This is a genomic window from Geobacter anodireducens (assembly GCA_001628815.1).
GTDB lineage: Bacteria > Desulfobacterota > Desulfuromonadia > Geobacterales > Geobacteraceae > Geobacter > Geobacter anodireducens.
In genome coordinates, this window is the sequence record CP014963.1 from 1697915 (window position 1) to 1755585 (window position 57671).

Annotated in this window: 50 protein-coding genes, 7 tRNA genes and 6 pseudogenes (2 of these 63 running past the window's edge); 56 read left to right on the top strand and 7 right to left on the bottom strand. The window is 59.7% G+C overall.

Annotation, left to right across the window (positions count from 1 at the left end; all coding sequences use genetic code 11):
• Together A2G06_07670 and A2G06_07675 are read left to right on the top strand one after the other, a co-directional pair.
• On the top strand, positions 1 to 506 hold the 3' portion of the coding sequence (locus A2G06_07670) for a UDP-phosphate galactose phosphotransferase (protein ANA41628.1). Its footprint begins 904 nt before the window's first position; the window shows 506 of its 1410 coding nt (coding positions 905-1410); the start codon falls outside the window, past its left edge; the stop codon is at positions 504 to 506.
• Between the two features lie 150 nt (positions 507 to 656).
• Positions 657 to 2306: a hypothetical protein gene (locus A2G06_07675; GenBank protein ID ANA40206.1), complete on the top strand. Its 1650-nt coding sequence runs from the start codon at positions 657 to 659 to the stop codon at positions 2304 to 2306.
• Between the two features lie 54 nt (positions 2307 to 2360).
• Here A2G06_07675 and A2G06_07680 read toward each other — a convergent pair.
• Positions 2361 to 3799, bottom strand: a pseudogene (locus A2G06_07680) (MBL fold hydrolase).
• A gap of 238 nt (positions 3800 to 4037) precedes the next feature.
• Here A2G06_07680 and A2G06_07685 point away from each other — a divergent pair.
• The 6 genes and pseudogenes from A2G06_07685 (at position 4038) to A2G06_07710 (ending at position 11281) form a co-directional block, all read left to right on the top strand.
• The gene (locus A2G06_07685; GenBank protein ANA40207.1) at positions 4038 to 5381 is read left to right on the top strand and encodes a hypothetical protein; all 1344 of its coding nucleotides are present in this window, start codon (positions 4038 to 4040) and stop codon (positions 5379 to 5381) included.
• Positions 5351 to 6790 (top strand): hypothetical protein, encoded by a 1440-nt coding sequence (locus A2G06_07690; GenBank protein ANA40208.1) that lies wholly within the window; start codon positions 5351 to 5353, stop codon positions 6788 to 6790. Before A2G06_07685 ends, A2G06_07690 begins: the two co-directional genes overlap by 31 nt.
• Before the next feature lie 5 nt (positions 6791 to 6795).
• Complete coding sequence (locus A2G06_07695) at positions 6796 to 7185, top strand: hypothetical protein (protein ANA40209.1); 390 nt, start codon at positions 6796 to 6798, stop codon at positions 7183 to 7185.
• 5 nt (positions 7186 to 7190) lie between these two features.
• Positions 7191 to 8009 (top strand): phosphoesterase, encoded by an 819-nt coding sequence (locus A2G06_07700; protein ANA41629.1) that lies wholly within the window; start codon positions 7191 to 7193, stop codon positions 8007 to 8009.
• Between the two features lie 10 nt (positions 8010 to 8019).
• Entirely contained in the window at positions 8020 to 8706 is a 687-nt protein-coding gene (locus tag A2G06_07705) for an HAD family hydrolase (protein ID ANA40210.1), read from the top strand.
• A gap of 35 nt (positions 8707 to 8741) precedes the next feature.
• Positions 8742 to 11281: pseudogene (locus A2G06_07710) on the top strand (ATP-dependent helicase HrpB).
• A gap of 18 nt (positions 11282 to 11299) precedes the next feature.
• On the opposite strand, the gene A2G06_07715 reads toward A2G06_07710, so the two are convergent.
• Entirely contained in the window at positions 11300 to 12058 is a 759-nt protein-coding gene (locus tag A2G06_07715) for a peptidase M23 (protein ANA40211.1), read from the bottom strand.
• Positions 12059 to 12495: 437 nt separating this feature from the next.
• On the opposite strand from A2G06_07715, the gene A2G06_07720 reads away from it, so the two are divergent.
• The 7 genes and pseudogenes from A2G06_07720 (at position 12496) to A2G06_07750 (ending at position 18411) form a co-directional block, all read left to right on the top strand.
• Positions 12496 to 12834: a transcriptional regulator gene (locus A2G06_07720; GenBank protein ANA40212.1), complete on the top strand. Its 339-nt coding sequence runs from the start codon at positions 12496 to 12498 to the stop codon at positions 12832 to 12834.
• 38 nt (positions 12835 to 12872) lie between these two features.
• The gene (gene glnA / locus A2G06_07725; GenBank protein ANA40213.1) at positions 12873 to 14285 is read left to right on the top strand and encodes a glutamine synthetase; all 1413 of its coding nucleotides are present in this window, start codon (positions 12873 to 12875) and stop codon (positions 14283 to 14285) included.
• A gap of 144 nt (positions 14286 to 14429) precedes the next feature.
• Positions 14430 to 15110 carry a peptidase gene (locus A2G06_07730; protein ID ANA40214.1) on the top strand — a complete coding sequence of 227 codons (681 nt, stop codon included), beginning with the start codon at positions 14430 to 14432 and terminating at the stop codon, positions 15108 to 15110.
• 65 nt (positions 15111 to 15175) lie between these two features.
• Positions 15176 to 16159 carry a tryptophan--tRNA ligase gene (locus A2G06_07735; protein ANA40215.1) on the top strand — a complete coding sequence of 328 codons (984 nt, stop codon included), beginning with the start codon at positions 15176 to 15178 and terminating at the stop codon, positions 16157 to 16159.
• Positions 16156 to 16962, top strand: coding sequence for a chromosome segregation protein ScpA (locus A2G06_07740; GenBank protein ANA40216.1), 807 nt, complete (start codon positions 16156 to 16158; stop codon positions 16960 to 16962). Before A2G06_07735 ends, A2G06_07740 begins: the two co-directional genes overlap by 4 nt.
• A complete protein-coding gene (locus A2G06_07745; protein ID ANA40217.1) occupies positions 16949 to 17533 on the top strand; it encodes an SMC-Scp complex subunit ScpB in 585 nt (194 codons plus the stop codon). Before A2G06_07740 ends, A2G06_07745 begins: the two co-directional genes overlap by 14 nt.
• Before the next feature lie 76 nt (positions 17534 to 17609).
• Positions 17610 to 18411: pseudogene (locus tag A2G06_07750) on the top strand (extradiol dioxygenase).
• Between the two features lie 2 nt (positions 18412 to 18413).
• Here the strand turns inward: A2G06_07750 and A2G06_07755 are convergent.
• From A2G06_07755 to A2G06_07765, 3 genes are read right to left on the bottom strand one after another with little or no spacing between them, the layout of a single operon-like run.
• Entirely contained in the window at positions 18414 to 18623 is a 210-nt protein-coding gene (locus tag A2G06_07755; protein ANA40218.1) for a hypothetical protein, read from the bottom strand.
• A complete protein-coding gene (locus tag A2G06_07760; protein ANA40219.1) occupies positions 18623 to 18919 on the bottom strand; it encodes a chorismate mutase in 297 nt (98 codons plus the stop codon). Before A2G06_07760 ends, A2G06_07755 begins: the two co-directional genes overlap by 1 nt.
• A 7-nt stretch (positions 18920 to 18926) precedes the next feature.
• On the bottom strand, positions 18927 to 20522 hold the full coding sequence (locus tag A2G06_07765; protein ANA40220.1) for an L-aspartate oxidase: 1596 nt from the start codon (positions 20520 to 20522) through the stop codon (positions 18927 to 18929).
• Between the two features lie 215 nt (positions 20523 to 20737).
• Here A2G06_07765 and A2G06_07770 point away from each other — a divergent pair, with 215 nt between their 5' ends.
• Together A2G06_07770 and A2G06_07775 are read left to right on the top strand one after the other, a co-directional pair.
• Complete coding sequence (locus tag A2G06_07770) at positions 20738 to 21346, top strand: lytic transglycosylase (GenBank protein ANA40221.1); 609 nt, start codon at positions 20738 to 20740, stop codon at positions 21344 to 21346.
• Positions 21347 to 21354: 8 nt separating this feature from the next.
• Positions 21355 to 21948 carry a CDP-diacylglycerol--glycerol-3-phosphate 3-phosphatidyltransferase gene (locus A2G06_07775; GenBank protein ANA40222.1) on the top strand — a complete coding sequence of 198 codons (594 nt, stop codon included), beginning with the start codon at positions 21355 to 21357 and terminating at the stop codon, positions 21946 to 21948.
• Between the two features lie 6 nt (positions 21949 to 21954).
• Here the strand turns inward: A2G06_07775 and A2G06_07780 are convergent, their stop codons facing one another.
• Entirely contained in the window at positions 21955 to 22140 is a 186-nt protein-coding gene (locus A2G06_07780) for a hypothetical protein (protein ID ANA40223.1), read from the bottom strand.
• Between the two features lie 197 nt (positions 22141 to 22337).
• On the opposite strand from A2G06_07780, the gene A2G06_07785 reads away from it, so the two are divergent.
• The 6 genes and pseudogenes from A2G06_07785 (at position 22338) to A2G06_07810 (ending at position 31474) form a co-directional block, all read left to right on the top strand.
• Positions 22338 to 22412, top strand: a tRNA-Cys gene (locus tag A2G06_07785).
• A gap of 153 nt (positions 22413 to 22565) precedes the next feature.
• Positions 22566 to 25180 (top strand): annotated as a pseudogene (locus A2G06_07790) (DNA mismatch repair protein MutS).
• A gap of 4 nt (positions 25181 to 25184) precedes the next feature.
• Positions 25185 to 26573, top strand: a complete 1389-nt coding sequence (locus tag A2G06_07795; GenBank protein ANA40224.1) for an N-acetylmuramoyl-L-alanine amidase — start codon at positions 25185 to 25187, stop codon at positions 26571 to 26573.
• 40 nt (positions 26574 to 26613) lie between these two features.
• Positions 26614 to 29322, top strand: a complete 2709-nt coding sequence (locus tag A2G06_07800; protein ANA40225.1) for a bifunctional uridylyltransferase/uridylyl-removing protein — start codon at positions 26614 to 26616, stop codon at positions 29320 to 29322.
• Positions 29319 to 30206 (top strand): site-specific tyrosine recombinase XerD, encoded by an 888-nt coding sequence (locus A2G06_07805; protein ID ANA40226.1) that lies wholly within the window; start codon positions 29319 to 29321, stop codon positions 30204 to 30206. Before A2G06_07800 ends, A2G06_07805 begins: the two co-directional genes overlap by 4 nt.
• A gap of 68 nt (positions 30207 to 30274) precedes the next feature.
• Entirely contained in the window at positions 30275 to 31474 is a 1200-nt protein-coding gene (locus tag A2G06_07810) for a phosphoglycerate mutase (protein ANA40227.1), read from the top strand.
• A gap of 63 nt (positions 31475 to 31537) precedes the next feature.
• Here the strand turns inward: A2G06_07810 and A2G06_07815 are convergent, their stop codons facing one another.
• Positions 31538 to 32107, bottom strand: a complete 570-nt coding sequence (locus A2G06_07815; protein ANA40228.1) for a hypothetical protein — start codon at positions 32105 to 32107, stop codon at positions 31538 to 31540.
• Positions 32108 to 32272: 165 nt separating this feature from the next.
• On the opposite strand from A2G06_07815, the gene A2G06_07820 reads away from it, so the two are divergent.
• From A2G06_07820 to A2G06_07980, 33 genes and pseudogenes are all read left to right on the top strand, one after another.
• A complete protein-coding gene (locus tag A2G06_07820; protein ID ANA40229.1) occupies positions 32273 to 33634 on the top strand; it encodes a UDP-glucose 6-dehydrogenase in 1362 nt (453 codons plus the stop codon).
• A gap of 8 nt (positions 33635 to 33642) precedes the next feature.
• Entirely contained in the window at positions 33643 to 34578 is a 936-nt protein-coding gene (locus A2G06_07825) for an NAD-dependent dehydratase (GenBank protein ID ANA40230.1), read from the top strand.
• A 16-nt stretch (positions 34579 to 34594) separates the two neighbouring features.
• Positions 34595 to 34930 (top strand): septum formation initiator, encoded by a 336-nt coding sequence (locus tag A2G06_07830; GenBank protein ANA40231.1) that lies wholly within the window; start codon positions 34595 to 34597, stop codon positions 34928 to 34930.
• A gap of 42 nt (positions 34931 to 34972) precedes the next feature.
• Positions 34973 to 35131 (top strand): hypothetical protein, encoded by a 159-nt coding sequence (locus A2G06_07835; protein ANA40232.1) that lies wholly within the window; start codon positions 34973 to 34975, stop codon positions 35129 to 35131.
• A gap of 17 nt (positions 35132 to 35148) precedes the next feature.
• Positions 35149 to 36834: an arginine--tRNA ligase gene (gene argS, locus A2G06_07840; GenBank protein ANA41630.1), complete on the top strand. Its 1686-nt coding sequence runs from the start codon at positions 35149 to 35151 to the stop codon at positions 36832 to 36834.
• A gap of 14 nt (positions 36835 to 36848) precedes the next feature.
• A pseudogene (locus tag A2G06_07845) lies at positions 36849 to 37630 on the top strand (SPOR domain-containing protein).
• A 62-nt stretch (positions 37631 to 37692) separates the two neighbouring features.
• Positions 37693 to 37769: transfer RNA gene (locus tag A2G06_07850), tRNA-Met, on the top strand.
• A gap of 50 nt (positions 37770 to 37819) precedes the next feature.
• Positions 37820 to 37896, top strand: a tRNA-Met gene (locus A2G06_07855).
• A gap of 75 nt (positions 37897 to 37971) precedes the next feature.
• Positions 37972 to 39387: a tRNA(Ile)-lysidine synthetase gene (locus A2G06_07860; GenBank protein ANA40233.1), complete on the top strand. Its 1416-nt coding sequence runs from the start codon at positions 37972 to 37974 to the stop codon at positions 39385 to 39387.
• A 123-nt stretch (positions 39388 to 39510) separates the two neighbouring features.
• Positions 39511 to 41343, top strand: coding sequence for a cell division protein FtsH (locus A2G06_07865; protein ANA40234.1), 1833 nt, complete (start codon positions 39511 to 39513; stop codon positions 41341 to 41343).
• A gap of 32 nt (positions 41344 to 41375) precedes the next feature.
• On the top strand, positions 41376 to 42251 hold the full coding sequence (locus tag A2G06_07870; protein ID ANA41631.1) for a dihydropteroate synthase: 876 nt from the start codon (positions 41376 to 41378) through the stop codon (positions 42249 to 42251).
• A gap of 51 nt (positions 42252 to 42302) precedes the next feature.
• Complete coding sequence (locus tag A2G06_07875; protein ID ANA40235.1) at positions 42303 to 43088, top strand: hypothetical protein; 786 nt, start codon at positions 42303 to 42305, stop codon at positions 43086 to 43088.
• Positions 43085 to 43501 (top strand): hypothetical protein, encoded by a 417-nt coding sequence (locus tag A2G06_07880; GenBank protein ANA40236.1) that lies wholly within the window; start codon positions 43085 to 43087, stop codon positions 43499 to 43501. The genes A2G06_07875 and A2G06_07880 overlap by 4 nt, the downstream gene beginning before the upstream one ends.
• Positions 43502 to 43505: 4 nt before the next feature.
• Positions 43506 to 44861: a phosphoglucosamine mutase gene (gene glmM / locus A2G06_07885; protein ANA40237.1), complete on the top strand. Its 1356-nt coding sequence runs from the start codon at positions 43506 to 43508 to the stop codon at positions 44859 to 44861.
• Entirely contained in the window at positions 44862 to 45581 is a 720-nt protein-coding gene (locus A2G06_07890) for a pyridoxine 5'-phosphate synthase (GenBank protein ID ANA40238.1), read from the top strand.
• Positions 45578 to 45958 (top strand): 4'-phosphopantetheinyl transferase, encoded by a 381-nt coding sequence (acpS, locus tag A2G06_07895; protein ANA40239.1) that lies wholly within the window; start codon positions 45578 to 45580, stop codon positions 45956 to 45958. Before A2G06_07890 ends, acpS begins: the two co-directional genes overlap by 4 nt.
• A complete protein-coding gene (locus tag A2G06_07900; protein ANA40240.1) occupies positions 45955 to 47514 on the top strand; it encodes a bifunctional ADP-dependent (S)-NAD(P)H-hydrate dehydratase/NAD(P)H-hydrate epimerase in 1560 nt (519 codons plus the stop codon). Before acpS ends, A2G06_07900 begins: the two co-directional genes overlap by 4 nt.
• Complete coding sequence (locus A2G06_07905; GenBank protein ID ANA40241.1) at positions 47514 to 47963, top strand: hypothetical protein; 450 nt, start codon at positions 47514 to 47516, stop codon at positions 47961 to 47963. The genes A2G06_07900 and A2G06_07905 overlap by 1 nt, the downstream gene beginning before the upstream one ends.
• Positions 47964 to 47968: 5 nt before the next feature.
• Positions 47969 to 48454, top strand: a complete 486-nt coding sequence (locus A2G06_07910) for a tRNA threonylcarbamoyladenosine biosynthesis protein TsaE (GenBank protein ANA40242.1) — start codon at positions 47969 to 47971, stop codon at positions 48452 to 48454.
• 75 nt (positions 48455 to 48529) lie between these two features.
• Positions 48530 to 49747: an aspartate kinase gene (locus A2G06_07915; protein ID ANA40243.1), complete on the top strand. Its 1218-nt coding sequence runs from the start codon at positions 48530 to 48532 to the stop codon at positions 49745 to 49747.
• A 117-nt stretch (positions 49748 to 49864) separates the two neighbouring features.
• The gene (locus tag A2G06_07920) at positions 49865 to 51451 is read left to right on the top strand and encodes a citramalate synthase (protein ID ANA40244.1); all 1587 of its coding nucleotides are present in this window, start codon (positions 49865 to 49867) and stop codon (positions 51449 to 51451) included.
• The gene (locus A2G06_07925) at positions 51448 to 52035 is read left to right on the top strand and encodes a competence protein ComEA (GenBank protein ID ANA40245.1); all 588 of its coding nucleotides are present in this window, start codon (positions 51448 to 51450) and stop codon (positions 52033 to 52035) included. Before A2G06_07920 ends, A2G06_07925 begins: the two co-directional genes overlap by 4 nt.
• Positions 52036 to 52157: 122 nt before the next feature.
• The gene (locus A2G06_07930) at positions 52158 to 52313 is read left to right on the top strand and encodes a hypothetical protein (protein ANA40246.1); all 156 of its coding nucleotides are present in this window, start codon (positions 52158 to 52160) and stop codon (positions 52311 to 52313) included.
• A gap of 223 nt (positions 52314 to 52536) precedes the next feature.
• Positions 52537 to 53637 (top strand): phosphoesterase, encoded by a 1101-nt coding sequence (locus A2G06_07935; GenBank protein ID ANA40247.1) that lies wholly within the window; start codon positions 52537 to 52539, stop codon positions 53635 to 53637.
• Between the two features lie 32 nt (positions 53638 to 53669).
• Positions 53670 to 54386, top strand: coding sequence for a ribonuclease PH (gene rph, locus A2G06_07940; GenBank protein ID ANA40248.1), 717 nt, complete (start codon positions 53670 to 53672; stop codon positions 54384 to 54386).
• Positions 54383 to 54982, top strand: coding sequence for a non-canonical purine NTP pyrophosphatase (locus tag A2G06_07945; protein ID ANA40249.1), 600 nt, complete (start codon positions 54383 to 54385; stop codon positions 54980 to 54982). Before rph ends, A2G06_07945 begins: the two co-directional genes overlap by 4 nt.
• A gap of 47 nt (positions 54983 to 55029) precedes the next feature.
• Positions 55030 to 55107: transfer RNA gene (locus A2G06_07950), tRNA-Pro, on the top strand.
• A 5-nt stretch (positions 55108 to 55112) separates the two neighbouring features.
• A tRNA-Arg gene (locus tag A2G06_07955) sits at positions 55113 to 55189 on the top strand.
• A 25-nt stretch (positions 55190 to 55214) separates the two neighbouring features.
• A tRNA-His gene (locus A2G06_07960) sits at positions 55215 to 55291 on the top strand.
• Between the two features lie 62 nt (positions 55292 to 55353).
• Positions 55354 to 55436: transfer RNA gene (locus tag A2G06_07965), tRNA-Leu, on the top strand.
• A 115-nt stretch (positions 55437 to 55551) separates the two neighbouring features.
• Positions 55552 to 56847 (top strand): trigger factor, encoded by a 1296-nt coding sequence (locus A2G06_07970; GenBank protein ANA40250.1) that lies wholly within the window; start codon positions 55552 to 55554, stop codon positions 56845 to 56847.
• A gap of 21 nt (positions 56848 to 56868) precedes the next feature.
• Positions 56869 to 57468, top strand: a complete 600-nt coding sequence (locus A2G06_07975) for an ATP-dependent Clp protease proteolytic subunit (protein ID ANA40251.1) — start codon at positions 56869 to 56871, stop codon at positions 57466 to 57468.
• A pseudogene (locus A2G06_07980) lies at positions 57465 to 57671 on the top strand (ATP-dependent Clp protease ATP-binding subunit ClpX); it runs 1046 nt beyond the window's last position. Before A2G06_07975 ends, A2G06_07980 begins: the two are co-directional and overlap by 4 nt.

The window sequence follows — 57671 nt, forward strand, 5'->3', positions numbered from 1 at the left end:
GACTTGATTCTCCAGGGCCGATTTTTTTCGGCCAGGAGCGGGTAGGGGAGCATGGCCGCATTTTCAAGTGCTGGAAATTCCGTTCAATGTATGTCGATGCAGAAGATCGCAAGAAGGAGCTTGAGCATCTCAACGAAATGAGCGGTGCCATCTTCAAAATTGCTCACGATCCGAGGATCACCCGGATAGGCAAGTTCCTCCGCAAGACGAGCCTGGATGAGTTGCCCCAGTTCTGGAACGTGTTCTGCGGCGAGATGTCGCTGGTGGGCACGCGACCGCCGACTCCGGACGAGGTGGCCAAGTATGAAAACTGGCATCGACGACGCATCTCGATCCGTCCGGGAATTACGGGGCTCTGGCAAGTCAGCGGACGAAACCGCATCAACGAATTTGATGAGATCGTAAAGCTTGACCTGAAATATATAGATCAGTGGAGCATCTGGCTGGATCTGAAGATTATCTTCAAGACGGTCGGTGTGGTCTTTTTCGGTACAGGGGCACAGTAGGCTATAGACCACCACGTGATGCACGGGCAGGGTACGTGATTTTTAATTGATTTCTCTGCATTTCATGCTAGCATCGGCTCGTAATCGCCAATAAATTCAGCATATAGTGCCGTGTTGAACCGTTCAGATCCCTCTTGAGTAAGTGACCCAATGAATCGTATCCCGCTCGGACTGTTAATCGTTCTGTTCCTCCTTTCCGCTTTCCCCGGGCATGTCTGGGCGCTCGCCTCGAACAACATCCCTCTTGACAGCCCTGTCTATCAATACCTGGACAAACTTGCCGGTTTTGGGTTGATTACCTCTGATACCAAGGGGATAAGGCCATACTCGAAGGCCGAAGCGGCCCGGCTTCTCCTGGAGGCTGAGGCGAATCTCGTGAAAAACGAAGAACAGATTCCCCCGCTGGCGTTCGAGGTTATCAAGCGCATCCGGGAGTTGGTCCCCCGGGAGGCATCCCTGAGGAAAGAGCCGGAAAAGGCGCCTTTGGTAGACTATACGCCGGTGGCTTCCGCCCGGTTGCGGTATGTGTACCTGGATGGAAAGCCCCGCAGTTACAACCGGGATGTGCTCGATCCGGCAAATCAGTCCGCTTTCGGGTTCATCGGCGGAAACCTGAGACCTCAGCCGCCCAGCGTGGCCCACCAGTCCGGAACCGAGGGTACGCCTCTGTTGGAGAATAACGAAGGGGTTGTCTACGGGGACGGGCATAACCTTGAGTTCCGCTGGAGCATGGAAGGGTACCTCGGCCGCTATGCGACCGTGCTGGTGGAGCCGAACGCATTGCACACGGATGAAACCAACCGTTTGAGCCTGCAGAAGGGATATCTGAAGCTCGGGAGCGGCGGGATCGAGTTGGAGGTCGGTCGGGACGCCAACTGGTTTGGGCCGGGCTATCGCGGCGCCACGACCCTGACCACTAATGCCGCCAACTTCGACATGGTCAAGCTTTCAAGCCCTGAACCCGTTGATGTGGGCTGGATCAAGGAGTACCTGGGCGACTTCAAGTATGTCCTGATCGGCTCGCGCTTCGATGCAACGGGGAGTGGCGCCGATTACCGGAAGCCGTGGTTTTTCGGGATGAAGCTCACCCTCAAGCCGAAGCCCTGGTTCGAGATCGGCGCGAACCTGGTGCGCCAGGAGGGGGGGCCGGGATTCACCGGCGATGTGAGTCTGTTCGATCAGATTTTCGGTGGCGCCGATAACGATCATGTGAACTCGATCGCGGGGATCGACTTGCGATTCAGGATTCCCTGGCTGCGCAACACGGAGATTTACGGCGAGTATTCGGGCGAGGATTCGGCGTCGTTCTGGCCGTTTGTGGAAAGCTATGTGGCCGGTATCTTCATCCCCTGCCTGACGCCTTCCGGTCGGGACGACCTGCGGTTCGAGTATTATCGGGGGAGTGTCATGCACTATACCGACTGGCAGTTTCCGGCCGGCTACGTGTATAAGGGGATGACCCCCGGGCATTCGCAGGGGGGGGCGGCAGAGGAGTTTTTCATCCGGTACAGTCACTGGTTCTCGGCCCGCAACTCGCTGGCACTGGAATATTTTCACACCGAGCGGGGACAGGAAGGGCGTCTGAAAGTCAACAGCGCCGGCAGGTATGATCCGGCAAACGGGGTCATGCAGGCTGTTGAACGGAAAGATGCGCTCCGCGCCTTTTGGCGCCTGCCGTTTTACGGTGATGTGGATCTTAACGTGAATTACGGCTGGGAGCGGATTTCCAACGTGGATCTCGTGCCGGGCAGCGACCGGACCAATCAGCTCGCGACCCTGGCGTTTACCTACCGGTATTGATTCCCCCACGATTCCCGGCCATTCCCACTGTCCTGATGAATAATCGCTGCTAGGCTAATGTTCCACCTCATACCCCTTCTTTGCAAGGACCCCTGCCAGTGCAGTCCGCGCCGCCTCTTCCCCGTGCACAAGTTTGATGATTTTTGGCGAGACGGCAATTCCCTCGACGAATTCGACAAGATTCCGCTGGTCGGCATGGGCCGAATAGCCGCTGATGGTGTGGACGGCCGCCCGCAGGGGGTAGGTGCCGCCGTCCAGGTCGATGAAGACCGGGGCGTCGCCTTCCCGGCGCTGTTGTGCCGCCTCAAGGATATCCCTTCCCGGGGTGCCGGCGGCCTGGTAGCCCACAAAGAGGATGTCGGTGCGCGGGTCTGACATGAGGGCTTTCAGGTAGTTCACGATACGTCCCCCTGCGCACATGCCACCGCTGGCGATGACGATGCAGGGACGGGCGGTCTTGCGGAGGTACTCCACCGTGGCCCAATGGTCGGCATGGCTCTCGATGATGGTCATCTGCTCGAACGATAGGGGGTTACGGTTCTGCGCAATGGTTTCGAGCGCTCCTTTGTCCCAGAGCCTGCGCAGCCGGTCATAGACCGGGTGACGTTGAGGGCCAGGGGAGAGTCGACGATGATTTCCAGGTCGTCCCACGGCAGGCCGGCGGCCGCCTCTTCGGTCCGGTGCCGGCTGATGAGGTCCTCGATCTCGTAGAGCAGTTCCTGGGTCCTGCCGATGCTGAAGGCGGGCACCAGAAGGGCGCCGCGATTTTCAAGCGCCCGGACGATGACCCGGTACAGTCGTTCCCGGCGCTGTTCGCGTCCCTCGTGCTGCCGGTCGCCGTAGGTTGATTCGAGAACCAGGATGTCTGCCCGTTCGGGCGGTGTCGGGTCGGGCAGCAACGGGGCGAAGGGCGCGCCCAGGTCCCCGGAGAAGACAACGATCGTGTCGTCCCTTGGCCCGGTGATGGTTGCGGTTTGCTCCGGTTGAGGCGACGGATTGACCGACACCTCCACGTACGCCGAGCCAAGGATGTGTCCCGCTTGCTGGAGCCGCAGCGAAACGGAGCGGCCGTCCCAGCATCCCAGGTGGTGCCACCTGTCGTAGGGGAGGGGGATCAGTCGTTTTTTGACGCTATCGAGGAAGCGGGCGATGAGGTGCCGGTCACGGCTGATGCCGACTTTGACGGCATCACCGAGGACCAGGGGAAGGAGCAGGGCGGATGCCTCACTGCACCAGATGGGCCCTTGGAACCCCGCTCCCAGCAGGTGGGGGATGCGACCGCAGTGATCGATGTGGACATGGGTGAGCACCAGCCCCTTGATCCGCTCAAGGGGAAAGTCGATGAAAGGCGATGTTCTGCCACCTCTGCCGTTGCGGTCGTCATTCCCCTGGAGCAGGCCGCAATCAATGAGGATGGCGGCGCTGTCGGAAATGACGAGCTCGTGGCATGACCCGGTGACGCCGAATTTACCGCCATGATGGATGATCTGCATCGGTTCTCCCCGAAGTTAATCGAATCAGTGTGTAAATCTGTTAATAAATGCCAGGGGAGAAGTCAAGGGCATATGCGCATTTCCGGTTGACTGGAAGGCGAGGTAAAGGTACTAAGGATTATCGAGACATGTCCGCAGCACGCCGTTATTCAGCCGGGCATGGCCGCCGGTACGTCGAGCGGCACCAACGCTGGCCGGCCGCACCAGTATTAACAGCAGCCTGATAGAGGTACGACGCATGAGGATTTGGAAGGCATACGTTATCGCTTTGTTCACCCTGATTGCCGGTGTTGCCGGCACTGCCAACTCCATTGCGAGGGCGGTCGAGGCCCCCGAGGCCGTGGTGCGCCAGCTCTCCGAAAGCAAGGGTGCGGCGCCCGCCGTTGGTGAGGCTGCCGGACAGCTTTCCCAGCAACAGACGGAGGAAGGTGCGAAGCTGCTGCTCAAGGCCGAACCTGCCGACGGACAGATCGTTCTCACCTGGGCATCGACAACGGCACCCAAGAGCCCGGAGGAAACCCCGTCGAACTATGTGATTCACTACGGTACCGAGCCTAACGCATACGGCAATAAGGTCGACGCGGGTCTCGCCGCCACCTTCAGACTACAGAATCTGACCAATGAGCGGCCCTATTTCGTGAGGGTCATGGGCTATAACGCGGATCGCAAGCTGGTGCTTGCCTCCGAGGAGATGAGGGTTATCCCCACGGCCCCGGATGCGTCCGCTTCGTCCCTGGAGCGTGCTTTTGCCCGCCAGAGCCCGACGCTGCTGGACAAGCTCGAACCGACTCCCCTCAACAGATCTCTCCGCCAGTTCGGGTATGAATTCTTTAAAAACAGTCTCGCAAGTCTTGCCGTGACCGAAAATCTGCCCGTGGGCCCCGACTATGTCGTTGGTCCGGGCGATTCCATCAGAATCGATGTGTGGGGCAGCTTCACCGCCCGCTATGAGCCGACGGTGGACCGCAACGGCGAGATCCTGATCCCGCGCATCGGTCCGGTGAAGCTCTGGGGGCTGACCTACGGCCAGGCGCGGGAAGCCATAGACAAGGCCCTGGCCCGCTACTACAAGGGGTACGAGTTGAACGTGACCCTGGGGAGCCTCAGGACCATTCAGGTTTACGTGGTGGGTGAGGTGGAAACGCCCGGGGTGTACAGTGTCAGTTCCCTGGCCACGGTGGTCAACGCCCTGGCCGCGGCCGGGGGGCCTTCGAAAAACGGGAGCCTGCGGTCGATCAGGGTGTCGCGGCCGGGAGCCGAGCCCCGGTCTGTTGATCTCTATGATATGTTTCTCAACGGCGACCGTAGCAATGACGTGAGGCTGCAAAGCGGCGATACGGTATTTGTGCCGGTGATCGGGCCGGTTGCGGCTGTTGCGGGTGAAGTGCGGCGTCCCGGCATCTACGAGCTGAAGGGCGCGATGTCGCTTTCCCGGCTGGTGGTCATGGCAGGGGGGATCACGGCGGCAGGGGATACGGGCCGTATCCAACTGGAGCGGATCGAGGGGAACAGCGCCCGGGTCGTGCTTGATTATGAGCCAAGGGGGGCGACTTGGAGGCCGAGCTTTCCCGGGTGGAGTTGAAGGACCGCGACATGGTCACCGTGTTCCCGGTGTTCGATGCCGTGCGCAAGGTGGTCACCCTGGCGGGGAACGTGACGCGGCCCGGTCCCTATCAGTTGAAGGAGGGAATGCGGGTCAGGGATATTCTTCCGGATCCGTCGGCCCTTCTTCCCGAATCGTATCTGGAGTCGGCTGAAATTACGCGGCTTGCCCTTCCCGAGTACCGCCGGGAAGTGGTCACCTTCAATCTGCGGGCCGCAATGCAGGGCGATCCCAAGGAAAATCTCCCCCTTCAGGAGCAGGACACGGTGCGGGTGTTCTCCCGGGCCGACATGCTCGAGAAGCATACGGTGTCCATCAGCGGGGCAGTGCTCAACCCGGGCAGCTATGAGTATTTCCCGCGCATGACGGTGCGCGATCTGGTGACCGTGGCCGGCAGCCCCAAGCGCAATGCCTTTCTGGGCAGTGCGGAGCTGACCAGGATCGATGTCAATGGCGACGGTGCGCGGGCGACCCGTCTGGATATCAACCTCGAGAAGGCCATGGCGGGCGATCCCGACCATAACCTCCCCCTGCAGACCGACGATGTCCTCATCGTCCGGAGTATCGAGAACTGGCTTGAGGCCAGCGACCGGTTCGTAACCCTGCGGGGCGAGGTGAAATTTCCCGGCACCTATTCCATTGCCAAGGGGGAGCGGCTGAGTTCGGTCATCGCCCGGGCAGGCGGCTATACCGAGCGTGCCAGTCTCAAGGGGGCCAAGTTCACCCGCAGGTCGGTACGGGAGGAACAGCAGCGCCGGATGGACGAGGTCATTACCCGGACTGAGCAGGATGTCTACCGCAAGCAGGCTGAACTCTCGTCGGTGGCGGCGTCCCGCGAGGAACTGGAAGCCACCAAGGCCGCCCTCGACGGGCTGTTGAGGAGTCTGGCGAAGTTGAAGACCTCCAAGGCCGAGGGGCGGGTGGTGATCCGGCTCGCCCAGGCCGAGGCGCTTGCACACAGCCCCTATGATCTGGAGCTGGAGGGTGGGGATGAGCTCTACATACCCCCGACACCGAGCGTGGTGTCGGTCATGGGGTCCGTCTACAACCCCACCTCGTTCCTGCATATTGCGCAGAGGGACGTGGCCTATTACCTGGAGCGTTCCGGCGGCGCCACCCGCGATGCCGAACTGGATGACATGTATCTTATCAAGGCTGACGGCTCGGTCTTCAGCAGGCAGCAGTCTTCGTTCGGCATCCGCTGGGACGACTATGCCCGGCGCTGGACGTTCGGCGGATTCCTGTCGTCTCCCCTGGAGCCCGGAGATACGCTCGTGGTGCCCCAGAAGCTTGAGCGAATCGCCTGGATGCGGGAGATCAAGGACATAACGACAATCCTGGCACAGGTAGCCGTAACCGCCGGCGTGATCATCGCGGCAGGCCTCTAGCCGGAATGATCACGCCGGAATCCCGCAGGAAGCTCTACACGGTTCTTCTCGCCGTCTGGGGGGGAACTATCCTTGTCCTGACCCTGATGCCGGCACCCAAGGCGGAACCGCTTCCCTTCCCCGGCTGGGACAAGGTGGAGCATGCTGTTGCCTTTGGCGCACTTGCGTGGTGTGCCGGGCGATTCCTGGTCGTGTACGGAAAATGTGTGCGCCGCTGCTGGCTCTGGGCCTTTGGCGCCACCGTGGCGTACGGCGCCCTGATCGAGGTTGCCCAGGCAACGCTGACCACGACGCGCACCGCCGAGCTGGGTGATCTGGTGGCGGACGCGGTGGGAGCCGGTCTCGTCTGTCTTCTTGCCTCCCGCAAGGGTACTGCCGGGAACAGGGAGGCATAGGAGTGATGGTTCGACACCTTATGGGGGCGATGGTTGCGGCGTCCGTTCTGGTGACGCTCACGGCAGCTACGGCAGCAGCGGAGGATATGCCCTGGTCGGGTGAATTCCTGGGCCGGGAGGCACGGACGCTCCGCGACGAGGCCGCCGCTTTCGTAACGGCACCCTTCGGCATCGATAACGGTGCCCTGTGGGGAACCCTGGCCGTGGCGGGAGCAGTGGGAGTCCTGTCGCAGTTCGACGAGGATATCCGTGACGAGGTGACAGGAACGCGCGGCCGGACTCTCGACCGGGTCACCGATGCCGGCAGTCTCGTGGGTAACCCGGTCATTCATCTGGGAGTGGCGGGTGCCGTTTACGGTGGCGGACTGCTGGCCGGTTCCCCCCGCTGGCGGGATGCGGGGCTCATGATGGGCGAGGCGGCGCTCCTGGCAGATGCCGCAACGCTGGTGCTCAAGCAGGCCATCGGCCGCGCCCGGCCCCTGACGGGCAAGGGATCGGGGACCTTTCGTCCGTTGTCATTGGAATCAGACTACGATTCCATGCCCTCCATGCATACGGCCAGCTCCTTTGCACTGGCTTCGGTCATCACGTCCACATCCGGGAGCGTGCCGGTAGGTGTCGCATCCTATGCCACCGCCGCCTTTGTGGGGTTTTCCCGCATGCAAGAGGGAAAGCACTGGGCCAGCGACGTGCTCCTGGGGGCCGCCATCGGTGAACTGGCCGGCAGGATCGTCACCCGTTACCACGCCGGCGGCGGAAATCTGGTGCTTGTGCCGGCAGTGGCGGACGGCGCTGCCACCCTTGCCCTGGTAGGGAAATTTTAGGAGGTTTTTCATGCTGTCTGCCGTCATCTTCGATTTCGACGGGATCATCGTCGATACCGAACCGCTTCACTACCGGGCGTTCCAGGCCATTCTCGAGCCGATGGGGTTCGGCTATTCCTGGGAGGCCTACGTGGAGGTCTACATGGGCTATGACGACCGGGACGCCTTCCGGGAAGCGTTCCGGGTGCGGGGCGCGGACCTGGAAGACCGCGAACTCGAAGGTCTCATCGCCCGCAAGGCGGCTGCGTTCCAAGGGATCATCGCTTCCGGCGTCACGCCCTATCCGGGGGTTGTCGAACTGATCAGGAGCATCAGGGCCAGTCGCCCCCTGGCGCTTTGCAGCGGCGCCCTCCGCTCGGACATTCTGCCGATTCTGGAGGGGCTCGGTCTTTCGAATAGTTTTGACGTCATGGTCACCGCCGACGAGGTGTCGGCCAGCAAACCCGACCCGGCCAGCTACGCCCTGGCGGTGCGGCGGCTGACAACGACCTTTCCCGATCGGCAGATCCGGCCGAACACATGCATCGCGATAGAAGACACGCCGGCCGGCATCGCCTCGGCCACGGGGGCCGGGATCGGTGTCCTTGCCGTCACCAACAGCTATCCCGCCGTGCGGCTCGGTGGTGCCCGCAGGGTCGTTGACTCCCTGGCCGATGTGAGCCTTGACGACCTGGCGGCATTGACCGGCCAGGAGTAAGGTTAGCGAGTACAACGCTTCCACCCCTCTTCCCCATGAACCGCCTTCCCGTTGACGACGTCATCCCCGACCTGCTGACGGCCCTTGAGCTGCGGAACGCCGCAGTGCTCCAGGCGCCGCCGGGGGCCGGGAAGACCACCCGTGTTCCCCTTGCGCTCCTTGACGCTCCCTGGCTGAACGGCAAACGGATTATCATGCTGGAGCCGCGCCGGCTGGCCGCGACGAATGCTGCCCGCTGGATGGCCCGCAGTCTGGGGGAGGAGGCGGGCGCCACAGTGGGGTACGCCATCCGCTTCGACCGCCGGGTGTCTGCCCGAACCCGGGTGGAAGTGGTGACCGAAGGAATCCTTACGCGCCGCCTCCAGTCCGATCCGCTCCTTGAGGGGGTCGGTGTCGTGATCTTCGACGAGTTCCACGAGCGGAGCATCCATTCGGATCTGGCCCTCGCCCTCTGCCGCGATGTTCAGGCAGGGCTGCGGGAGGACCTGCGGATCATCGTCATGTCGGCAACCATGGCTGCGGCGCCGATCGCGGCCCTGCTCGGCAACGCACCGGTCATCACCAGCGAGGGGCGAAGCCACCCCGTTGCGCTGCGGCACATGCCGCCCAACGACCGGGAGAACCTCCCCTCGGCCGTGGCGCGTGCCGTCCGGATTGCAGTGCGCGAGTGCGAAGGGGATATCCTCGCGTTCCTCCCCGGCGCCGGAGAGATCAGGCGCTGCGGCCAACTGCTCGCTGACGACCCGCCGCTGCAGGCCCCGCTGGTGGTGCCCCTCTACGGCGATCTGCCGTTCGAGGAGCAGGAGCGGGCGATCCTGCCGGTCCCCGGCCGGCGCAAGGTGGTGCTGGCAACCACCATTGCCGAAACGAGTCTCACCATTGAAGGTGTCCGCGTGGTGGTGGACGGTGGCCAGACCCGGCGGCTGCGGTATGATCCGGCTTCGGGGCTGAACCGGCTGGTCACCGAACGGGTTTCCGCCGCGTCGGCGACCCAACGGGCCGGCCGGGCCGGCCGCCTGGGACCGGGAACCTGCTACCGCCTCTGGCCAGAGCATGACCAGCAGGTGCTCCTGGCGGCAGATCCTCCGGAAATCCTCATCGCCGATCTGGCACCGCTGGCCCTCGACCTGGCACACTGGGGAGTGAGTGATCCGGCGTCCCTTGCCTGGCTCGATCCTCCTCCCGCGGGGCACTGGAGGAGGCGAGAAACCTTCTGAAGGCACTCGATGCCCTTGACGGTCGGGGGGTGATAACCGAAACGGGACGGCGCATGGCTGAGCTGCCTCTCCATCCTCGCCTGGCTCACATGCTGCTGCGCGCGGCCGAGCGCGGTCCGGCGCCTTTTGCGTGCGACGTGGCCGCGCTGCTCACTGAGCGGGACATCGTGCGTAACGCCGGGGCCGGCCAGGCCGTCGAGCGGGCCGGCTGCGACATGCTCGTCCGGGTGGAGGCCCTTGGGCAGTGGCGGCAGGGAAGAGGGGGAAGGGATCATCAGGTTGATTCTTCTGCCTGCCGGGCAGTGGACCGTGTGGCATCGCATCTTCGGCGCCTGATTGCTCCGGACGGAAAGGGGCGCGCGGTTGCGGATCCGGTCCGGGAAACGGGGCTGCTGCTTTCGTGGGCATACCCCGATCGGATCGCCCAGGCCCGCCCGGGGGGTGAGCGGCGCTATCTGCTGGCCAACGGCAGAGGGGCCCGGTTATCGGAGCGGAGTTCCCTCCACGGGGAGCAGTTGATCGTGGCCTATCTGGTGGAGCGCGGTGAGCGGGGGGACGATCTGATCCGCCAGGCGAGCGCCCTTGATCCGGCGCGGTTCCACGACGAGTTCTCCGGCGACATCATCCGCCGGCGCAGGGTGACCTGGGACGAGCGGGAAGGAAGGGTGAGCGCCCGGGATGAAGCCTGCTACGGTGCCCTCGTTCTGGAGAGCCATCCCGTCTCCGCCACGAGCGATGAACTCCGCGACGCCTTGCTGGCGGGGCTGCGCACCGGTCCGGGCATTGCGGCCCTGGGGTGGACGCCGGCTGCCAGCCAGTTCCGGGCACGGGTCCGCTTTCTTGGCCGGGTCTGCCCCGGCGACGGCTGGCCCGATCTTTCCGATGAACGACTTCTGGAAACACTCGAGGACTGGCTCGGCCCCTTTCTGGGCAAGGCCCGGAGCCGGGCCGACCTGGCGTCTCTCGATCTTTTGCCGCCGCTGAAAGCCCTGCTCTCCTGGGACCAGCTCCGCCGTCTCGACGGGGGGGCACCCACACATCTGACGGTGCCGAGCGGTTCGCGGATTCCCCTGGCGTACGATGCGGAAGGGGCTCCGACCCTGGCAGTGAAGCTGCAGGAAATGTTTGGATGCGCCGACACCCCTGCCGTGGCCTGGGGGCGGGTGCCGGTGGTGGTCCACCTCCTGTCCCCTGCAGGGCGTCCCCTGCAGGTCACGTCCGATCTGCGCGGTTTCTGGAACGGGGCATATCAGGAGGTCAAGAAAGAGATGCGGGGACGCTACCCCAAGCATCCCTGGCCCGATGATCCCTGGAGCGCGGCCCCGACCCGCAGGACCAAACGGGCGGGAGAAGGGTAGCGGGAGTGGTGGCGGCAATCAGTGGTTGGTCAGCAGTATGGTTCCGTCGGCCTGGAGGATCTTGCGGATGGTGTCCGCGGCGCGGGGGGTAGGGGCGGTGCCGATCCGATCGCCCCGGGCGCCGGGCAGATAGGATGATGTGACGTTCATGTCGCCCCGCCAGGCTTCGAAGTGGAGGTGGGGCCCGGTGGATCTCCCCGTGGAGCCGGAGAGGGCGATGGTATCTCCGGCGGAGACGGTTGTCCCTTCAGCCACCGCATTCATGGAGTTGTGGGCGTAGAGGGTGATGATGCCGTCCGGGTGCTCAAGGATCACCATGGTGCCGTAGCCCGGCCGACTGCCCGCAAAGGCCACGCGCCCCGGTGCGATGGCCCTGACCGGGGTCCCCTCGGGCACGGCGATGTCAATGCCCCGGTGTTCGCGCATGGTGCCGTCGATGGGATCGTGGCGCAGCCCCACCAGGGAGGTTATCCTCCCCTGGACCGGAGGCGCCGCGGATGCGTCTGGCGGGAACGGGGTGGTCGGGCTGATTGCGGGAGATGCCCCGGTGATGCCGGTCGCCCGCAGGTGGTGCGGAACAGTGCGGCGGGTGACGGGCCGGGCTGCCTTTTTTTCGCGCAGATAGAGCGACGCCTTGCCGTTCATGGGGGCGTCGGTGAAACATTCCACGCCGTCCGCATCCACGAACCGGTAAATGTCGGCCCGTGACCGTTCGGGAGCAGTCACCCCCACCAGCGCAGCGAGCATGATGATACGCACCGTGTGTCCCTGGATCATGATGGCCTCCACTATACCTATCGGCCGGGAACAAGACAAGTTTAACCGGGCGTTGACCGTTTGCCGCTAAAGCCGGGTGCAGTGCTGTCCGGGTTTGGTTCCTTGCCTGGAGTGGCTGATGGCCGGAAGAAAGCGCGGAGCTACCCTGCAAACCATGCCGCTGAAACGGACTTTCGGGCATTTGTGCCCATTTGGTGTGCAGAGGGTATCTTGAAGTGCCTTTATTTTGTGCCACATTTTCCCCGTTTTCTTTCCGATGCCAAGCCATTCTCTTTAATATGCCGAATTTACCAATGGTTTGTATTTTTCTTTCTTCGTGGGCAGACTATTTGCTTTTATATCTTCACCAAAGACGCCGGGGGGATACGCCTTGCTTTTTGGGGGTGGTAAACCTATAATCCTCCAACTTTTCAACTATCCCAAGGGGGTGATGTGTCTTGAAAAAAGTCGAAGCGATTATCAAGCCGTTCAAGCTGGATGAAGTGAAGGAAGCGCTCAACGAAATAGGCATTCAGGGAATCACGGTTGGGGAAGTCAAGGGATTCGGCCGCCAGAAGGGACACACGGAACTCTATCGCGGTGCTGAATACGTCGTGGACTTTATCCCCAAGATCAAGATGGAGATCATTGTTGCCGACGACATCGTTTCCAAGGTGGTCGACACCATTGAGCAGGCCGCCAAGACGGGGCGCATCGGCGACGGAAAAATTTTCGTGACTCCGGTTGAAGAGGTTATCCGCATACGGACCGGCGAACGCGGCGAAGACGCGCTGTAGCATCCTATTCTATCTGTTTTCGAAAGGAGATTGTGTAAATGACGCCACAAGAGGTAGTAAGCTTCGCCAAAGAGAACGGCGCGCTGATGGTCGATTACAAATTCATGGACTTCGTGGGTATCTGGCAACACGTATCCGTGCCCATTTCGGAGTTCGGCGAAGATACCTTTGAGGAGGGTCAGGGCTTCGACGGTTCCTCCATCCGCGGCTGGCAACCCATCCACGCGTCCGACATGATCCTCCTGCCGGACCCTGCAACGGCCAAGATGGATCCGTTCATCGCCGTGCCGACCCTTTCCCTCATCTGCAACGTTTTCGATCCGATCACCAAGGAAGATTATACCCGCGACCCGCGCAACATCGCCCGTAAGGCCGAGGCGTACCTGAAGTCGACCGGCATTGGCGACACCGCTTTCTTCGGCCCCGAGGCCGAGTTCTTCATTTTCGACGACGTCCGGTACGACTCATCAGCCAACCAGTCGTTCTATGTGGTCGATTCGGTGGAGGGTGCCTGGAACACCGGTCGTGAAGAGTTCCCCAACCTGGGCTACAAGCCGCGCCACAAGGAAGGTTATTTCCCGGTTTCCCCCACCGATTCCCAGAACGACCTCCGCAACGAGATGGTCATGGAGCTCCAGAAGGTCGGCATCCGGGTCGAGTGCCAGCATCACGAGGTTGCCTCCGGCGGCCAGGCCGAAATCGACATGCGGTTCTCCTCCCTCGTCGACATCGCCGACCAGCTCCAGTGGTTCAAGTATGTCATCAAGAACGTTGCCTACCGCAACGGCAAGACCGTTACCTTCATGCCCAAGCCGCTCTATGGTGACAACGGCTCCGGCATGCACTGCCACATGTCCATCTGGAAGGACGGCCAGAACCTCTTTGCCGGCGACAAGTACGGTGGGCTTTCCCAGATGGCCCTCTGGTACATCGGTGGTATCATCAAGCACGCCAAGGCCCTGTGCGCCCTGACCAACCCGACCACCAACTCGTACAAGCGTCTGGTGCCGGGTTTCGAAGCTCCGGTTAACATGGCTTACTCCAGCCGTAACCGCTCCGCCTCCATCCGGATTCCCATGATGTCCACCAACCCGAAGGCCAAGCGGATCGAGTACCGGACTCCGGATCCCTCCTGCAACGGTTACCTGGCCTTTGCCGCCATGCTGATGGCCGGCCTTGACGGCATCGAGAACAAGATCGATCCGGGCCAGCCGCTGGACAAGGATATCTACGGGCTTTCTCCCGAGGAGCTCAAGGACATCCCGTCCGCTCCGGGAAGCCTCGAAGATGCCCTCAAGGCCCTGGAGGCCGATCACGAGTTTCTTCTCAAGGGTGACGTCTTTACTCCCGACGTAATCGAGAAGTGGATCGAGTACAAGATGGAAGCCGAGGTCAACCAGGTCCGGATGCGCCCGGTTCCCCTCGAGTTCGCTCTCTACTACGACGTCTAGTTGAGGGGGCAGCATCTGCGGCAAGCGAAAGGCGGGAGCAATCCCGCCTTTCTTTTTTGCACCGGCGGATCAGGCTGCTTCGTTGACTTTCTGTCCCATATCTGTTAGAAATGACCGATTTTACGAGGTGAAAAAGCCCCATTCATGGAAAATTTCTTTCTCAAGCTCTCCATCATGCTCGTGCCGGCACTCATGGCCATCACCTGCCATGAAGTCTCCCATGGCTTTGTCGCTGACCGCCTCGGCGACCGGACGGCCCGTTACATGGGCCGGCTCACGCTGAATCCCCTCAAGCACTTGGACCTCTTCGGCACCCTCATGGTTTTCATCGTCGGTATCGGCTGGGCCAAGCCGGTGCCGGTCAATTTCGGCAACCTGCGCAATCCGAAGCGTGACATGGTCTGGGTTGCGGGCGCCGGGCCCATTACCAACTTCGCGTTGGCCTTCCTCTCGGCCATGGCCATGCGCGGGCTGGCCGCGGCAGGCAGCATGCTGCCTGATAGTTCAGCCCTTCAGATGGCCCTGGATCCGATCGTGCTGATGCTCGCCTTTTCGGTCTACATCAACCTGCTCCTGGGCATTTTCAATCTGATTCCGGTGCCTCCCCTGGACGGCGGCCGCGTGGCCGTGGGGCTTCTGCCCCACCGCCAGGCCGAGCTCCTGGCGCGGTTCGAGCCCTACGGCATGATCGTCATCATTGTGCTGGTTTTTTTCACCAACATATTTGCAAAAGTCATCTCTCCAGTGGTGGATCTGGGCATCAGCATCCTTGCCGGTCCCCAGAGCGGTCTGGTGTACAGTGTCACGCATTTTCTGATGAGATAACGGGTGCGCGGACCCGGGGGCAAAGCGATGATCCCCCGTTGTCCCGTGCCGGCAAGGAGCCTGCAATGAGCAACAAGCGGATAGTAAGCGGCATGAGACCGACCGGCAAGCTTCACCTCGGCCATTTTCACGGGGTGCTGGCAAACTGGCGGGATCTTCAAGAGGAGTACGAATGTTTCTTCTTTGCCGCTGACTGGCATTCCCTTACCACCGAGTACGACAACACCGGCGCGATCCGCGACAACATCCGCGAAATGGTTATCGACTGGCTTGCCTTCGGGGTCGATCCTGCCAAGAGCGTGATCTTCCGCCAGAGCCTCGTGCCCCAGCATGCGGAACTCAACCTGATCCTCTCCATGATCACGCCCGTGTCGTGGCTCGAGCGCAATCCCACCTTCAAGGAGATGCAGGACAACCTCGATGCCAAGGATCTTTCCACCTTTGGCTTCCTCGGCTATCCGGTCCTCATGGCGGCGGACATCATCCTCTACCGGGCGGGAAAGGTGCCGGTGGGACACGACCAGCTCCCCCACCTGGAGATAACCCGCGAAATCGCCCGCCGTTTCAACTACCTCTACCGTGAAGTTTTCCCCGAGCCTGCGGCGCTCCTCACGGAAACCCCCAAGGTGCTCGGGCTCGACGGCCGGAAGATGAGCAAGTCGTACGGCAATTCCATCTATCTCTCCGAGACGGCCGAAGAGACCAGCAAAAAGATCATGTCCATGGTGACCGACACCCAGCGGGTCCGCCGCAGCGATCCGGGCGAGCCGGACCGGTGCGTGGCCTTCAACCTTCACCGTCTCTACGTCCCTGACGACGAACGGGCCGAAATCGTCGAAGCCTGCCGCGGTGCAACGATTGGTTGCGTGGACTGCAAGAAGATCCTTGCCCGTCATCTGGTGGAGACCCTGGCGCCGTTCCGGGCCAAGCGCGTGGAACTGGCGGCCCGTCCGGAACTGGTGGACGAGATTCTGGCCGAAGGAAGCGATCGGGCGGCCCGCGAGGCAACCATGACCATGACCGATGTCCGGGACGCCATCAGACTATGAGCGAAGGGGAAACCCTCACGCTCGGCCTTGAAGGAGCCGCTTCGCCCTACACGGTCAGGCTCGAGGTGTTCGAAGGCCCTCTGGATCTTCTCCTGCACCTCATCAAGAAGAACGAGGTGGATATCTACGATATCCCGGTATCCACCATCACGCGCCAGTACCTTGAGTACATACGCATGATGAAGGAGCTCAACCTGGAGGTGGCCGGCGATTTCATCGTCATGGCCTCCACCCTGATCCAGATCAAGTCGCGGATGCTCTTGCCGGCGCCCGAAGATGAGTCCGGCACAGAGGATGAAGAGGCCGACCCGCGGGCGGAGCTGGTGCGCAGGTTGCTGGAATACCAGCGGTACAAGGAGGCCGCGCTCACCCTGTCCGAACGGGAGTTGCTCGGCCGCGACGTGCATGTGCGGGCCGTAGCGGGGGATGAGCTTGAACCGGCCCATGAGGAGGAGCCGGCAGAGGTGGAGCTGTTCGAACTGATCGAGGCATTCCGGCGGGTTCTCGACCGGGTTTCCCAGGAGAGCTTTCATGAAGTGGGCTCCGAATCGATCACCATTGCCGAGAGGATCAACGATATCCTCACCGCTCTGGAGGGCAAGGAGTCGCTCCTGTTTGACGATCTTTTCCCCGAGGGATTCAACAGGGACTTTTTCATCGCGACCTTTCTCGCCGTGCTTGAGTTGTGCAAGCTGAAGATGGTGCGGGTCGTACAGGCGAGCCGCTACGGCTCCATCTGGATCGCGCCGGCGGTGCCGGATTCGGCGGATGCCGCCGGGGAGTTGACTGATGCACCGGCTTGAGTCCCTTGTGGAAAGCCTGCTTTTCGTTTCAGAGACACCGCTGTCTCTGGATCGTCTCTGCTCGCTGCTGGAAGAGTTTGACCGGGCCGCTATCCGCGAGGCTCTTGATCGCCTGCTGGAACGCTATGGCGGAGAGGGCCGGGGTATTGTCCTGGCTGAGGTGGGTGGCGGATTCCAATTCCGGACTCCCGCCGGCAATGGGGATGTGATCCGGCGGCTCACCAAGGCCCGGCCAGCCCGGTTCAGCCAGTCTGCTCTGGAGACACTGGCCATCATCGCCTACCGTCAGCCGGTCACCCGAGCCGAAATCGAATACCTGCGCGGGGTCGATTCGGGAGGAGTGCTGAAGACCCTGCTGGAGAAGAAGCTCATCAAGATTCTCGGCAAGCGCGATATTCCCGGAAAACCTCTCATCTACGGCACCACCCGCGAATTTCTCGAACTGTTTGCCCTGAGGGACCTGAAGAGCCTGCCGTCACTTAAGGAGATCCGCGAACTTTCCGAGTCCGCGGCATTCGAGCAGCAGGAGGAACTGCCGCTGGCAGCCCCTCCGGAAGAGGGCAGAGAGTAGTAAGTGTGGTATATGTTATATGTCGATGCGTTGCCACAGGGGGCGGCGCGGGGTCACGGGTGCCAAGGAGGATGCCATGGTACGTCAACCAGCAGTGGCCGGACAGTTCTATACCGATGACCCCCGCAAGCTCGAGGAGGAACTCGGCCGCCTGATCCGGCCCGTTCCCGCGCCGCGCCGCGCAACCGGCATCATCGCCCCCCACGCCGGCTACATCTACTCCGGTGCCATTGCCGGCGCCGTCTACGGCTCGATTGCCATCCCCCGCACCGTTGTCATTCTTGGCCCCAACACCATGCCTTGGCGCTGTCGCCTCGCTCTATCCCGACGGAGCATGGTTGTCGCCCCTGGGAGAGGTTCCGATCGAGCAGCGGCTTTCCTCGCTTGTTCTCGAACAGGTGCCCCAGGTGGAGCTCGATGCGATTGCCCACCGCTTCGAACATTCGCTGGAGGTGCAGGTGCCGTTCCTGCGCTATCTCAACAGTGACGTTGCCATTGTGCCGATGTGCCTGGGAGGCGGCGGGTATGGCTGGTGTCGCCAGGTGGGGGAGGGTCTGGCCCGGGCAATTGCCGCCTATGGCGAAGAGGTCCTGATCGTGGCGAGCTCAGACATGACCCATTACGAGTCGGCGGAGAGCGCCCGGCTCAAGGACGAGGCCGCGCTTTCGTGCGTGCTGGCGCTGGACGCCGAAGGGCTGTTGAAGGTGTGCCGGCAACGGGGCATAACCATGTGCGGTGTGATCCCGTCAACGGTCATGCTGGTGGCGGCCCGGGAGCTCGGCGCGTCCCGGGCGGAACTGGTCAGGTACGGAACCAGTGGCGATGTGACGGGGGACAACAGGCAGGTGGTTGCCTACGCGGCGGTTGCGGTCTATTAAGTCTACTCTTCCTTGGATATCCTGACTACCTGCAGAACGCCGGGCATCCGCTCCAGGGTGGGGGCGTCCAGGGTTTCCGTGTCGCCGATGACGCCGATGATGGTCCGGTTGGCGCCGGTGGACTGGTGGATGTCGAAGTTGCGGTTGATCAGATATTCCTTTATGTTCACGAGCGCCTCTTCATCGGCGCTTTTTTTCATGATGATGAGCATTATGGCTCCTTCCTGCCGTCGGATTCCCCGCGGTGCGTCATGATCCGCTCCAGGCGCCGCGATTCGTCGATGACCCGTTCGAAAAGCCGCACGATGGCGCCGTCGTCCAGGGGACCGGAGTTTTCCCGCTGCATCCGATCGAAGATCTTTTTTTCCCGTGTCGGGTCATAGACCGGCAACCCCTTGTCCTTCTTGATGGCGCCGATCTCCAGGGCAAGCCCTGCCCGCCGGTTGAAGATCCTGAGCAATTCGCTGTCCAGCCGGTCGATTTCTTGGCGAATCTGGTCAATGGTCATTGCCGCCTCAGAATTGCTTCTTGATGAAGGAATCGTGTCTGCAGTGGATGTCGTCGCGTTCCGGGTAGTTGATGGTGTAGTGAAGTCCCCGGGACTCTTTGCGCTGGAGCGCGCATTTGACGATGAGCTCGGCCACGGTGGCGATGTTGCGCAGCTCGATCAGGTCGGAAGTGACGGTGAAGTTCCAGTAGTAGTCCTCGATTTCCTCCTGGATGAGGCGGATGCGCCGCAGGGCGCGCTCCAGCCGCTTGTCGGAGCGGACGATCCCCACGTAATTCCACATGAAGCGCCGTATTTCATCCCAGTTCTGGGAGACGACCACCATTTCGTCACTGTCCGTGGCAGTGCCTGAATCCCATCCGGGGATGACCGGGAACTCGAAGTGGTTCTGCCGCAACTCCTCCACTGCGTGCTGAAAGGCGCGTCCGGCATAGACCGCGGCCTCAAGCAGGGAGTTGCTCGCCAGGCGGTTTGCCCCGTGCAGGCCGGTGAAGGCGGCTTCGCCGATGGCATAGAGGTAGCGGATATCGGTTTCGCCGTTGGCATCCACGGCAACCCCGCCGCAGAGATAGTGGGCTGCGGGAACCACCGGGAGCGGATCCTTTGTCATGTCGAGCCCGAATTCGAGGCAGGTCTGGTAGATATTGGGGAAGCGGTTTCTGACGTACTCGGGGTCCTTGTGGGTGATGTCGAGGAAGACGCAGTCATCACCGTGGGTCTTCATCTCGTTGTCGATGGCCCGCGCCACGATGTCACGGGGGGCAAGGTCCTTGAGCTTGTGATATTTTTCCATGAACGCGGTGCCGTCGCGGCGCCGCAGGATCGCCCCTTCACCACGCACCGCCTCGGATATGAGGAACGATTTTGCGTGGGGATGGTAAAGAGTGGTGGGGTGGAACTGCATGAACTCCATATTGGCGATGGTGGCGCCGGCCCGGTAGGCCATGGCGACGCCGTCGCCGGTTGCCACGTCGGGATTGCAGGTGTAGAGATAGACCTTGCCCGCCCCGCCGGTGGCAAGCAGGGTGATCTTGGCGGCGAACGTTCTCACGACATTGTCTTCGATGCCGAGAACATGGGCGCCGAGGCAGCGGTTGGGGGCCACCCGCTTGCGGGTCACTTTCGCCTCGGTGATGAGGTCGATGGCGATATGGTGTTCGTAAATGCGGATGTTTGGGTTTTCCCGGGCCGCCACCACCAGCGCCCGCTCGATTTCGCGGCCGGTGACGTCGTCGGCGTGCAGGATGCGCCGCTGGCTGTGCCCACCCTCGCGGGTCAGGTCGAAGGCTTCGCCGCTGCGGGTAAACTGCACTCCCCATTCGATCAGGTTCCGGATGACCTTCGGGCCTTCCTCCACCACCATCCTGACCACGTCTTCATGGCAGATGCCCGCGCCTGCGACCAGAGTATCTTCCACGTGGGCGTCAAAAGTGTCGTCCTGGGAAAAAACCGATGCGATCCCACCTTGGGCATAGTTGGTTGCCGACTCGGTTACTTCGCGTTTTGTCACTATGGCGACGGTTCCATGACGCGCTGCCTGGAGCGCGAAGGAAAGTCCGGCGATTCCGCTGCCGATGACCAGAAAATCGCTCTCGATCTTCATTGCTTGTCTCCTAGAAGGGAAAGGGAAAGGTAGCTGCGGGGCTAGTGTGTAAACGGCATAACTGGGCGATTATTCTCCCCCGTCTGTGGTTTGTCAAGGTATTTTGGGCGCTTGGACGATGTGTGGCTCCCTTGGGGTTGCATTGGTGAGCGCGTTGGTCTATATTTTGAATGGCTTTACGCAGCGGTGCATGCCATATCCGCTGTGGAGGAGTAATGACAAAGACGTTCACGATCGTGGTGCTGGCAGTGGCGATGATCTGTTCTGCAGGAATCGCACCGGCCCTGGCCGACATCTACCGTTACGAGGACGAAGATGGGGTTGTCCATTTCACTGATGCCCCCACCGATAAACGCTTTAAGGTGTTCATGCGCGACATCAAGCGCGACAAGAAGCTCCGGACCACCTTCCGGTTGGCGAACTGCGTCCGCGACCCCAGGGAGTTCGAGCCGATCATCGATCAGTGTGCCCTTGAATACGGTGTCGACCGTTCTCTGGTGAAAGCGGTGATTCACGCCGAATCGGGCTACAACCCCAATGCCCTGTCCCCCAAGGGGGCCAGCGGCCTGATGCAGTTGATGCCGAAAACGGCCAAGGACCTGAAGGTTGCCAACTCCTTCGATCCCAAGGAGAACATCAAGGGGGGGGTGCGCTATCTCCGCTTCCTTCTGGACACCTTCAAGGGGGATGTGGCTCTGGCCCTGGCCGCATACAATGCCGGCATGTCGCGGGTGGCCCAGTACGGAGGCGTCCCCCCGTACCAGGAAACCCGCACCTATATTGACCGGGTGCTCAGCTACCAGAAATCCTATCAGACGAATTGAGACAACCAATGGCCCCCGAAACCGCCAGCCCCATCTGGAACCTGCCCAATATCCTCACCCTTGTCCGGATCGCCCTGATTCCGGTCATGGCAGTACTGTTGCTTTCTCCCTCGAAAGAGGCGGGCTTCTGGGCGGCTGCGGTCTTTGCCATCGCCTCGGTCACCGACTGGTTGGACGGCTACCTGGCGCGCAAGATGGAGATCGTTACGGTATTCGGCAAGTTTCTCGATCCCATTGCCGACAAGCTGATGGTAATGGCTGCCCTGATCATGGTTCTTCCCTTTGGTAGAATCCCCGCATGGATGGTGCTGGTCATCCTCGGCAGAGAAATCATCATTACGGGCCTGCGCGGCATCGCCTCCACCGAGGGGATCGTCATCCCGGCCAGTGATCTGGGTAAATTCAAGACCATCTTCCAGATCGTGGCCATCCTCGGCATTCTGCTCCACTTCGATTACCACTGGTTCTTCGGCATCGATCATCCCTATCTTTACGTCAACATGCATAACGTGGGGATGTTCTACCTCTGGATCGCCACCATCATCACCATCTGGTCCGGTGTCGACTATCTCGTCAAGTTCACCAAGGTCATCGCCCGCTAGCGGGTGCTATTTATCCAACTGTACCGGTTCGCAGACATTGTCGGCCGAGTTTGCCTCGGCGCCGCACATGAAGCAGGATACCGTGGGGGACGATGTCAGGTGTTTTACCTCGTCCATGAGTCCCTTGCTCTTGAGGACACAGAGATGCCCCTGATGTTTTTCTCCGCAACTGCATGTCGTGTGTTCAGCCATGATCCGTTTCCCTTTCTCTATGGTGCCGTTTTCGTTTGACGTTTGAAACGCCCCCGATGGGGGTGCATTTTTTCACGCAAAGCTGCTGCCTGTCAAGCCGGCATCCCGGAGAGGGCCCTGGCTGGCTCATCGATGCCATTTTTGGCGTTGACAGGAGGTGACAAAACCGGTATAAACCAAAGTCCGATTCGATGATCGGCGGCGTCGCCAAGTGGTAAGGCAAAGGTCTGCAAAACCTTTATTCACCGGTTCAAATCCGGTCGCCGCCTCCAATATGCAAAAGGGGCTAGCTCATGCTAGCCCCTTTTTTGCTTTTGGCTAGGGACCGGCCGTGGAACCTGATGATAAAGGGGGTTTCGGTTTTGCAACGGACGGCTTTTTCTGCTACGATGCCCCATCAATTCCACCAGCAGCAAGGTTTTCCCATGTCCGAACTTACTCCCATGATGCGCCAATATCTGGAGATCAAGGCCGATCACCCGGACGCAATCCTCTTTTTTCGTCTGGGCGATTTCTACGAGATGTTCCTTGACGATGCGGTCAAGGCGTCGCGCATCCTTGACATCACCCTGACCTCGCGCAACAAGGGGGGCGACGGTGCTGACATTCCCCTCTGCGGCGTCCCTTTTCATTCAGCGGCACCGTATATCGCCAAGCTGGTCGAGGCGGGCGAGAAGGTTGCCATCTGCGAACAGGTTGAGGACCCCAAAAGCGTCAAGGGGATCGTTAAGCGGGAAGTGGTCAAGGTGGTTACTCCCGGCCTGGTGATCGACGCCGAGAGCCTTTCTCCCAAGGAGAACAATTATCTGTTGTCACTTTTCCCCGGCACGGCCCGCTGGGGCGTTGCCTACCTCGATCTCTCCACCGGTGATTTCCGCGTAACCGAAACCGATTCCGCCGATGCCGCGTGGGCGGAGGTGGCCTGCGTCAACCCCCGTGAAATCCTGATGCCACTCTCGTTCAGGGACGGCGGGGCGGGGAATGAGCGCCCGGACCTGGCGGCGGGGCGGATGCTCAGCTATATTGACGAATGGGTGTACGATGCCGAGTATGCCGAGCGGATGGTGCGCAATCATTTCGGGGTCGCCTCCGCGGAGGCGGCTGGGTGCGGCGGCATGGACTGCGGCCTCCGGGCCGTTGCCGCGGTGCTCCACTATCTGCAGCAGACCCAGAAGGGGGACGTTCGCCACATCAGCCACCTTCTGGCCTACCGAACCCAGGAGTTCCTGGTGCTGGACGAATCCTCCCGGCGCAACCTGGAGTTGAACGCCACCCTCGGCGATGGGAAGCGGCGCGGCTCTCTCCTCGGTTTGCTGGACCGGACCGTGACGGCCATGGGGGGGAGAAAGCTTAAGCAGTGGATTAATTATCCTCTTGTATCTATTGAAAAAATAAACGAACGGCTTAATGCGGTCGAGGAGTTGACCGCTGATGCCGAGTTCAGGCAGGGAATCCGGGCAGCCCTTGATGGCGTCTATGACCTGGAGCGGCTCAACGGACGGATCAGCCTCGCTTCTGCTTCTGCCAAGGATCTGGTTGCCCTGCGCGCTTCCCTGGTACGGTTGCCGGCGCTTCTCGCCCTCCTGGCGCCGTCAGCCTCAACGCTCCTGGCCAGGCTGCGGGACGGGATCGATCCCCTCGCTGACGTGGAGGAACTCATCGGCCGTGGCATCGTGCCCGATCCTCCCTTTGTTCTCCGTGAGGGGGGATCATTGCGCAAGGGTACCACCCTGAGCTTGACGAACTGCGCAGCATCAGCCGGGAAGGGAAGGGGTTCATTGCCCGCCTGGAAGCCCAGGAAAAGGCGCGCACCGGTGTTTCTTCGCTCAAGGTCCGCTACAATAAGGTGTTCGGTTACTACATCGAGGTGACCAAGTCGAACCTGTCGGCCATCCCTGACGACTACATCCGGCGCCAGACCCTGGCCAATGCCGAGCGTTTCATCACGCCGGAGTTGAAGGAGTACGAGGAAAAGGTGCTCGGGGCCGAAGACAGGATCGTGGAGCTGGAATACGCGCTCTTCCAGGAGATCCGCCAGCGGGTGGCGGCCCAGGGGGAGCGGATCGCCCGCACCGCGGACCGGCTTGCGGCCCTGGACGTGCTGGCGGCCCTGGCCGATGTGGCCCACGACCATCGCTATGTCAGGCCCACGGTGGACGAAGGGGACGCCATCCTTGTCACCGGCGGCCGCCATCCCGTGGTGGAGGCCCTGAACCGGTCCGAGCGGTTCGTTGCCAATGATGTGCAGCTCGACAACGGGGAAAACCAACTGGTCATTATCACCGGCCCCAACATGGCCGGTAAATCGACCTTCATGCGCCAGGTGGCCCTGATCGTTCTCATGGCCCAGACAGGGTCCTTCGTGCCCGCCGACGAAGCCCGCATCGGCGTGGTCGACCGCATCTTCACCCGGGTTGGCGCGTCGGACAACCTGGCGCGGGGCCAATCGACCTTCATGGTCGAGATGATGGAGACCGCGGCGATTCTGCGCAATGCAACGCCGCGCAGCCTGGTCGTGCTCGATGAGATCGGCCGGGGAACTTCTACCTTTGACGGGGTTTCCATTGCCTGGGCCGTGGCCGAGTATCTGCACGACACGGAGCGGTGCGCGGCAAAGACCCTCTTTGCCACCCACTACCACGAGCTGACCGAGCTTGCGGTGACGCGCAGCAGGGTAAAGAACTGCAACGTTGCGGTGAAGGAGTGGAACGATCAGGTAATCTTTCTCCGCAAGATCGTCGAGGGAGGGGCCTCCCACTCCTACGGCATCCAGGTGGCCCGCCTGGCCGGACTTCCGCAGGAGGTCATCGAGCGGGCCAAAGAGATTCTCCACAACCTCGAAAAGGGAGAGTATGCCGAGGGGGGCATACCGCGTATCGCCCGGGGTAAAAGGGCCGGAACGCCAAAACCGTCGCCGCAGATGTCCCTCTTCGACCAGGGTGATGACCTGCTGCGCCGGCGGATTGCTGGTTTGAATATTGCAGCCCTTACCCCCCTTGAAGCGCTCAATATTCTGGACGAGTTGAAAAGGATGGTCTGAGGTCGTGATGCGAAGCACGCTGACATATGGTTTTTTGTTGGTGCTGATGTCCTGGAGCCTGCTCTTTGTTGCGGATATTCACGCAAAGGAAGGGACCGCCTCGAAAAAGGGTACGGTCACCAAGGAGGCGGCACGAAAGAAGACTTCCGCGGCCAGGGTGACCACGACGAAAAAGACAGGGGGAGCTGAGACGCGAAAATCTGCCCCCGGCGGGGCCGGGACCGCCAAGCCCGCGGAGAGCAACGGCGCAGCGGCTGGCGAGGCACTGGCTTTGATAACAGATGTCCGCTACTGGTCGAACCCCGATTACACGCGGGTCGTCATAACACTGGACCGGGAGGTGCGGTTTGAATCCAACCAGATCAAGCAGCACGTGTCCGACGCGAATCCTTCCCGTATCTACATCGACCTGAACGCTTCGCGCCTCGGTCCCGGCGTGAAGGATCTCTCGGTCGGCGACGGCTTGCTGAAGACCGCCCGGGTGGGTCAGTACCGCGCTGATGTGGTACGAGTGGTGCTCGATGTCGAGAATGTGAAGGATTACAAGGTATTCCCCCTATCGGATCCCTTCCGGATCATCATTGACGTGAAGGGGGTGCGTCCCCTGGAGATCAGCCGTCTCACGGAGCAAATCCAGCCGGCCCCGGCAGTGGCGGCCGAGCCGAAGAAGATCGAGCCGAGGGAAGATAAGCCCCGTGCGGGAGCACGGTTCAAACCGGGCAAAATCAGGCGCATTGTGGTGGATCCCGGCCACGGCGGCCACGACCCGGGCGCTGTGGGCGCCCATGGTACCCAGGAGAAGAACGTAGTGCTGGCCATCGGGCTCAACCTGGCGGAAAAACTCCGTGACGAGCTCGGGATTGATGTGGTCATGACCCGTTCCACCGACGTCTTCATCCCCCTGGAGGAGCGAACTGCCATCGCCAACAAGGTGAACGCCGACCTCTTTGTGTCCATTCATGCCAATGCCTCGCTCAATCGCGGCGCATCGGGCATCGAGACCTACTATCTCAACCTGGCCAAGACCGAGAAGGCCGCGCAACTGGCGGCCCGCGAGAACGGCACGTCCTTGGAAAAGGTAAGTCTCCTCCAGGCGATCCTCTTCGACCTCATGGCCAACTACAAGCTCAACGACTCAGCTCATCTGGCCGAGGAGGTCCAGAAGGCTCTCTACCGCAAGCTCCAGGGACATTATCCGTCCACCAAAAACCTGGGGGTCAAGCAGGGGCCGTTCTACGTGCTGGTGGGTGCCACCATGCCGAGCATCCTGGTGGAAACAGCATTCATCAGCAACGAGGCCGAAGAAGAGCGCCTCAGGGATTCCTCTTATCAGGAACGAGCCGCCGAAGGCGTCCTGGAGGGAATCAAGGCATACATTTCCAGCCTCAAGTAAGCGGCAGTCGGAACACGCACCCTATATTCATCGAGGTGATATGCAATTCGACATTGACCGATACTTCCCCGACACCTTCCAGGAGAGCGGCGACGCCGGCCGGGCATCCTTTGAGGAAAAACGACCGCTCTACCTTGCCGCCAGCAAGCACTTCCTCACCCATTACCGCGAGGAGATCAAGGCCATCCACCGTGGCGGGGCGGCCGGCACGACGGTGGTGAAGCATATCACCGCCATGACCGATACCCTCATCCGCAAGCTTTTCAGGAGCATCACGCGGGACGTGGCCCAGCCGGGACGGGGCCGCGAGCACCTGACGCTCACGGCCATTGGCGGCTATGGGCGCGGCGAACTGAATCCCCATTCGGACATCGACCTGATGTTCCTCTATGGCGGCAAGGATGCCGCGCGGGTGGAGGATATCGCTCAGAAGCTCCTCTATTTCCTGTGGGACATGCGCCTGGATGTGGGATACTCCGTCCGCACGCTGCAGGATTGCGTGGACATGGCCAGCTCGGATCTGACCGTGCGGACGGCACTTCTGGACTCCCGGGTGCTGGCGGGTAGCCGGGTTTTTTTCCGCGAGTTCGAGAAGGTGATGCTGACCCAGATCCTGGCAAAGAAGAGTGATTCGTTCATCCGGGACAAGGTGGCGGAACTGCGTAAGCGGAGGGAGAAATACGGCTCATCGGTCTATCTCCTGGAACCCAACGTGAAGGAGAGCGAAGGGGGCCTGCGGGATCTTCATACGGCCCTGTGGGTCATGAAGATCAAGTACAAGGTGAAGGACCCCAAGGAACTGGTGGTGAAGGGGGTTCTGTCCGAGGATGAGCTGGCCTCCTACCATGAGGCGCTCTCCTATCTCTGGCGCGTCAGGAACGAGCTCCATTTTCTCGCAGGCCGCAAGAACGACCAGCTCACCTTTGAGGCTCAGACGGAACTCGCAGCGTTTTTCGGCTACGAGGATTCGGCGCGCACCCTCGCCGTCGAAGAGTTCATGCGTGATTACTACCTGCACGCCAATCGGGTTGAACACCTGGCCTCATCACTCATTGCCCGCTGCATGAGGAAGGAGGAAGGGGCCTTCAGGATTCTGGGGTACTTTACTCGCCGTCCCATTGGTGACGGGTTTTACATTCTCAAGGGGGAGCTTGTCATCCCCGATGAATCGGTAGTCGAGAAAGAGCCTGCCCGGCTCATGAAGATCTTCGAGTATGCCCAGAAGCACGGCGTGGAAATCAGCGTTGGCGTCAAGTCGCTGATACGGAAGAATCTCCATCTGGTCAATGACAAGTTCCGGCGCAGCCGGGAGGTGAACCAGTCGTTCTTCGCCATCCTCCGCAGTGACAAGGGGGTGCCCGAAACGCTCCGCCTGATGCATCATCTTGAGTTCCTCAACCACTTCATTCCCGAATTCGGCCACATTTACTGCAAGGTCCAGCACGATCTCTACCATATCTACACGGTCGACATGCATTCGCTCTTTGCGGTGGAAGAGATCGTCAAGCTGCTGCGGGGCGAGCACGAAAAGGATCTGCCACTGCTTACCTCGCTGGTGCGCCAGGTAGACAAGCGGGAGCTGCTCCTTCTCGCGGTTCTGTTCCACGATATCGGCAAGGGCGAGGGTGGCGGCCACGCGGAAAAGGGTGCGGCCATGATGCCCACCATTGCCCGGCGCATGGGGCTCTCAAAGGAGGACAGCGGGCGCCTGGAGTTTCTTGTGCGGCAGCATCTGCTCTTCGCTCACATTGCCCAGCGTCGCGACCTCCACGACGAGAAGATGATCGTCCAATTTGCCCGCCAGATGGAAAAGAGCGAAAACCTGAAGATGCTCTACCTGCTGACCTATGCCGACATCAGGGCGGTGGGCACGGATGTCTGGACGGAATGGAAGGCGAGGCTCCTTCAGGAGTTGTACGAGAAAGCCTTTAACGTCCTCGAACGGGGCGATTTCAGGCTTGAAGCGCACAGCGAGCGGGTAAAGAAGGTCAAGCGGAAGGTGGTCGAGCTTCTGGGCGACGAGTATCCCGCCGCCGCGGTCAGGGAAGAGCTGCGCGCCATGACCATCCGCCATATTTTGTCCAATCCTGCGCCCGTCATTGCCGAGCACGTGAAGATCCTCCATGCCCTGGAACCGGGCGGCGTCCTCACGCAGGTGACGCACGTGCAGGAAGGCGGTTATTCGACCTATTCCATCTGCACCTGGGACATCCCCGGCCTGTTTTCCATGATTACCGGGGTCATGGCAGCCAATGGCATCAATATCCTCGGGGCCCAGATACACACCAGCTCCAACGGTAAAGTCCTCGATATCCTTCAGGTCAATTCGCCGCAGGGGTTCATCATAACCGAGGAGCGCCGCTGGAACCGGGTCGATGGAGACCTGCGCCAGATTCTGACCGGAAAGATCCGGGTGGCTTCCCTGGTGGCCAAACGCCAGAGGCCGACGCTTCTGACGGAGCGGCCCAAGCCCCGCTTTCCCTCGCGGGTTGATATCGACAACGAGGTGTCGTCGGACTACACCGTCATCGATGTCTATACCCACGACAAGATCGGGCTGCTTTACCGGATGACGAGCACGCTCACGGACCTGGGTCTCTACATCGGCATTGCCAAGATCTCCACCAAGGTGGACCAGGTGGCGGACGTCTTTTACGTGAAGGATATCTTCGGCCACAAGATCACCAGTGCCGAGCGGCTGGAGGAGATCAGGGAAAAACTCCTGGCCGCGGTTGAGTTGGCTGAATGAACCAGCACCTGGACCTTTTTCTTGGCTATCTGGTGGTCGAGAAGGGGCTTGCCCGCAATTCGGTGGAGTCCTATGCCAGGGACCTGAACCGTTATCTGGCTTATGTCGAGCAGCACGCGGGAGCTGATCCTGCCGCTGTCCGCCCGCTTCATGTGGCGGATTTCCTGGCGCACCTCAAGGAGTCGGGACTCGGCGCCAGGAGCCGCGCCCGCGCCCTGTCCGCAGTACGGATGTTTCACCGCTTCCTGCTGGTGGAAGGATATGCCGAAACCAATCCCACCAGCATCATCGAGGCGCCCCGCGTTCTGGCCAAGCTGCCCCAGGTCCTGACCGGCCGGGAGGTGGAGATGCTTCTGGCCGCGCCGGCCGGCAATGCCCCCATCGAGGTGCGGGACCGAGCCATGCTGGAGCTGCTCTACGCGACGGGCCTCCGGGTTTCCGAACTGGTGGGTCTGCGCACGAGGGATGTGAACACCTCGGCCGGTTACCTCATGGCCGTGGGCAAAGGGGGGAAGGAACGGCTGGTCCCCATGGGCGAGGCGGCCTGTGCCGCCGTAGCGCTCTATCTTTCCTCGGCCAGGACGCAACTGGGCCGGGGCGGGGAGAGCCTCTTTCTTTTCCTCAGCAGGCTCGGTGAACGGATGACTCGTCAGGCTTTTTGGAATATACTAAAGAAACGCTCAAGGCAGGCCGGCATTCTGAAGGGAATTTCGCCCCACACGCTCAGGCACTCGTTCGCCACCCATCTGCTCGAAAACGGAGCGGACCTGCGGAGCGTGCAAGCCATGCTCGGCCATGCGGATCTCTCAACAACCCAGATTTATACCCATGTTACCCGCGAGCGGCTGAAGCGTCTGCACGAGCAATTTCACCCGCGCGGCTGAAATGCCGGTCAGGGTGTGGAGATGGTAACGTGAAGTGAAATCCTGATCCTGTGATGAAAGGAACTGACATGAAGTACATTGTGTTACTCGGAGATGGCATGTCCGACGAGCCGATGCCGGAACTGGGCGGGAAAACGCCGCTCCAGGCGGCACGGACTCCCCATATGGATGCCATGGCACGCCGGGGCAAAATCGGCCTCGCCCGTACCGTGCCAAAGGGGTATCCCCCGGGCAGCGATGTGGCTAACCTTTCGGTGTTCGGCTATGACCCCCGCGCCTGCTACACCGGGCGTTCGCCCCTGGAAGCGGCCAGCATGGGCGTGGAACTGGGCCCCGCCGACGTTGCTTTTCGCGTGAATCTGGTGAACCTGGCGCCGACCCGCGGTACGCTCGTCATGAATGATTATTCGGCCGGCCACATTTCCACGGCCGAGGGCCGGGAGCTCATCGAGGCGATCCAGGACGTAATGGGCACGGAGGAATTCCAGTTTTATCCCGGGGTCGGCTACCGTCATCTCATGGTCTGGCGCAATGGGAAGAGCGGCATGACCGTGGTTCCTCCTCACGATATTTCCGGGCAGAGCATCCTCGAGCACCTGCCAAAGGGGGAGGGGGCGGATCGGCTGATAGAGCTCATGAACTCCTCGCAGCTCGTGCTCAACAATCATCCCCAGTACCGGCGCCGGCTCGAAGAGGGAAAGGTTCCCGCAAACTCCATCTGGCTCTGGGGGCATGGCAAGGCGCCCCGGATGGCGTCTTTCCGCGAAAAGTTCGGCCTTGCCGGCGCCGTCATTTCCGCGGTGGACCTGGTGCGCGGCATCGGCGTGTGCGCCGGTCTGGACGTGATCAAGGTTGAAGGGGCCACCGGCTATATCGATACCAATTACGAGGGAAAGGTAGCTGCCGCACTTGAGGCGCTTGAAGCACACGATTACGTCTACCTCCACGTGGAAGCCCCGGACGAGGCGGGCCACTGCGGCAACCTGGAGCACAAGCTGAAGGCCATCGAAGATTTCGATGCCCGGGTCGTGGGTCCCATCATGGCGGGCATGGAGAAGTTCGGATCGTACCGAATCCTCTGCACGCCGGATCACCCGACGCCGTTGCGGCTCAAGACCCACACCGATGCTCCGGTGCCGTTCATCCTCTTCAGCGGCGAAACCTCGGAGAACGCCGGCGTGGCCGGCTACGACGAAGAGTCGGCGCGATCAGCCGGCCTGATGGTCGAGGACGGGTTCAGGCTCATGGAGATGATGCTGGGCCGATAGGGGGGACACGGATGGGGCGGTCGCAAAGACCGCCCCATCTTGATTCGACGCGGGAGAGGGTGCTCACCACCTGCGGTAGACGGGACCGAGCGGGCGGTGCCAGTAAGGGCCGGGCCAGAATCCGTACCAGTAGGGATCGTAGTAGTAATAGGGCGCCGGCGTCGGATAGGGATATCCACTCTCGTAGTCCTGGCTCTTCCAGACATGGATCTCCTTGATGGCAACCACCGGGTAGCTGTAGTCCACTTCGTCAAGGGGCTGCACCTTTTTGCCCTTGATCTCTCCCACCAGGGTCACCAGACGCCCCGGTTTGAAGATCACCGCATCGAGGAACTGTGCGGAGATGGCCAGAAATCGTCCTTCCGAGCGGAAGGTGTCGCCGGGAATGCCGCTTTCGTCGAGACCGACCTGCATTACCTCGATTTGTCCTCCATCCCTGCTGTTTTTCGTATCGACTATGACCCCGCCAAGCATGACGAATTTCCCCAGAAAGGCGTCTGGATTCGCCTTCAGTCCCGCAAAGGTTACGGTCGGATCCACCAGGCGCCGTGCCTCGTCGCTGAGAACCCGCGTGCATGCCGCCAGGACGGCACAGGCAAGGACCATCATCACCAACCGGAACGATCTGTTCATGATCGGCCTCCTTTCTCCTGCTCTGACCATAATGGTAGCCGAACATGGGTAAAAGTCCACGACGGTCCCCGCCCCCGTGACACTGCCTGGGTACGGAAATCTCTGGCAGTGACCGGGGTTTCCGTGCTATAAAAATCTGCTGATGTTTCCGTCTGGAGGGCGTTCATGAAAATCTGCGTCATTGGCACCGGCTATGTGGGGCTCGTTGCCGGAACCTGCTTTGCCGAAAGCGGCAATACCGTTGTCTGCGTGGATGTAAATGAAGAGAAAATAGCCGGCCTCCGGGAGGGTGTCATTCCCATCTACGAGCCGGGGCTCAAGGAGATGGTGATCCGCAACAGCGCAGAGGGGCGGCTTACCTTCACCACCGATCTCGCCGCTGCGGTGAAGGCGTCTCTGGTGAACTTCATAGCAGTGGGCACCCCGCCAGGTGAAGACGGCTCCGCCGACCTCAAGTACGTGCTCGACGTGGCTCGCGCCATCGGGAGCCACATGGAGGGGTTCAAGATCATCGTCGACAAGTCCACCGTCCCGGTCGGCACGGCGGACCAGGTGCGGCGCGTCGTACAGGAGGAGCTGACCCGCCGCGGCGTCAACTATGAGTTCGACGTGGTGTCCAATCCCGAGTTTCTCAAGGAGGGAGCGGCCATTGACGACTTCATGAAGCCCGACCGTGTCGTCATCGGCGTTGACAACGTGCGGACCGCCGAGCTGATGAAGGAGCTCTACTCCCCCTTCATGCGCAAGACCGACCGCATGATCCTGATGGACGTGCGTAGTGCCGAGATGACCAAGTATGCCGCCAATGCCATGCTCGCTACGCGAATTTCCTTCATGAATCAGATTGCCAACCTCTGCGAACGGATGGGTGCCGATGTCTCCGCGGTCCGGGAAGGTATCGGGTCAGATTCGCGCATTGGCTACGATTTTCTGTATCCCGGCGCGGGCTACGGCGGATCATGCTTTCCCAAGGACGTGAAGGCCCTGGTTCGGACCGCGGAGGAGTGCGGCTATGATTTCATGCTTCTCAAGGCGGTTGAGGAGGTGAATGAGCGGCAAAAGATGCTCATCCCCGAGAAGATCCTCCGGCACTTTTCCGGAGATGGGGCGGGAGCGTCACGTCCTCTCGCCGGCAAGACCATTGCCGTGTGGGGTCTGTCATTCAAGCCGCGTACCGACGACATGCGCGAGGCGCCTTCGATTGTCGTGATCGAGCGGCTGCTGGCGGAGGGTGCCTCGGTCCGCGCCCATGACCCCGAGGCGGTCAGGGAGGCGCAAAAAATTTTCGGTGATCGCATCCTCTACAGCAGTTCCAGTCCCTACGACATCCTTGCCGGTGCCGATGCACTCGCCATCGTTACCGAGTGGAACGAGTATCGCAACCCCGATTTCGAACGGATCGCCGAACAGCTCAAAACGCCGGTCATTTTTGATGGGCGCAATCTTTACAATCCGCACCGCCTGAAGGAAATGGGCTTCGTTTACCACGGAATCGGCCGCAACGGCTCCGGCTTCGTGGAGAAATAGAGCGATTGATGCGCATCCTGGTAACCGGCGGCGCCGGATTCATCGGTTCTCATCTGTGCGAACTGCTTCTGGGGCAGGGGCACGACGTGCTCTGCCTCGACAACTTTTTCACCGGATCGAAACGCAATATCGACCGGCTGATGGATTTTCATCGTTTCGAGGTCATCCGTCACGATATCATCGAGCCGATCCTGCTGGAAGTGGACCGGATTTACAACCTGGCGTGCCCTGCGTCGCCCGTTCACTACCAGTACAATCCGGTTAAGACCATCAAGACCAGCGTGATGGGAACCATCAACATGCTGGGGCTTGCCAAGCGCGTCAGGGCGCGCATCCTCCAGGCATCCACTTCGGAGGTTTATGGCGATCCCACGGTTCATCCCCAGCCCGAAACCTACTGGGGAAACGTGAACCCCATCGGCATCCGGAGCTGTTACGACGAGGGAAAGCGGGTGGCGGAAACCCTCATGATAGACTACCACCGCCAGAACGGGGTCGACATCCGGATCGCCCGCATCTTCAATACCTATGGCCCGCGCATGGCAGAACACGATGGGCGAGTGGTTTCCAATTTCGTGGTGCAGGCCCTCCGGGGAGAAGACCTCACCGTGTACGGCGACGGCAGCCAGACCCGCTCATTCTGCTACGTGGACGACCTGCTGGACGGGCTCGTGACGCTCATGGAGCATGATCAGTTCTGTGGGCCCGTAAATCTTGGAAACCCGGAAGAGACACCCATTATCGAGTTTGCCCGGCGGATCATCGCGATGACCGGTTCGTCCTCGCAGATCATCTATCGGCCGCTCCCTTCCGACGATCCTCGCCAGCGTCAGCCCGACATCACCCTGGCCCGGACGATCCTTGGCTGGGAGCCTCGCGTATCCCTTGACGAGGGGCTTGCACAAACCATCGAGTACTTTGCCGGCCTGACCCCGACCGGATAGCAGTACGGAGGAAATCATGCGGAAGCGGATGTATCTCATCCCGACCGGGTGCATACTCTTTATCCTGTATTTCACCGTGTTTGGTGAACGGGGATTGTTGCGGATCTATCATCTGAGCAACGAAAGGGATCAGATTCGCCAAAAGGTCGGTGTCGTCCGTGACGAGAACGAAAAGCTCAAAAGAGAGATCGAGGCTCTCAAATCCGACAGGCGATACCTCGAAAGCATCGCACGCAAGGATTTCGGCCTCGTGAGACCGAACGAAATAGTGTACCAGTTTCCCGCCGCGGCCGACAGGCCCGATGCCAAGCCCCAGCAGCCGGTATCCACTGCTGTTGGCGCGAAGCATTAGGCTTTTCGGCTCTTAGCACGTTTCCGGTTCAGGAGTGTCAACATGAGTACCACGCGAAAACAATCCTGCGCGGTCTGCGCCTGGCGGGCTAATTGCGCCAAAAAATTCTGCGTCACCGACGGCGGAGCCCGTTGTCCCGATTTTTCGAGAGACGTCTCCATCAAGGACGTGGAAGAAGAGCCCAATGAGGAGACGAAATGAATCAGATGGAAGGTTCCATGAAAGATGCGGTCAGGGATCTGGTGCGCGAGGCGCTTGAGCGCTCTTTCGCGGACGGCACCCTCGCCTCGGGCCACGTGCCCGATATTGTGGTTGAAAAGCCGGCCCTCGAAGAGCACGGAGATTTCGCATGCACCGCAGCCATGCTCATGGCCAAGGCGGAAAAAAAGGCGCCGCGGGCAATAGCCGAGAGTATCATCTCCCACCTGAACGATCAGGAGTCCCTGGTCGAGTCGGTTGACATTGCCGGCCCCGGTTTCATCAATTTCAGAATGCGCACCAGTGCCTGGTGCCGGGTACTTCGCAGAATCGAACACGAAGGCGGGGACTACGGCAAAAGCGGGACCGGCGCAGGGAAGAACGTGCAGGTGGAGTTCGTCAGCGCCAATCCCACCGGGCCTCTGCATATCGGGCACGGTCGCGGCGCTGCCATCGGCGACACCATCTGCCGTCTCCTTGCCGCAATCGGCTGGAATGTGACCCGCGAGTTCTACTACAACGATGCCGGCCAGCAGATCGCCAACCTGGCGCTGTCGGTACAGGCCCGCTGCCTCGGTGTCGAGCCGGGAGATCCCTCGTGGCCCACTGACGGCTACCAGGGCGAGTATATCAAGGACGTGGCCCGCTCCTACCTGAACCGCGAGACCGTCGATGCCGGCGACCAGCACGTGACAGCGGCCGGAGACCCCCACGACATGGAGGCGATCCGCCGCTTTGCCGTCGCGTATCTGCGGCGGGAGCAGGACCAGGATCTGCGGGCATTCGACGTGGGATTCGACGTCTACTTTCTCGAATCGAGCCTCTATGCCGAGGGGCGGGTTGACGACGTGGTGCAGCGCATCGTTGCCAAGGGCCATGCCTATGAGCAGGACGGAGCTCTCTGGCTGAGGACCACCGAGTTCGGCGACGACAAGGACCGGGTCATGCGCAAGTCGGACGGCAGCTACACCTACTTCGTGCCCGACGTGGCCTACCATCTCAACAAGTGGGAACGGGGATTCGTCCGGGTCGTCAACGAGCAGGGTGCCGACCACCACAGTACCATTACCCGGGTGAGGGCGGGGCTCCAGGCTCTTGACGCGGGGATCCCCACGGGTTGGCCCGAGTACGTTCTCCACCAGATGGTCACGGTCATGCGTGGCGGCGAAGAGGTGAAGATCTCCAAGCGGGCCGGAAGCTATGTTACCCTGCGCGATCTCATCGACGAGGTGGGCCGTGACGCCACGCGGTTCTTCTTCCTCATGCGCAAGCCCGATTCACAGTTGGTGTTCGATATCGATCTGGCCAAGCAGCAGACCCTCGAAAATCCCGTTTACTATGTGCAGTATGCCCATGCGCGCATCTGCAGCATCTTCGAAAACGCGGCCGACAAGGGGATCGTCCCGCCGTCCGTTGATCGGGCCAGCTTGGAAAGCCTGGGGACTCCCGAGGAACTGGCACTCGTGAAGCTGCTGAGCTCGTTTCCCGAGATCGTGGAAGGAAGCGCGCTCAATTTCGAACCCCACCGGATTACCTACTACCTGCAGGAACTGGCCGGTGCTTTCCATTCGTTCTATAACAAGAACCGGGTCATTACCGAAGATGCAGACCTGACCGGCGCGCGCCTGCTTCTGCTGCACAGCACGGCAACCGTGATCAGAAACGGCCTCGGGCTTCTGGGTGTGTCTGCTCCCGAGAAGATGTAGCGGAGCGCGGTCAGATGGTTCTTGATTATCGCGAACGAAAGACGGTCAGTAAAAACCGTCCCAAATCAAAGCCGATAGGACTCCTCGCGTGTGCCTTCCTGCTCGTGGCACTGATTTCCTTTGCCCTCGGCGTGCTGGTCGATCGTTTTCTTCTCCCCCCCCGGGACGTGCAGATGGAAGCGCCGTCGACACCTCTTCGGAATGCGGATACGCCGAAGGCTCCCTCTGCCCAGGCCCAGCCCGGTGAAGGAAATCCCCCTGTGGTGTCCACTCCTCCCCGCCCGGCGGGAGAGCCTTCGCTTACGTTCTACGAGACGCTGCCCAAGGGAGGAAAGGCCATTCTGGGGAGCGGCATCAACCTTAGGAAGGATGAGGCGCCACCGAAGAGTCCTGCGGTATCCCCTGCGGCCAAGGAACAGGGGGGAGGAGCCCAGAAGCCCACGCCCAATCCTCCCGAAGCAAGGGAGGGGAAGCGCGGCGCAACGACGAGCCGTCACCCGCAGTGGGTGCCTCGGCCAAGAACACCGCACCTGAAGCAATGGCTCAGCCGTCTCAGCCGGCATCTGCGGCGAAGGAGACCTATTCTGTTCAGGTTGCCTCTTCCAAGGAGCGCAAGGATGCTGACGCAATCAGGGCCAAGCTTGCTGAGAAGGGATATTCGGCCTATGTCACCGAATCGACCATTTCCGGCAAGGGTACCTGGTATCGCGTCAGAGTGGGCCGGAAGCTGGACCAGTCCGCCGCAAGCAATCTTGCCGAGATGCTTGGCAAGGGAGCGATTCTGGTGCCGGAATGATTAAAGTTAAAATTTGCGATTGACAGCCTTGGATCAGCTGTGGTACATATTGGTTCTCACGACGCGGGGTGGAGCAGTCTGGTAGCTCGTCGGGCTCATAACCCGAAGGTCAGAGGTTCAAATCCTCTCCCCGCAACCAAACAAACAAAGGCGAATCGCTTGCTGGCGGTTCGCCTTTTACTACCATAAGGCGGTGTAGCTCAGCTGGTTAGAGCATACGGCTCATATCCGTAGTGTCCGGGGTTCAAGTCCCTGCACCGCCACCATTAACGATAACCCCTCCGGCTTGGAGGGGTTTTTTGTTTTGTGTTCACGTTCAGGTTTGACGCGAGATTCGGTTTATGAAAGCACTATCCCCGGTTGATGCGGCTTTGAAAAAAGTACGTGCGTTTATCGCTGAACACGGGATGTTCCGTCCGGGCGACAGGGTTGTCGTGGCCGTATCGGGCGGCGCCGACTCGGTTGCACTGCTGGATATCCTCACCGCCCTCAAGGAGTTGCGGCTTGAGTTGGTTGTCGCACACCTGAACCATGAGCTGCGCGGAGCAGAATCTGACGAGGATGAGCGGTTCGCAGGGCAATGCGCTCAGGCATACGCCCTGCCGTTCGTGAGCCGGGGCGAGCAGGTAAAGGCGATGGCCGAGCGGGAACGACTGTCCCTTGAAGATGCTGGACGCCGGGCGAGGTATGCATTTTTTGATGACGTTGCTGCTGCTTGGGGAGCCCGAACCGTTGCTCTGGCCCACCATGCGGATGACCAGGCGGAAACGCTGCTCATGCGGCTCGTTAGAGGGGCGGGGGGGCCGGGGTTGTCTGCCATGCGCCCCGTCAGGGCTGGCGGGAACTATGTGAGACCCCTCCTTGTGCTTGACCGGCAGGAAATCGAAGCCTATCTCGATGAACGGGGACTGGCGTTCCGCCAGGATCGAACCAACACCGACGTGGCCTTTCTGCGTAACCGTATCCGGCACGAACTCGTTCCCTATCTCGATCGACTGAACCCGGGCGCCGCTTCCCGGCTTGCCAGAACAGCCGAATTGCTTGCCGATGACGAAGCGTTGCTGGGCCAGCTTGTCGAAGAGGCATCGGCGCGGCATGTTAACGTGACGGAGCAGGGTGGCGCGATCTGCGCCGTCGACGCCCTGCGCCGGGAGCCGCGCGGGCTTCGGCGCAGGCTGTACCGCAAGGCGATCGCGCTGGCCAAGGGTGATCTCGCGCGGATAGGCTTTGACCATGTGGATGCGATAGATCGTCTCGTGTTGTCAGAGAATCCATCCGGCCGGCTCCATCTGCCGGAAGAAACCCTGGTAACCCGCTCCTACGACGAGATTACCTTTGTCCGGAGAACGACTGACATCCCTCCGCTTCAGGATCTGCGAATCGGCGGCCCCGGCTGCTGGCCGCTGTCCGGCGGAGGGGAGCTCGTTGTCGAAATTGCCACGGATCCTCTGCCGTGGGGTGAGCTTCCTGCTACCGAGTCCTGGTTCGATCTGGAGCAGGCCCCGTTTCCCTGGCTTGTCCGTGGATGGAGGCCCGGCGACCGCATGACTCCCCTCGGTATGGCAGGAGAGAAGAAGGTTAAGGACATCTTTATCGACGCAAAGGTGCCCCGCGAACTCCGCCAAAGTGTCCCGCTCGTGTTCAGTGGAGATTCCCTGCTCTGGATCTGTGGTTGTCGTCGTGGAGAACCGGCGAGGATAACAGCCGGCAGTCGAGCGATGGTCGTTGCGCGGATACGCGGCAGGCGCCTGAAGTGACCTGAAATCGCTTGTCAACCCGTTCCTTCTATGATAGCTTTTTTCAATTAGTGGTCTGAAACCAGCAACCATCAGCGTTCGTGGGCGTTCGTGCACTGCCCGAACCACATCACGGAGGTACCCTTGAACCAGTTCTACAAGAACCTTGCACTCTGGCTCGTCATAAGCCTTATGATGATCCTCCTCTTCAACCTCTTCAACAAGCCGCGCACCACCCAGGAACGGCTCGGCTACAGCGACTTCATTGCCGCAGTTGATGCGGGGAAGGTCAGCACGGTTACGGTCCAGGGGAACGAGATCATCGGCAAGTTTTCCGACGGCAAGGAGTTCCGCAGCTACAAGCCGACTGATGCCATGCTCTCCGAAAAGCTTCTGGAGAAGAAGATCAACATCTCCGCCAAGCCCGAGGAGGAGAAAGTTTCCTGGTTCTCCATCTTCATCTCTTGGTTCCCGCTTCTTTTTCTGGTGGGGGTCTGGATTTTCTTCATGCGCCAGATGCAGGGGGGGGGCGGCAAGGCCATGGCGTTCGGCAAGAGCCGCGCCAAGCTCCTGACTGAAGCCCAGGGGCGCGTTACCTTCGAAGATGTGGCCGGCGTTGACGAAGCAAAGGAAGAGCTGGAGGAAATCATCCAGTTCCTGAAGGATCCCAAGAAATTCACCAAGCTTGGAGGCCGCATCCCCAAAGGCGTTCTGCTCGTGGGGCCTCCCGGTACGGGCAAGACGCTCCTTGCCCGGGCCGTTGCCGGCGAGGCGGGAGTTCCCTTCTTCTCCATTTCGGGTTCCGACTTTGTGGAAATGTTCGTGGGGGTCGGTGCGAGCCGGGTCCGCGATCTTTTCGTCCAGGGAAAGAAGAATGCGCCCTGCATCATCTTCATTGACGAGATCGATGCGGTCGGACGCCATCGGGGTGCGGGACTCGGCGGCGGCCATGACGAGCGGGAACAGACACTGAACCAGTTGCTGGTCGAGATGGACGGCTTCGAATCCAATGAAGGGGTCATTCTCATTGCGGCCACAAACCGGCCCGATGTCCTCGATCCGGCACTCCTGCGTCCGGGCCGGTTCGACCGCCAGGTTGTCGTTCCCCAGCCCGACGTGAAGGGGCGGGAGATGATCCTGAAGGTCCACACCAAAAAGACTCCGCTTGCTTCCGATGTGGACCTGGGAGTAATCGCCCGCGGCACGCCCGGATTCTCGGGGGCGGATCTGTCCAACGTGGTGAACGAGGCTGCTCTGCTGGCAGCGCGTAAGGACAAGAACTCCGTCGAGATGAAGGACTTCGACGACGCCAAGGACAAAGTCCTCATGGGTGTCGAACGGCGTAGCATGGTGATTTCGGAGGAAGAGAAGAAAAATACCGCATATCATGAAGCGGGCCACACCCTCGTTGCCAAGCTGATCCCCGGCACCGATCCGGTGCACAAGGTATCCATTATCCCGCGTGGACGGGCGCTTGGCGTGACCATGCAGCTTCCCATAGAGGACAAGCACAGCTACAATAAGGAATCGCTCCTGAACCGGATCGCGGTGCTCATGGGAGGCAGGGCAGCCGAAGAGATCATCTTCAATGAGCTTACCACGGGCGCCGGCAACGACATTGAACGGGCAACCGAGATCGCACGCAAGATGGTGTGCGAGTGGGGCATGAGTGAGAAGATGGGGCCGGTCACCTTTGGCAAAAAAGAGGAGTCGATCTTCCTGGGCCGCGACATGTCCATGCACAAGAACTACAGTGAAGCGACGGCGGTGGAAATCGACGAGGAAATTCGCAAAATCATCGACGGCAGCTACTCGCGGGTCAAGCATCTCCTGAACGAGAATCTGAGCGTGCTCCACTGCCTGGCAACGCAGCTTATCGAGAAAGAGAACCTGACCGGCGACGAAGTCGACCGGATCATCAAGGAAGACTGCTCGGCCAGCCGTGTCGCCGCCGAAGAGACCCCCGTGGCTCCATGACTTCGTCGACTGCCCAATGCTCCGGAAGCTCGATCTGTGCGGAGCACCCCGCCTGGCGGCACAATGCCGGGGTATGGCGGCTTAGCAGCCGGTGCATTGATCTTACATCCCGTCCTTGTATCATGGGGGTCCTTAACGTGACCCCCGATTCATTTTCTGACGGTAATTGTTATCTGGACCCCGCTGCGGCGGAAAACCGGGCTCTTGCCATGGTGGCCGAAGGAGCGGACATCATCGATATCGGTGGCGAAAGCACCCGCCCGGGTGCACCGTCGGTCAGCGAAGCCGAAGAGATGCACCGGGTGGTACCTCTTGTGGAACGCCTTGCCGCAAAACTGCCGGTTCCTCTTTCCATCGATACCTATAAGGCTGCCGTGGCCCGCGAGGCTCTTGCCGCCGGTGCAGAGGTCATCAACGATATCAGTGGCATGGCCTTTGATCCGAACATGGCGGCTATCGTGGCCGAGGCACGGGCGGGACTCGTGGTCATGCACACACGCGGCACTCCGGTGATTATGCAGCGTGACACGGCCTATGACGATCTGATTGCGGAAGTGCTCGCATCGCTGCGCTACTCTCTGGGCCGCGCACAGGCGGCGGGGATCCCCGATGAGCAGATCGTAGTGGATCCGGGCATCGGTTTCGGCAAAAGCGTTGACGGGAATCTGGAAATCCTCCGGCGTCTTGCTGAGTTTGCCAGCCTTGGGCGGCCCATCCTCGTCGGTACTTCCCGCAAGTCGTTCATAGGCTCCGTTCTTGACAGGGAAGTAGCAGATCGCCTGTTCGGGACCGCCGCTACGGTGGCGGTGGCCGTGGCAAACGGCGCCTCCATACTGAGAGTTCACGATGTTCGGGCCATGCGGGATGTGGCCCTGATGACCCGGGCGATTCTTGCCCCGCAACGCTGATCACACCCCTTTTGCCGTACTGATTCAGCCCACCCTTGTCAGGTGACGACGATGACCGAGCCACTCCAGATCTTCGGTTGGCGCGACGCAATCGATATCGCGATTGTGGCTTGGATCATTTATCGTCTGATCATCATGCTCAGGGGACGGGTCGCCTACCGTCTTCTGCTTGTCCTGGCCTTTCTCGCAGCGCTGTACTCCCTGTCGCGGCTCGCGGGATTCGAGGCGTTCCACTGGATCGTCGGATCCCTGTTCAGCTCACTGATTCTTATTCTCGTCATCCTCTTCCAGCATGACATCCGGAGGGCGTTGATGACACACGGCAAGCACCGTCACCCCCTCACGGAAGACCGGGACGAACAGGGTGAGCGGGATCACGCCTCCCTGATCATCGGTGAATTGATCGCCGCCGCCACATCGCTTTCTTCCCGCCGGATAGGAGCCCTGATCGTCATCGAACGCGAAATGGGTGTCATGAGTCATGTTGAAACCGGCACTGAAGTGGATGCCAAGATTACCAGCGAAATTCTTACATCCATTTTTCTTCCCTATTCTCCTATTCACGACGGCGCCGTGGTCATCCGGCGCGGCAAGCTGATGCGGGCCGGGTGTTTTCTGCCCCTTTCCCAGGACCCGACCATCAACAAAAACCTGGGGACCCGCCACCGGGCCGCTCTTGGTCTCACGGAATTGGTGGACTGTGTTGTCCTGGTTGTTTCCGAGGAGACGGGAACCATCTCCGTGACCGTTGGGGGAAGAATCCTTCCGGTCAGCGATGCCGTGAGCCTGCGCAAAGTTCTCAAAAAGCTCCTCGAACCCAGGTGGCTGACGGAATGAACGCGACAGACCTTGCCAAAAACTGGGATGTAAAGCTCCTCTCACTGGTCCTCGCCGTCAGCCTCTGGCTCGGCGTGGCCGGTGGGAAGGAGGGGGAGCTGGTCATGCGGATCCCCCTTGAGCTTCGCAACGTTGCCACCGGCTATACCGTGGCGGATAAAGGCCCCGGAGAGTTGGTCGTCACCCTCAGCGGGCCGAGTATTCTTTTGTTGAAGCTCCGTGGCGAAAAGATTATCATGCCGCTCGACATGACGGGGGTCGGGGCGGGGACCGTCCTGTTCACCGGTTTCGAGGCCCGCCTGTCTGTTCCTTCCAAGGTCCGGGTGACGCGAGTATATCCGGCCGAAATATCGGTCAGGGTGGAGCAGTTACCCGCACGGACTGAATCCCCCAAGACACATGAAAGCAGGTGAAGCGATGAAGAAGTTATTCGGAACGGACGGTGTCCGCGGTGTTGCCAATGTCTACCCGATGACCACGGAAATGGCCATGCAGATCGGCCGGGCTGCGGCCTACCTGTTCAAGGACGGTAACCGCCGTCATCGTATCGTGATCGGCAAAGACACGCGCCTGTCCGGTTACATGCTGGAAAATGCCCTGGTGGCCGGTATCTGTTCCATGGGTGTCGATGTCCTTGTGGTGGGCCCTCTCCCCACGCCGGGCATTGCAAACATCACCTCGTCCATGCGGGCCGATGCAGGGGTTGTCATTTCCGCTTCGCACAACCCCTTTCAGGATAACGGCATCAAGTTCTTTTCCCGCGACGGGTTCAAATTGCCCGATGAAATGGAGCTCAAGATCGAGGATCTCATTTTTTCCGGGAAGATCGACTCGCTCCGTCCTGTGGCCACCGAGGTGGGCAAGGCCTACCGGATCGATGACGCGGTGGGGCGGTACGTGGTGTTTCTGAAGAACAGCTTTCCCAAGGACCTCGATCTTGCCGGGATGAAGATTGTCCTCGACTGCGCCAATGGCGCGGCCTACAAGGTGGCGCCGGCCGTTCTTGGGGAGCTGGGAGCCGAGGTCATCCCTTACGGCGTCAAGCCTAACGGAACCAACATCAATGCCGGTTGCGGCTCCCTCTATCCGCAGGTCATCAGCGAAGCGGTCAAAGAGCACCGGGCAGACCTCGGCATTGCCCTTGACGGTGATGCCGACCGGGTCATCTTCGTGGACGAGTTCGGCAACGAAGTGGACGGAGATCACATCATGGCCATCTGCGCCACCCAGATGCTGAAACAGAAAAAGCTGCGCAAGAACACCCTGGTGGCAACGGTCATGAGCAACATGGGACTCGATATCGCGGTGAAGCGGGCAGGCGGAAAAGTAGTCAAGACCGCGGTTGGAGATCGCTACGTGGTGGAGGAAATGATCAAGGGGGGGTACAATCTTGGAGGAGAGCAGTCGGGGCACATGATTTTCCTCGACCACAACACCACGGGCGACGGTGTCCTGTCGGCCCTCCAGGTGCTGGCCACCATGCGCCGGGCCGACAAGAGCCTCTCCGAACTGGCGGAGGTGATGATCCCGTTGCCCCAGGTGCTGGTCAACGTGCGGGTCAAGGAGAAGAAGGACATAACAACTATTCCGGAAGTGGCGCTGCTTATCGGAGATATAGAGAAAAAGCTCGGCGACGAGGGACGCATCCTTATCCGCTATTCGGGTACCGAACCGCTGTTGCGCATCATGCTCGAGGGCCAGGACAAATATCAGATAACCGGGTGGGCAAAGGAAATTGCCGATCTGGTCGAGAAGAAGATCGGAGGAAAGTAGGTGGCAAAGCTCGGAGTCAACATTGATCATGTGGCAACAATCCGCCAGGCCCGGGGCGGCGTTGAGCCCGACCCGGTGGCGGCCGCCGCCATTGCCGAGTTCGCCGGTGCCGACGGGATAACGGTGCACCTGCGCGAGGACCGGCGGCATATCCAGGACCGGGACCTGCGTCTGCTCCGTCAGACCGTTAAGACGAAGCTCAATCTGGAAATGGCTGCCACCGACGAGATGGTGGGTATAGCGTTGTCGGTCAAACCCGACATGTGCACCCTGGTGCCGGAGCGACGCCAGGAGCTCACCACCGAGGGGGGGCTCGATGTGAGAGTCGGCATGCAGTCGCTTGCCGATGCCATTGGACGCCTTCAGGACGGCGGCATTGCAGTGAGTTTGTTCATTGATCCCGATGCGGATCAGGTCAAGGCATCCAGCAAGGTGGGGGCCGACTACATCGAAATCCACACCGGAACTTTTGCCGAGGCACGGGAGTGGAAAAAGGAGCAGGCCGAACTTGAGCGTATCGAAAACGCCATCAGGCTCGGCACAAAGCTCGGGCTCGGCATCAATGCCGGGCATGGCCTCAATTACACCAATATTCGCAAAGTCGCAGCCCTCGGAGGTATCGAGGAGTTCAACATCGGGCATTCCATAATCTCGCGCGCCGTGTTTGCCGGGCTCGACCGTGCCGTGCGGGATATGGTGGACCTCGTCAAGTACGCATGATTTTCGGTACCGGCATCGATATCGTCGACATTACCCGTTTCGACCGCCTGGTCGAAGAGGGGAACGTGCGTCTCTTCGAGCGGCTCTTTACGCCTCATGAAATGGAGTACTGTGCCGGCAAGGCCCGGAGCGCCCAGCACTATGCCCTGCGGTTCGCGGCCAAGGAGGCGTTTCTCAAGGCCTGCGGTCTCGGCCTGCGCGAAGGGATGACCTGGCATGACGTGGAGGTCGTCAATGACGCCCTCGGCAAGCCCGAGCTCAAGCTCCACGGCAAGGCCCTGAAGCTGGCCACCGACCTGAGCCTCAGTCGTACTTTCGTTTCCCTTTCCCACGACGGAGCGTACGCCGTCGCCCTGGTTGTGCTGGAGCGGCCATGAAGGTGGTGAGCGGCGAAACCATGCAGCGGATGGACCGTCGCACCATCGACGAGTTCGGCATCCCCGGCCTTGTCCTCATGGAAAACGCTGGCCGCGGATGCGCCGATGCCATCAGGGAGATGTTCGGTCGCAACGGCTGCATGCCGGTCCTGGTGGTCGCGGGCAAGGGTAACAATGGCGGCGACGGCTATGTGATCGCCCGACTGCTTGCTGGGGAAGGGTGGCCGGTGCATACGGCTGTGCTGGCCCGTAAGGACGAAATTGGCGGTGATGCCCGCGAGAACCTGGAGCGCCTCGACCCGTCGACGGTTTCTTACCTCCCTGCTGGGGAAAGCCTTTCGTCCCTTATGACCAGGCTCGACGCTGCGGCACTGGTGGTGGATGCCCTGTTGGGGACTGGGCTGAAGAACGATGTGCAGGGCGTGTATGCCGAAGCGATCAGGTGCATCGCAGCTTCAGCTCGGCCGGTTGTCTCGGTCGACATCCCGTCGGGCATAGACGCCGCAACGGGCAAGGTGCTCGGGGTTGCTGTCACGGCCAATCTGACGGTAACCTTTGCCCTTGCAAAATATGGCCACGTTCTCTATCCGGGGGCACTGCACTGCGGCCGGCTGAAAATTGTCGATATCGGTATTCCGGAGTCAGTCGCCCGGGAAGCGGACGGCGTTCTCTACGTTGACGCGGCTGAGGCGGCAGCAGTGGTTACGCGGCGGGACCCATGCTCCCACAAGGGGAGCTTCGGGCACAGCCTCGTTATAGCCGGGTCCATCGGGAAGACGGGAGCCGCGGCAATGGCCGCGAACAGCGCCGTTCGAAGCGGAGCAGGCCTCGTTTCACTGGCAGTGCCGGCGAGCCTTAATGCCATTCTCGAGGTGAAGACCACCGAGGCCATGACAATCCCGCTGGCTGACGGCGGGACCGGTTTCCTCGGCAATGAGTCACTCGTTCCGCTCAGGGCGGCGATTCAAGGCCGGGATGCGGTAGCCCTTGGTCCCGGCCTGTCGTGGCAGCCCGCCACTGCCGCCCTTGTTCGGCACCTGCTGGCTGATATCACGGCGCCCCTCGTCCTCGACGCCGATGCCCTCAATGCCCTTTCCGAGCAGACCGATCTCTTAAAGGGAACGCGCCCCGACACCGTTGTCCTCACGCCCCATCCCGGGGAGATGGCGCGCCTTGCGGGAACCACCACTGCGGCGGTCGAAGCGGACCGTATCGGCGTTGCTCGCGACTTTGCCGCACGGTTCGGCGTCTATCTCATTCTCAAGGGAGCACGGTCCGTAATCGCGTCGCCCGACGGTCGCATGGCCCTCAACGGCAGCGGCAATCCGGGCATGGCCTCGGGGGGGATGGGGGATGTGCTCACCGGTGTTGTCACGGCACTGCTTGGACAGGGGTATGAACCATTCGCCGCCTGTACACTGGGCGCTTTCGTTCACGGTCATGCCGCCGACCTGGTTGCTGCGGACAAGGGCGAGACAGGCATGTCCGCTCTCGATGTCCAGGAGCGGCTTCCCCATGCATTCAATTCACTGATCCGTTTGAAGGGAGAACAATGATGAAGACTGTGCGCGACATAATGACAACAAACGTTGTTACAGCCAGGCGTGAGACCACCATACGGGAGCTTGCCGAGCTTTTTTCGAAGTACCGGATCGGGAGCATCCCCGTTGTCGACGAAGCGGGCAACCTGGCGGGCATCGTCACCGAGTCCGACCTGATCGAGCAGGACAAAAGCCTGCACATTCCGACGGTCATATCGCTCTTCGATTGGGTCATCTATCTGGAAAGTGCCAAGAAATTCGAGCGGGAGATCCAGAAGGTAACCGGCCAGACCGCCGGAGATATCTATACCGCCGAGGTTGAGAGCGTAACGCCGGAGACACCGGTGAGCACGGTCGCCGACATCATGGCCAACAAAAAGCTTCACACGCTTCCGGTGGTTGAAGGGACGAAGCTTGTGGGAATCGTTTCCCGCATCGATCTCATCAGGACCATGGTGGGGTAGGACGCGTGGCGTTTCACATCACTTCGCGGTGCGAGAAAGAGACCGAGCGTCTCGGGGAACTGCTGGGCAGAGAACTGTCAGCCGGGGCATTCGTTGCCCTGGCCGGAGAGCTGGGTAGCGGGAAAACCCGGTTTGCCCGCGGAGTGGCACGTGGGATCGGCGTTGCCGAAACAACTCCCATCACCAGCCCGACCTTTACCATCCTCAACGAATACCGAGGGCGCGTTCCCCTCTATCATTTCGATCTGTACCGACTGGCCGGCGTCGACGATGCGGCGGCTCTCGGCTTCGACGAATACTTTCATGGAACAGGTGTTTGTCTCGTGGAATGGGCCGAGCGTCTGGGTGATGGTCTGCCCGTGGAGCGGATTGACATTACCTTTCGGCATGGGGATGAAACCACCCGTCTCCTGGAGTTCGTCCCTCACGGCATAACCTATGAAGCTTTATTAAAAAAATGTTTTGACCGCTGGTCTGATTCCTGCTATTAAGTGACGACCTGCGGTCGTGTCCTGTATACAAACTGCAGTCTGACACATTGATCCAGAGCAAAGGAGGAACGGTAGATGGCACTGGTGGTCCAGAAATACGGCGGCACCTCGATGGGGTCCATCGAGCGCATCCGCAATGTTGCCAAACGGGTCGCCAAGACCTATGACGCCGGAAACGATATGGTTGTTGTCGTTTCCGCCATGTCGGGAGAAACCAACAAGCTCGTGGCCCTCGCCAACGAGATTTGCGAATTCCCGGATACCCGCGAATATGATGTGCTGGTGGCGTCGGGCGAGCAGGTATCCATAGCTCTCCTTGCCATGTGTCTCAAGTCGATGGGGTACAAGGCCAAGTCCTATCACGGCTGGCAGATCCCCATCATCACGGACAACGCTTTCAGCAAGGCCCGCATCGAGAGCATCGACGACACCAAGGTGCGCGCTGATCTCAAGGACGGCACCATTGTCATTGTCGCAGGTTTCCAGGGCGTCGACAAAGATGGCAATGTCACCACTCTGGGCCGTGGCGGTTCCGATACCTCGGCTGTTGCCGTTGCCGCTGCCTTCAAGGCGGATGTGTGCGAAATTTTCACCGACGTGGACGGTGTCTATACCACTGACCCGAACATCTGCCAGGATGCCCGGAAAATCGAGAAGGTGTCCTATGATGAGATGCTGGAACTCGCATCGCTCGGGGCGAAGGTTCTTCAGATCCGGTCCGTAGAATTTGCGAAAAAATACAATGTGGACATTCATGTCCGCTCCAGCTTCAATGAAAATCCAGGGACCATGGTTACCAAGGAGGATAAGGATATGGAAGCAGTTCTCGTTTCGGGAATCGCCTACGACAAGAACGAAGCAAAAATTGCCGTGATGGGGGTACCCGACAAGCCGGGGGTTGCCGCCAAAATCCTGTCGCCCCTTTCCGAGGCCAATATATCGGTCGACATGATCGTTCAGAATGTAAGCGAGGGCGACCTGACCGACTTCACCTTCACCGTTACGAGGGCGGATTTCAAGAAGGCACTCGCCATCACCAAGGAAGTGGCCAAGGAGATCAATGCCAAGGATGTGGCGGAGGACGAAAACATATCCAAAATATCCATTGTCGGTGTCGGCATGCGGAGCCATGCGGGTGTTGCCACTCAAATGTTCCAGACCCTTGCCAAGGAAGGGATCAACATCCAGATGATCTCCACCTCTGAAATCAAGGTTTCGGTCATTGTTGACGCCAAGTACACCGAACTGGCAGTTCGGGTGCTTCACGAAGCGTTCGGACTCTCCGGCAAATAGAGAAACTTCCAGAGCGGAAGTGCGGAATTTCAAAGGCGCGGGGGAGAAAATCGATCATTCAGATTTTTTCTTCCGCGCTTTCGTACATGCGCTTCTCAGTTCCCGAAAGGTAAAAGCATGAGCCTTGTAAAACTCTACGATACCACTCTTCGCGACGGAACCCAGGCGGAGGACATTTCCTTCCTCGTGGAGGACAAAATCCGGATAGCCCATAAACTCGACGAGATAGGCGTTCACTACATCGAGGGGGGATGGCCCGGCAGCAATCCGAAGGACGTTGCTTTTTTTAAGGACATCAAGAAGGAAAAGCTCTCGCAGGCGAAAATCGCCGCGTTCGGCTCCACCCGGCGCGCAAAGGTAACCCCGGACAAGGACCACAACCTCAAGACCCTCATTCAGGCGGAACCCGATGCCTGCACCATATTCGGCAAGACGTGGGATTTCCATGTACACGAGGCCCTGCGGATATCGCTCGAGGAAAACCTTGAGTTGATTTTCGATTCGCTGGAATACCTGAAGGCGAATGTCCCCGAGGTCTTCTACGATGCCGAACACTTTTTCGACGGCTACAAGGCGAACCCGGACTACGCCATCAAGACCCTCAAGGCCGCCCAGGACGCCAAGGCCGATTGCATCGTTCTCTGCGACACCAATGGCGGAACCATGCCCTTCGAGCTCGTGGAGATCATCCGTGAGGTGCGCAGGCATATCACGGCCCCGCTCGGCATTCACACACACAATGATTCAGAGTGCGCCGTGGCCAACTCCCTCCATGCCGTCAACGAAGGAATCGTCCAGGTTCAGGGGACCATCAACGGCTTCGGTGAGCGCTGCGGCAACGCCAACCTCTGCTCAATCATCCCCGCCCTCAAGCTCAAGATGAAGCGCGAGTGCATCGGGGATGATCAACTCAGAAAGCTGCGCGACCTTTCACGGTTCGTCTATGAATTGGCCAACCTCTCGCCCAACAAGCACCAGGCATATGTGGGCAATTCGGCATTCGCCCACAAGGGCGGTGTCCACGTGTCGGCCATCCAGCGTCATCCCGAAACCTATGAGCACCTGCGCCCGGAACTGGTCGGCAACATGACGCGAGTACTCGTTTCAGACCTGTCGGGCCGTTCCAATATCCTTGCAAAGGCAGAAGAGTTCAACATCAAGATGGACAGCAAGGACCCGGTCACACTTGAAATCCTCGAGAACATCAAGGAAATGGAGAACCGGGGCTACCAGTTCGAAGGGGCGGAAGCGTCATTCGAACTCCTCATGAAGAGAGCCCTCGGCACCCACCGCAAGTTCTTCTCGGTGATCGGTTTCCGGGTAATCGACGAAAAGCGCCACGAGGACCAGAAGCCTCTTTCGGAAGCCACCATCATGGTCAAGGTTGGGGGCAAGATCGAGCACACAGCCGCTGAAGGGAATGGTCCGGTGAACGCTCTGGACAATGCCCTCCGCAAAGCACTGGAAAAGTTTTATCCGCGGCTCAAGGAAGTAAAGCTGCTGGATTACAAGGTGCGCGTATTGCCGGCGGGGCAGGGGACAGCCTCGTCCATCAGGGTGCTCATCGAGTCGGGCGACAAAGAGAGCCGCTGGGGTACGGTTGGGGTCTCTGAAAATATCGTCGATGCATCCTATCAGGCCCTTCTGGACAGCGTGGAGTACAAGCTTCACAAAAGCGAAGAGATCGAAGGCTCCAGGAAGTGAAAACCCGCACCGGGCATGTGGTGTATCTCGCCCTTGCCTTAGCGGTCATGACATTGCCATTACTTTACAAAGGCCACGGCACATCCCCTGCGGAGATTCCTGCCGTGGCCTTTGTGCGTTCAGGTGAACGACCCGTGAGCATCATCATGATAACCGGTGTCCCGGAGAGGTCAGGCGTTTATCGGATTGCTCGGGGATCCACGTGCCAGGACGTCATAAATATGACGCTTTCTCACATGCCGGTAACGTACCTTCCTACTCATATAGCAAGCCGTGTCCTCTGCGATGGCGATGTCGTGGCCATACGCAAGGGCAACGGGGAACCCTATGAAATTTCGTTGGGAACACTGGCAGTTTCTCAATTGATGCTTTTGAGAATCTCTCTTGATCCGAACCGGATGAACGTAACGGACTGGGAATTTTTACCCGGCATTGGCCCGGAGTTGGCACGGCGGATAGTGCGTGACCGTCAATATAATGGCGATTTCTCGTCTTTTGGGGAGTTGGAAAGGGTCCCGGGAATCGGTCCAAAAACACTTGAGAGAATAAAAGAGTATTTTAATGCTTGCAATATATTGAAATAGTTCGGTTTTTAACAACAAATCACTCTTGCCGCATTGTGTCAACGGGGAGCTCCCTGGTTTGGCACACATGGTGAAAACAGTTAGGACACTCACGGTTATAATTCTACATGGGGGGATGACCTATGAAATGTCCTAAATGCAGAGGCCGAATGTTTGCTGAGAAGTTTTATGATTTCGTGAGATCATTTGATGCATGGAAATGCACCTGCTGCGGAGAGGTGATTGACCCGACGATCCTGGCGAACAGGGCAAAAAATCAGAATATCGTTCTCGGTTAAACAATTCTGTCAGCCTTTGGGCGACGATAAAGGAGGGGAAAGCATGCTTTCCCCTCCTTTTGTTTTGCGGCGCGGGCAGCCTTTGGGCGACGATAAAGGAGGGGAAAGCATGCTTTCCCCTCCTTTTGTTTTGCGGCGCGGGCAGGTCCATGTAATTGTTTCGTGGTGATGTTTATTGTATGGTAAGGGACTGTCAGGCCTATGCCGACCGGGAGGCGTGGTAATGGAGAAAGAGTGGTCGCTCGCACAAACGAAAAGCTACACGGATGAAATGCTCAACTGGGTGAGGGGCAAGGGAAGGATCCTGATCGTTGTTCACGACAACCCTGATCCTGATTGTCTTGCCTCGGCCATAGCCCTGCGGCACCTATTCGTCATGAAGCTGAACAGGGACGCCACCATCGCTTTTTCCGGCATGATCGGCAGGAGCGAAAATATCGCCATGGCCAAGCAACTGCAGATACCTCTGACTCCGCTGGCACTCATAGAGTATCAGGATTTTTCCGTCACATGCATGCTCGATACCCAGCCGGGAACGGGCAATAACTCGCTCCCTCCTGACAGACGGGTTGATATCCTTATTGATCATCACCCCAGGCGGGAAGCTGGCTTGAGATGCCGATGGGACGATATCCGCGAAGAATACGGCGTAACCGCAACCATCGTCTATGAATATCTGCAGGCCCAGAGTGTCCCCATTGGCAGCAATCTTGCCACGGCGCTGTTTTATGCGATCAAGTCGGAAACGCAGGACTTGGGTCGCGAGGCCGCCCGCCCCGACAGGGATGCCTATCTGAAGCTCTTTCCCCTGGCGAACAAAAAACTGCTCTATGAAATCACCTACCCAAAGCTTCATGTGGAATACTATCTTACAATCAACCGCGCCATTGAGCACTCGCGCATCTATGGCAATCTGCTGGCAACAAATCTCCGAGAGGTCAGTTTCCCGGAAATAGTTGCCGAGATGGCGGATTTTTTCCTCCGACTTGAGGGGGTTGATGTGGTGATGGCCATTGGCCACTTTAACAGAGATGTGATCCTCTCTTTGCGCACCTCCCGGCACGACGTCAATGCAGGAGCGCTGATCAAGCGGCTCGTCGAGGAGAGGGGGGTTGCCGGCGGCCATGGTATGATGGCCGGAGGTAAAATCGAAGGACTCGCCGATTCCGCTGCGGAACTGGAGGAAATTGAGCAGCTTCTCGTTCGTCGTTTTCTGGATGTCTTCGCGCTGGGACATGTCCGGCCGCTCCCCTTGAGTGCCCTCAGGCGTACTGCTCTGCCCGTCCTTGCCGCTGAGATTGACAACCTGCATCACATCGTTTAAGGTACGCTCTTTCCAATTGCCAGAGGTACATCATGCGTTCAGACGGCCGCAGTTCCGCAGCACTCAGACACATCCGGATTACACGAAAGTATATCAAGCATGCCGAAGGCTCTGTACTTGTTGAATTCGGCGACACGAAAGTTTTGTGCACTGCCTCAGTGGAGGAGTCGGTGCCCCCCTTCCTGCGCGGCAAGGGGGGGGGATGGGTAACGGCAGAGTATTCCATGCTGCCGCGGGCTACCCATACGCGATCTCCTCGCGAGGCGGCCAAAGGGAAGTTGGGGGGAAGGACCCATGAGATACAGCGTCTCATCGGCCGCTCCCTGAGGGCCGTCACTGATTTGACGCTCCTTGGCGAGCGAAGCGTGCTGATTGATTGTGACGTGATACAGGCTGATGGAGGTACGCGGACAGCTTCCATTACAGGTGCCTACGTCGCCTTGGTTGACGCGTTTCGATGGCTCGTAGCGCAGGGGACTATCGCGGCCCTGCCGGTCCGGGAGGCGGTCGCCGCCGTCAGTGTCGGGATAGTCAACGGGGAAGTGTTTCTTGATCTGAACTACGTAGAGGACTCACGTGCCGATGTCGATATGAATTTTGTCATGACTTCGTCGGGCCGTTTCGTGGAAGTGCAGGGAACCGCCGAGGCTGAACCCTTCACCTGTGTCCAGATGGATGAGATGCGGTCCCTCGCCATGATTGGCATCGAGCGGCTTATGGCCATCCAACAAGAGGCACTGGAACAGTGACCCGGTTGGTAGTGGCAACCCGCAACAAGGGCAAATTGCGAGAGATTGCAGCAATTCTCAGCGGGTTACCCTTCATGCTGCTGTCGCTGGATGATTTTCCGGATTTTCCTGAAGTGGAAGAGGATGGCGCGACGTTTGAGGAGAATGCCTTGAAAAAGGCTTCAATGGCCGCCATGGTTACAGGGCTTCCAGCGCTTGCCGATGACTCGGGACTCGTTGTTGACGCACTTGGTGGAAAGCCGGGCGTTTACTCTGCCCGCTACTCGGGTGAGAGCGCCAGCGACGAAGCAAATAATACAAAGCTGTTGAGCGAGTTGGCAACAGTGCCTTACGCGGAACGCACGGCCGCCTTCCGGTGTACCATCGCCTTGTGTATTCCCGGCGGAGAGAGATACACCTTCAGCGGGGAACTGCGGGGGGTAATCCTTGATTCGCCGCGCGGCACTGGAGGGTTCGGCTATGATCCGCTCTTTTTCGTCTCTGAAAATGGAGCAACCATGGCAGAGCTCTCCCTTGAGGTCAAGAATGCCGTCAGTCACAGGGGCAAAGCTCTTGCACTTCTGAAGGGCCATCTCGGTCGGCAGGCGGGTGAATAAAAATACTTGCATGTCAGTACGGCATGTGTTAGTTATACAAATTCCAACGGGGTGTAGCGCAGCCTGGCTAGCGCACCTGCCTTGGGAGCAGGGGGTCGGAGGTTCGAATCCTCTCACCCCGACCAAGCCTGCGCCTGTAGCTCAGCTGGATAGAGCAACGGACTTCTAATCCGTAGGTCAGAGGTTCGAATCCTCTCAGGCGTGCCAACTAATTAACGGTAAATCACATATGGTGGCTATGGTGAAGGGGTCTAACACACATGACTGTGACTCATGCATTCGTGGGTTCAAATCCCACTAGCCACCCCATTTAAGAAAGAGCCCCGTGATGAACGGGGCTTATTCGTATGTGTAGTTGGTTGCGACAATCTGCGAGAGTGGCGGAACTGGCAGACGCACTGGACTTAGGATCCAGCGGGCAACCGTAGGGGTTCGACTCCCCTCTCTCGCACCAATTCATGTATGTGTGACTGTTTCAAATGCCCGCCCGGAGATTGTTGTTTTCTTGCCCGCTATCCCGTCCGATTAATCATCATATGAACACTACCCCAATGGAGAGAGGTTGAACGATGACCAGCACTGTCGAGTCGCTCAGCAGCGTCAAAAAGAAAATTTCCTTCGAAATTCCTGCGGACCGCGTTACGTCCGAGATAGACAAGGTTTTTGAAAAGATCCGCAAACGCGCGGCTCTTAAAGGGTTCCGGAAAGGGAAGGCCCCCCAGTCCCTCATTGAAAAGCACTATGTTGACGTCATGGAAGGCGACGTGTTGAAGAATCTGTTCGAGGAGACATATTTCAAGGCCCTTGCCGAACATAAAATTTTTCCCGTTTCCCATCCCGTAATCGATAGCGATGAAATAAAGCGCGGCACTCCGTTCACCTATTCCGCAACGGTTGAAGTCCTCCCCGAGATCGACGTAAAGGACTACAACGGACTTGAGGTTGCCAAGGAAACCTTTACGCCTGATGAGTCGGTTGTTGAAAAAAGGCTGCAGGAGATGCGCGAAAACATGTCTCACCTGAAGCCCCTTGATGTGGGGTCAGTGGCTGAAACAGGACATTTCGCGGTCATTGATTTTACCGGTTACGTTGACGACGTTCCGTTCGAAGGCGGCTCTGCCGAGAGTTACCAGCTTGAGCTCGGTTCCGGTCGTTTTATACCCGGCTTCGAAGAACAGATTGTGGGAATGAAGAGCGGTGAGTCGAAATCAGTGACGCTGAGCTTCCCTGAAGACTACTGGAACAAGGATCTTGCCGGCAAAGAGGCCCGGTTTGACGTGACCCTGAGCGAGATCAAGGTTAAAGAGCTTCCCGAGCTGAACGATGAATTTGCCGCTCAGATGGGCGAGTTCGACAGCATTGCCCAACTGAGGGACAAGGTTGCCGAGCTGTATGAAAAACAGGAAAGCGACCGGATCAAAGCTGACCTTCAGGATGGGGTCGTGCAGGCGCTCATCGGGAAAAACGAAATAGAAGTCCCCTCTACGCTTGTGGACCGGCAACTGCAGACCATGCTGGCCAATGCACGGAACAGGCTTGCTCAGCAGCGGCTTACGTTCGAGATGATGGGAATGAACGAGGAGTCATTCAAGGCCCAGTACCGTACCGTTGCCGAAAATCAGGTCAAGGGTTCGCTTCTTCTTGAAGCCGTTGCCAAAAAGGAAGGAATATCGGTCGAAGAGGCTGACATCGAGAAGAAGTTGCTGGAAATTGCAGGCGGCAGCGAGGAAGAGCTCGGCCGCGTAAAGAGCTTTTACGAGCAGAATCGCTCGGCACGGGAAAATCTCGTAGCGCACCTGGCCGAGGAGAAGGTCATGTCGTTCCTTCTGGAGAGCGCCGTAATCAGCGAGAAGACGAAAGAGTAACCCGTGGAGCAAGGAGGCAACATGCTTGTACCGATAGTGGTCGAACAGACGGGCCGGGGCGAACGTTCTTACGATATCTATTCAAGGCTTTTGAAAGACCGGATCATCTTTCTTGGCGGCCCCATTGACGACCATGTTGCGAATCTGGTCATAGCCCAGATGCTTTTTCTGGAAGCCGAAGATCCGGACAAGGATATCCATCTGTACATCAATTCGCCGGGCGGCGTCGTAACGTCGGGCATGGCCATCTATGACACCATGCAGTACATCAAGGCTCCCGTGTCGACGATTTGCGTGGGGCAGGCCGCTTCGATGGGGGCGCTGCTTTTGTCGGGCGGGGAGAAGGGGAAGCGTTTCAGCCTCAAGCATTCCCGGATCATGATCCATCAGCCGTTGGGTGGATTCCAGGGCCAGGCCACGGACATCCATATTCACGCACAGGAAATCCTGAAACTCAAAAAGCGCCTGAACGAGATCCTTGCCGAAAATACGGGGCAGCAACTAGCCAAGGTTGAAGCCGATACCGAGCGCGACTATTTTATGTCTGGAGCCGAGGCGAAGGACTATGGTATCATCGATAATATAATTGAGCGCAAAACTCCCAGCGGAGGTACCCGGTGAGTAGGAGAAACGAAGGCAGCGACAATCTCACCTGCTCCTTTTGCGGTAAGAGCCAGGATGAAGTCAAGAAGCTCATTGCCGGACCAACGGTATATATTTGTGACGAGTGCATTGAGCTTTGCAATGATATTATTGCCGAGGAGTCGAAGCTTGAAGAGGCCATGGGGCCCGATGTCAAGAAGCTTCCCAAGCCCCGTGAGATC

What these genes read in the sequence shown, in the direction of transcription:
- A2G06_07675 (ANA40206.1), top strand. Translation starts at nt 657, where the DNA reads ATGAATCGTATCCCGCTCGGACTGTTAATCGTTCTGTTCCTCCTTTCC.
- A2G06_07685 (ANA40207.1), top strand. Translation starts at nt 4,038, where the DNA reads ATGAGGATTTGGAAGGCATACGTTATCGCTTTGTTCACCCTGATTGCC.
- A2G06_07695 (ANA40209.1), top strand. Translation starts at nt 6,796, where the DNA reads ATGATCACGCCGGAATCCCGCAGGAAGCTCTACACGGTTCTTCTCGCC.
- A2G06_07700 (ANA41629.1), top strand. Translation starts at nt 7,191, where the DNA reads ATGGTTCGACACCTTATGGGGGCGATGGTTGCGGCGTCCGTTCTGGTG.
- A2G06_07705 (ANA40210.1), top strand. Translation starts at nt 8,020, where the DNA reads ATGCTGTCTGCCGTCATCTTCGATTTCGACGGGATCATCGTCGATACC.
- A2G06_07715 (ANA40211.1), bottom strand. Translation starts at nt 12,058, where the DNA reads ATGATCCAGGGACACACGGTGCGTATCATCATGCTCGCTGCGCTGGTG.
- glnA (ANA40213.1), top strand. Translation starts at nt 12,873, where the DNA reads ATGACGCCACAAGAGGTAGTAAGCTTCGCCAAAGAGAACGGCGCGCTG.
- A2G06_07730 (ANA40214.1), top strand. Translation starts at nt 14,430, where the DNA reads ATGGAAAATTTCTTTCTCAAGCTCTCCATCATGCTCGTGCCGGCACTC.
- A2G06_07735 (ANA40215.1), top strand. Translation starts at nt 15,176, where the DNA reads ATGAGCAACAAGCGGATAGTAAGCGGCATGAGACCGACCGGCAAGCTT.
- A2G06_07740 (ANA40216.1), top strand. Translation starts at nt 16,156, where the DNA reads ATGAGCGAAGGGGAAACCCTCACGCTCGGCCTTGAAGGAGCCGCTTCG.
- A2G06_07745 (ANA40217.1), top strand. Translation starts at nt 16,949, where the DNA reads ATGCACCGGCTTGAGTCCCTTGTGGAAAGCCTGCTTTTCGTTTCAGAG.
- A2G06_07755 (ANA40218.1), bottom strand. Translation starts at nt 18,623, where the DNA reads ATGCTCATCATCATGAAAAAAAGCGCCGATGAAGAGGCGCTCGTGAAC.
- A2G06_07760 (ANA40219.1), bottom strand. Translation starts at nt 18,919, where the DNA reads ATGACCATTGACCAGATTCGCCAAGAAATCGACCGGCTGGACAGCGAA.
- A2G06_07765 (ANA40220.1), bottom strand. Translation starts at nt 20,522, where the DNA reads ATGAAGATCGAGAGCGATTTTCTGGTCATCGGCAGCGGAATCGCCGGA.
- A2G06_07770 (ANA40221.1), top strand. Translation starts at nt 20,738, where the DNA reads ATGACAAAGACGTTCACGATCGTGGTGCTGGCAGTGGCGATGATCTGT.
- A2G06_07775 (ANA40222.1), top strand. Translation starts at nt 21,355, where the DNA reads ATGGCCCCCGAAACCGCCAGCCCCATCTGGAACCTGCCCAATATCCTC.
- A2G06_07780 (ANA40223.1), bottom strand. Translation starts at nt 22,140, where the DNA reads ATGGCTGAACACACGACATGCAGTTGCGGAGAAAAACATCAGGGGCAT.
- A2G06_07800 (ANA40225.1), top strand. Translation starts at nt 26,614, where the DNA reads ATGCAATTCGACATTGACCGATACTTCCCCGACACCTTCCAGGAGAGC.
- A2G06_07805 (ANA40226.1), top strand. Translation starts at nt 29,319, where the DNA reads ATGAACCAGCACCTGGACCTTTTTCTTGGCTATCTGGTGGTCGAGAAG.
- A2G06_07810 (ANA40227.1), top strand. Translation starts at nt 30,275, where the DNA reads ATGAAGTACATTGTGTTACTCGGAGATGGCATGTCCGACGAGCCGATG.
- A2G06_07815 (ANA40228.1), bottom strand. Translation starts at nt 32,107, where the DNA reads ATGAACAGATCGTTCCGGTTGGTGATGATGGTCCTTGCCTGTGCCGTC.
- A2G06_07820 (ANA40229.1), top strand. Translation starts at nt 32,273, where the DNA reads ATGAAAATCTGCGTCATTGGCACCGGCTATGTGGGGCTCGTTGCCGGA.
- A2G06_07825 (ANA40230.1), top strand. Translation starts at nt 33,643, where the DNA reads ATGCGCATCCTGGTAACCGGCGGCGCCGGATTCATCGGTTCTCATCTG.
- A2G06_07830 (ANA40231.1), top strand. Translation starts at nt 34,595, where the DNA reads ATGCGGAAGCGGATGTATCTCATCCCGACCGGGTGCATACTCTTTATC.
- A2G06_07835 (ANA40232.1), top strand. Translation starts at nt 34,973, where the DNA reads ATGAGTACCACGCGAAAACAATCCTGCGCGGTCTGCGCCTGGCGGGCT.
- argS (ANA41630.1), top strand. Translation starts at nt 35,149, where the DNA reads ATGAAAGATGCGGTCAGGGATCTGGTGCGCGAGGCGCTTGAGCGCTCT.
- A2G06_07860 (ANA40233.1), top strand. Translation starts at nt 37,972, where the DNA reads ATGAAAGCACTATCCCCGGTTGATGCGGCTTTGAAAAAAGTACGTGCG.
- A2G06_07875 (ANA40235.1), top strand. Translation starts at nt 42,303, where the DNA reads ATGACCGAGCCACTCCAGATCTTCGGTTGGCGCGACGCAATCGATATC.
- A2G06_07880 (ANA40236.1), top strand. Translation starts at nt 43,085, where the DNA reads ATGAACGCGACAGACCTTGCCAAAAACTGGGATGTAAAGCTCCTCTCA.
- glmM (ANA40237.1), top strand. Translation starts at nt 43,506, where the DNA reads ATGAAGAAGTTATTCGGAACGGACGGTGTCCGCGGTGTTGCCAATGTC.
- acpS (ANA40239.1), top strand. Translation starts at nt 45,578, where the DNA reads ATGATTTTCGGTACCGGCATCGATATCGTCGACATTACCCGTTTCGAC.
- A2G06_07900 (ANA40240.1), top strand. Translation starts at nt 45,955, where the DNA reads ATGAAGGTGGTGAGCGGCGAAACCATGCAGCGGATGGACCGTCGCACC.
- A2G06_07905 (ANA40241.1), top strand. Translation starts at nt 47,514, where the DNA reads ATGAAGACTGTGCGCGACATAATGACAACAAACGTTGTTACAGCCAGG.
- A2G06_07915 (ANA40243.1), top strand. Translation starts at nt 48,530, where the DNA reads ATGGCACTGGTGGTCCAGAAATACGGCGGCACCTCGATGGGGTCCATC.
- A2G06_07920 (ANA40244.1), top strand. Translation starts at nt 49,865, where the DNA reads ATGAGCCTTGTAAAACTCTACGATACCACTCTTCGCGACGGAACCCAG.
- A2G06_07930 (ANA40246.1), top strand. Translation starts at nt 52,158, where the DNA reads ATGAAATGTCCTAAATGCAGAGGCCGAATGTTTGCTGAGAAGTTTTAT.
- A2G06_07935 (ANA40247.1), top strand. Translation starts at nt 52,537, where the DNA reads ATGGAGAAAGAGTGGTCGCTCGCACAAACGAAAAGCTACACGGATGAA.
- rph (ANA40248.1), top strand. Translation starts at nt 53,670, where the DNA reads ATGCGTTCAGACGGCCGCAGTTCCGCAGCACTCAGACACATCCGGATT.
- A2G06_07970 (ANA40250.1), top strand. Translation starts at nt 55,552, where the DNA reads ATGACCAGCACTGTCGAGTCGCTCAGCAGCGTCAAAAAGAAAATTTCC.
- A2G06_07975 (ANA40251.1), top strand. Translation starts at nt 56,869, where the DNA reads ATGCTTGTACCGATAGTGGTCGAACAGACGGGCCGGGGCGAACGTTCT.